Source organism: Streptomyces sp. NPDC048002, from assembly GCF_040653275.1.
Taxonomy (GTDB): domain Bacteria; phylum Actinomycetota; class Actinomycetes; order Streptomycetales; family Streptomycetaceae; genus Streptomyces.
This window is the reverse complement of the sequence record NZ_JBEZNL010000006.1, coordinates 1-54,372: the sequence shown is the minus strand read 5'-3', so window position 1 is coordinate 54,372 and position 54,372 is coordinate 1. Positions and strand designations below refer to the sequence as shown.

The following is a 54,372-nucleotide window of genomic DNA, read 5'->3' as shown; positions in this document are numbered from 1 at the left end:
GTCGGGAACGCCTCGCTGCCGACGTGCGGGAACGCCTCGACGTCGGCGGGCTGCTCACGCGCCGGGGCGGGCTCGCCCGCCGCGCGCGGTTCACGGGGTGTGAACGCCTCGGCGCCGGGGCGCGGCCTGCGGCCGCCCGGGGCCGGGGCCGGGGCCGGCTGCGCGCCGTCGAAGCGGTCGAACGCCGAGAGGAGTTCGGTCAGGTCCGCGCGCCCCTGGTCGGCGGTGCCGTGGGGCCGGGTGTGGGTGGGGAGCACCGTCGTCTCGTCGGCGTCGCCCTGGTTCGCTCTGTTCATGTTGTTCAAGGCGGTCTCCGCAAACGCCTGGGTGTCACCCTCGCGGGTCGGGGTCGGCTGGGTTCCGGATGCCGCCTCCGGCCAGTCCGGTTGGGCGTCTTCCCGCCAGTTGTTCACGCGCACTCATCCCCCCACGGGAACCTACGGGTGCGCGCACGACTCTGAGCACCCGTCGACCGAAACCGGGCCCCCACCCGGTCCGAGCGCCCCCAATATCACACCGTGCTCAGGCCAAGAATGTAGCGCACGAGTGAGATCCATGTTTGCCGCGTGTCAGTTGTGGAGCCGCATCGTGACTTTGTCACTGGCCGGAATCCATCCCCCCGCAGGTGGCCGGAGCCAGTCCTCGGCCTCCGCGATCTCGGCCGCGGCCCGCCGCAACGCGTCGATGCCGGGGTGCACGAGTCCCCTGCGCCACACCAGCGACACGGGTGACAGCGGGACCGGGTCGGTGAGGGGCCGCAGCACCGAGCCGGGCATGGCCGGAAAGCCCACCACGGCGAGGACCGGGGTGCGGGTCTTGGCCATGATCCGCCGGAACTCCTCGTGCCCGACGGCGAGCGGCGCGGGCGCGGCGACCGTGATGTCCCGGTCCTCGAAGAGCCGGTGGGCGAGGTCGGTCCACTCCGGGGTCCGGGGGTTCCCGGCGCCCGCGTACACGACCGTTCCGGCGAGCGCGCCGAGCGGCACCCGGTCCAGCGCGGCCAGCGGATGGTCCTCGGGCAGGATCACCGCCATCGGCTCGTACCGCACGGGCTGGTGGTCCAGGCCCGCCCGCAGCACCGGGTCGAGGCCCGCGTACCGCCCGAAGGAGGCGTCCAGGCGTCCGGCGAGGAGTTCCGCGGCGGCTCCGGTCAGCCCGCTCTCGTAGCGGGCCATCAGCTCGTGGTCCCGGGCGAGTTCGCGGGCCCGCTCCAGCACCCGGGTCCCGGTGCCGAGTCCCGGCGAGTTCACGTCCACCAGCAGGGGCCGGACCTGTCCGAACGCGGCGAGCAGGTCGTCCTGGGCGGCGAGCGCCCGGCGCGCGTGCGGGACGAGCCGCTCGCCGTCCGCGGTCAGCGTCACCTGCCGGGTGGTCCGTACGAACAGCTCGGCGCCCAGCTCCCGCTCCAGCCTGCGGACGTCCCGGCTGAGGGCCTGCTGGGCGACGAAGAGGCGGGCCGCGGCGCGGGTGAAGTGGAGTTCGTCGGCCACGGCGAGGAAGGCGCGCAGCAGCCGGGGGTCGAGGTGGGCGGGCATGCCGTGAATTTACAACGCGGGTGCGTCAATCGGCTCCGGGAAGGTGTTGGACCCCGGGGCGGGCCTGCGGCGACGGTGGGTCCATGCCCCGACCGACCTCCGGCTACGGCCGTCTGTTCGCCCTGCCCGGCACCCGTGCCTTCACCGCCGGCAACCTCATGGCCCGCCTGCCGATGGGCATGTTCAGCGTGAGCGCGGTCATGATGATCGCCGGGACGCGGGACTCGTACGCGCTGGCCGGCGCCGTGGTCGCGGCCGGGCTGGCGGCGACCGCGCTGGTCGCGCCCTGGACGGCGCGGCTGATCGACCGGCACGGGCAGTCCCGGATCGCCCTGCCCGCCACCCTGGTCGCGGTCCTCGGCCAGCTGGCGCTGGCGCTGTGCGCCCGTCACGGTGCCCCCGACTGGACCCTCTTCGCCGCGTACGCCGCCACCGCGACGACCCCCAACATCGGCGGGATGGCGCGGGCCCGCTGGGCGCATCTGCTCCAGGGCGACCCGGGCGCGCTGCACACCGCGAACTCCTTCGAGCAGGCCGCCGACGAACTCTGCTTCATGCTGGGCCCGGTCCTCGCCGCGTTCCTGTGCGCGAGCCTCTTCCCGGAGGCGGGCACGCTCACCGGCGTGCTGCTGCTGGTCTCGGGCATGGCCCTGTTCACCGCCCAGCGCGCCACCGAACCGCCGGTCCTGCGGTCGGCCGCCGCCGGCCGCGCCCCGTACCGGGCGCCCGGGATGCCGGCGCTGCTCGCGGTGTGTCTGGCCGTGGGCGGGGTGTTCGGCGCGCTGGAGGTCGTCACGCTCGCCTTCGCCGACGCCCGCGGCCACGGCACGGCGGCCGGGGTGGTGCTCGCCCTCCAGGCGGGCGGCTCCTTCGCGGCGGGACTGCTGTACGGCGCCCTGAAGCCGGGCGGTTCCGCGGAGCGCCGCTACCCGTGGTGTCTGGCCGCCCTGGCGGCGGCGCTGACGCTGCCGCTGCTCGTGGCGTCCGTCAGCGGCTCGCTGGTCCTGCTGGCGGGCGCGCTGCTGGTCTCCGGGATGGCGACCGCGCCCACGATGATCACCAATATGACCCTGGTCCAGCGGCTCACGCCCGAGGGCCGGCTCAACGAGGGCATGACGCTGGCGGTGACCGGGCTGCTCGGCGGTATCTCCCTGGGCAGCGCGGCCGGCGGCTGGACGGCCGAGCACGTGTCGCCGACGGCGGGCTACGCGGTGCCGGTCGCCGCGGCCGGGGTGGCCCTGCTGATCGCGGTGACGCGCGGGGCGGGCACCCGGACCGCGCCCGCCCCCGGGCGCGGGACCGGATCCACCGGTCGGGTGCCGGGCCCTCGGGACGCCCCCGGCCGGCCGGCGGGGCAGGGGGCCGCGTCGAGGAAGTAGGCACCGGCCCCCGACGCGGCGGGGGCGGCGGGCCGGCCGTGACCCCTGCCGGTGGCGCTGTGCCCGCGGGATGTCACGGGGTGCGGGTCGTGTCCTTCGTCCAGGGGCCGACGCCGAGCTTGCCGGTGGTGCCGAGGTCGAGTTCCGGGATCACCGTCACGGGGTCCGCTCCGGGCTTGGCGACGATCCGGGCGTACGGAGCGTTCACCGGGTCGCCGAACTCGGTGGTGTTCCGCCAGGCGAGCCTGGCCAGCGCGGCCTCGCCCGGGGCGAGGGTCAGCGGGCGGGCGGTGTCGTCGCCGAGACCGGTGCTGATCGTGGAGGCGCCCTGGAGGACCTTCACCTCCCCGACGGCTTCATGGTCCTCGTCGAGCGGCTCGACCTCCGGGAAGCCGTTCAACTCGTACGTCCCGGTGCCGCAGTTGACGAGGTGCAGCCCGACCACGCGCAGGCCCATGGCCGCGTCGCCCTCGTCCGCGTAGACGTGGACCCCGGACTTGGGGCACGTGCCCGAGGCGGTCGGCGCCTCGTCGTCGGGGACGCTGCGCACCTTGAGGACCTTCACTCCGGACACCCCGGCCGACGAGCCGGTCGAACTCCCCATGACGACGGTGCCCTTGACGGTCTCGCCCGGTCCGACGGAATCCACGGTCCGCCGGGCGCTGTCGACGGCGCTGCCCGAACTCGACGTGAGGCTGAAGGTGATGGTGTAACTCACCGCCCCCGCACGGTCGTTGGTGATCTCGTAGTCGGCGGACCAGTCGGCCCCGCAGCCGCTGTCGGGGCCCCAGGCGTACAGGCCGGTGATCCGCACCTCGCCGTCCTCGGAGGGCGTGACGGGCAGCGGGGACGGGGTGCCGGAGGGGCGGCCCGCGTCGGCGGTGGCCCTGCCGGCCCCGGACAGGTCGCCGTACTGGGGGTCCGAGGGGCAGATCTTCCCGGCGGAGACCGGGCCACCGGCCCCGGCCCCGGCTCCGGCCCCGGCGCTCTCGGTTCCGCAGGCGGCGAGCAGGAGGACTCCGGCGAGTGCGAGGGGCACGGCACGCAAGGCGGTGGGCATGCGCTCATGCCACCAGGACTCGATCACGGCAGCTGTGATCGGGGCCACATCACCAGTCACAGGACTGTCACAGATACCCGGCGCCCGGCGGGCACGACGAAGGCCCCGGCGCTCGGGAGCGACGGGGCCTTGCCACGGTATTCAGTTGGAACATGGGATGAGTGGAGATGGCGGGAATCGAACCCGCGTCCAACGGTGCGGAAACAGGACTTCTCCGTGTGCAGTCCGGTACGAGTTTCTCAGCCCTCCGAATCACCCGGACAAGTCCGGAACGGGCTCAGTCACTGTTTGATTTCCCTTTTCACCCCGTGACCGGGATCAAGGTTTAGTCCCCTAGCTGATGCCAGGATCCGGGTCGGGAACAGCCCCGGGCTGACACTTCGCAAGTCGCTACTTAGGCAGCGAGGGCGAAGGAATCGCGCTTGGTGTTGGCGATTATTTGTTTCGGCCTGTGGTTTACGAGATCATGGCCGCTTCCTCGACACGCTTCCCCTGCTTCGACAACCGCTGTCGAAACCGATCATCCCCATGTTGTTTTTTCAAACCCTCTGACGAGGGGGTCGCACCCGCTGTGAGGTGCAGTGCCATCGTACGTGACCAAGGCACGCGCATGCCAGCGTATTCCCGGCGTCAGCCCTCCCGCTGCCTGCGCTTGGCCGCCGCGATGGCCCGGTCCGACTCCCGCCGGTCCTGCTTCTCCCGCAGGGTCTGGCGCTTGTCGTACTCCTTCTTGCCGCGCGCGAGCGCGATCTCGGCCTTCGCCCGGCCGTCCTTGAAGTACAGGGCCAGGGGCACGATCGTGTGACCCGTCTCCTGCGCCTTGGACTCCAGCTTGTCGATCTCCTCGCGGTGCAGCAGCAGCTTGCGCTTGCGGCGCGCGGAATGGTTGGTCCAGCTGCCCTGGTGATACTCGGGGATGTGGGCGTTGTGCAGCCACGCCTCACCCCGGTCGATCTGGACGAAGCCGTCGGCCAGCGACGTCCGTCCCTCGCGCAGCGACTTGACCTCGGTCCCCATGAGGACCAGACCGGCCTCGAAGGTGTCGATGATCGCGTAGTCGTGGCGGGCCTTCTTGTTCTGCGCGACGATCTTGCGCTTGCCGCCCTTCTCGCCGTCCTTGGCCTTGGCGGCGCTCCCGCCCTGCTTGGACTGGGACTCCTTGGGTACGTACATTCCCTTGCTCATAGTGCCGTCCATTTTCGCACTACGGAGGGGGTCCGCGGGAAGCGGATTTCCCGGGTCGGCTACTCCGCGCCCAGGCCGCTGAGGACCGTCCCGGCCCGCGCCAGCGCGCCGGCGTCGGCGTCGAGGTCGGGGGTGATGCCGCGGCCGTCGACCCCGCGGCCCGAGGGGGTGCGGTAGTGCCCGACCGTGAGTTCGGCGACGGAGCCGTCGGGCAGCCGGCTCGGCATCTGCACCGAGCCCTTGCCGAAGGTGCGGGAGCCCACGACCACCGCGCGGCCGCGGTCCTGGAGGGCGCCGGTGACCAGTTCGGCCGCGCTCATCGTGCCGCCGTCCACGAGCGTGACCAGCGGTCTGGCCGTGTCGCCGCCGGGCTCGGCGTGCAGGGCGCGCTGGTCGCCGTCGACGTCGTAGGTGGCGACCAGGCCGCCGTCGAGGAAGGCGGAGGCGGCGGCGACCGCCTCGGTGACCAGTCCGCCGGAGTTGCCGCGCAGGTCGAGGATGATCCCGCCGTCGGCCGGGGCCCGCCGTACCGCGGCCCGTACCGCGTCGCCGGAGCCCTTGGTGAAGGAGTCGATCCGGATGACCGTGACGCCGTCGCCGGTCCGGTGGGCGGTGACGGAGTCGGTGGACAGCCGCGCGCGGCGCACGGTGAGGCTCCACGCGCGCGTGCCGCGCTCCATGCCGAGCCGGACCTCCGTGCCGGCGGGCGCGTCGGTGGCGTCCCCGCGCAGTAAGGAGACCACCTCGGTGACCGGCCGCCCGTCGACCCTGTCGCCGTCGACGCTGCGCAGCCGGTCCCCGGCCCTGATCCCGGCCTCGGCCGCGGGCGACCCGGCCCGCACCCCGGTGACCTCGATACGGCCGTCGCGCTCGCGCCGGGCCCGCAGGCCCACGCCGGTGTACCGGCCGTCGAGGGCCTCCTCGAACTCCTCGTACTCGCCCTCGGAGTACACCGCGCCCCAGCGGTCCCCGCTGCGGCTGACGGCGCGCTCGGCGGCCTCCACGGGGGACTTGCCGTCGGCCATCGCCTCGGCGGCGGCCTCGGCGACCTGCTGATGGCGGGCCGCTGTGGTCGAACGGGGGGTGTCGGGCGACGACTTCCGGTCGGGTCCGGGCAGGGCGCCGGTGGCCGCGCCGGCCACGAGGACGCTGGTGAACACCAATGTCAGGGCGGCCCCGCGGCGCATGCGGCGGGGCTGACAGAACAGGTCACGACCTGACATGCCGGTGAGTCTAGGACAACGCGAGGGGCCGTACGGTCGGTTGACCGTACGGCCCCTCTTGGCAAGTGTCACACCTTCAGGTACTTGCGCAGCGCGAAGAAGGCGGCCAACGCGGGCATCAGCAGACTCGTCGCGAGGATGAGCGGGAGCTTGGTCAACACCGCGTCCCAGCCGATGAAGTTGATCAGATTCAGCTTCTCGGAGAGCGCCAGACCGTGGTCGATGATGAAGTACCGGGCGACCACCAGGAATCCGCAGGCGACCGCCCCGCCGATGAGTCCGGCGACCGCGGCCTCCATGATGAACGGCGCCTGGATGTAGAAGCCCGAGGCGCCGACCAGGCGCATGATGCCCGTCTCGCGCCGCCGGCTGAAGGCCGAGACCCGGACCGTGTTGACGATCAGCATCAGCGCGACGACCAGCATCAGCGCCATGATCGCGCGGGCCGCCCAGTTCATGCCGTTGAGCAGCTCGAAGAGGTTGTCCAGGATGCCCTTCTGGTCCTGCACCGACTGCACACCGTCGCGCCCGTCGAAGGCGGTGGCGATGACCTGGTACTTCTCCGGGTCGGAGAGCTTGATCCGGTACGACTCCTGCATCTGGTCCGGCGTGAGGGAGCTGGCCAGCGGGGAGTCGCCGAACTGCTCCTTGTAGTGCTTGTACGCCTGGTCCTGCGTCTCGTGCGTCACCGTGTCGACGACCGACATCTTGTCCAGGTCGGCGGTGATCTCCTTCTTCTGGTCCGCGGTCACCGCGCCCTTGGCGCAGTTGGGGTCGGACTCGGCGTCGCTCTTGTTGCAGAGGAAGATCGAGACGTTGACCTTGTCGTACCAGTAGCCCTTCATCGTGTTCACCTGGTCGCTCATCAGGAGCGACCCGCCGAACAGGGCGAGCGACAGGGCGACGGAGACGACGACGGCGAACGTCATCGTCAGATTGCGGCGGAGACCGACACCGATCTCGGAGAGTACGAACTGGGCGCGCATGGCGTCTGCTTCAAGCCTTTCCGTGGAACTCGCTGCGGTCTCAGTGCTGGTAGCCGTAGACGCCGCGGGCCTGGTCGCGGACGAGGCGGCCCTTCTCCAGCTCGATGACGCGCTTGCGCATCTGGTCCACGATGTTCTGGTCGTGCGTCGCCATCACCACGGTCGTGCCGGTCCGGTTGATCCGGTCCAGCAGCTTCATGATGCCGACGGAGGTCTGCGGGTCGAGGTTGCCGGTGGGCTCGTCGGCGATCAGCAGCTTGGGCCGGTTGACGAAGGCCCGCGCGATGGCCACGCGCTGCTGCTCACCGCCGGACAGCTCGCCCGGCATCCGGTCCTCCTTGCCGCCGAGCCCGACGAGGTCGAGCACCTGCGGCACGGACTTGCGGATCTCGCCGCGCGACTTGCCGATGACCTCCTGGGCGAAGGCGACGTTCTCGGCGACCGTCTTGTTCGGCAGCAGCCGGAAGTCCTGGAACACCGTGCCCAGCTGGCGCCGCATCTGCGGCACCTTCCAGTTGGACAGGCGGGCGAGGTCCTTGCCCAGCACGTGCACCTGGCCGTGGCTGCACCGCTCCTCGCGCAGGATCAGTCGCAGGAAAGTGGACTTTCCCGAACCGGAGGACCCCACGAGGAAGACGAACTCGCCCTTCTCCACTTCCAGGGACACATCCCTGAGTGCGGGGTGGGTCTGCTTGGGGTAGACCTTGGATACGTTGTCGAATCGGATCACGGATGCACCACGGGTCGCCGGGGGTAGATGAGCGTGACCATACGCGAGTCCGGCGCGGGGGCGCAGGCACCGGCGGCGTTGCATCACAGATATGCGGTTTTGTTCCCACGCGGGGGCGTCGGCGGCGCGTTCCCTCGGCCTCCTTCGGCAGCGCCCGGGCGGCCTCCGGAGGAACCTGGCACAGTAGAGAGGGGAACGTTCCGCGACCCCGAGACGTTCTCCCCCCGGAACCACTCACAAGAAGGGCGAGGCGCATGACGTACGACCGGCTGGTGTGCGCGAACTGCGCGGCGCCCGTGAACGAGGGCCGCTGCCCGGTCTGCCGCGCGAACCGCGAACGGCTCCAGCAGGCGAACCCGCTCGCGAACCTGACCCCCATGACGCTGATCGCGCTGCTCGCGGTGCTGATCGCGGCGGTGGCCCTGCTGGCCCACCAGACCGCGTAGGGCGCCGCGCCAGACGTACGAGAAGGGCCCGGAGCGATGATCGCTCCGGGCCCTTCGTCACGCACGGTGTGCGTACGGCCACCGTCAGGCGGCCGCACCGCCACGGCCGCCGGCCAGACGCGGCAGCACGCGGAAGCCCACGCCGCCGGCGATCATCGTCGCGGCACCGATGATCAGGAACATGGTCTGCCCCGAACCGGTCTCGGCGAGCTCCTCGCCGCTGCCCTGGGCGGAGGTGTCGTCACCGGTGTCGGTCAGCGAGGAGGACCCCTCCTGCTGGGGCGAGGCGCCGGAGCCGCCGTCGGGGTCGGTGTTGTTGCCGCCGCCGTTGCCGTTCCCGGTGTCCGAGTCGTCGGTCGGGTCGGTGCCGGGCTCCGAGGGCTCCTCGGTGGGCTCGGTCGGCTCCTCGGTGGGCTCCGTGGGCTCCTCGGTGGGCTCGGTCGGCTCCTCGGTGGGCTCGGTCGGCTCCGGGATGACGGTGGGCTCCCCGGTGGGCTCGGTCGGCTCCGGCTCCGGCTCGGTCTCGGTCGGCTCGGGCGTGACACAGACGCCCAGTTCCTCGCAGACGTCGGCGGAAGCGACGCCGGCGGCGGAGAGCGTGGCACCGGCGGCGATCACCGCGCCGGCCGCGATCCGGGCTATGCGGATCCGCGTCTTCTTGGTCATGTGGTTGCTACCCCCAGTAGCTCATCGTCAATGAGGCGGCGCCCGGAGCGGTGATCGACGGAGGGTGGTAGCTGAACTCACGCCCCCCGGTTCACATGCGCCCCGGAGATACGCATGCCACGCTCAACCCTTCCCATTTTTCAAATCAACGTCAAGGCCGTTGCGCGCGCGATGTCCAGGAACGGGTTCTTTGCCGGGCGTTGAAGTTGTGAGTGTGATGTAAAACCCAGACATCGGCACATACAAAAGGCAACTGCCGCCCGGTGGGCGGCAGTTGCCTTGTCGACAAAGAGCTTCGCTTACTTCTCCTGCTGCTTGCGCCAGCGAATACCGGCCTCCAGGAAGCCGTCGATCTCGCCGTCGAGCACGGACTGCGGGTTGCCGACCTCGAACTCCGTCCGCAGGTCCTTGACCATCTGGTACGGGTGCAGGACGTACGAACGCATCTGGTTGCCCCAGGAGTTGCCGCCGTCGCCCTTGAGGGCGTCCATCTTGGCCTGCTCCTCCTGGCGGCGCCGCTCCAGCAGCTTGGCCTGGAGGACGTTCATCGCGGTCGCCTTGTTCTGGATCTGCGACCGCTCGTTCTGGCAGGAGACGACGATGCCGGTGGGGATGTGCGTCAGCCGGACCGCGGAGTCCGTGGTGTTGACGCCCTGGCCGCCGGGCCCGGAGGAGCGGTAGACGTCCACCCGCAGCTCGGACTCGTCGATCTCGACGTGGTCGGTCTGCTCGACCACGGGCAGCACCTCGACACCGGCGAAGGAGGTCTGGCGCCGCCCCTGGTTGTCGAAGGGCGAGATACGGACCAGCCGGTGCGTGCCCTGCTCCACCGAGAGCGTGCCGTAGGCGTACGGCACCTGCACGGAGAAGGTGGTCGACTTGATGCCGGCCTCTTCCGCGTACGAGGTCTCGATCAGCTCCGTCTTGTAGCCGTGCCGCTCCGCCCAGCGCAGGTACATCCGCTGGAGCTGCTCGGCGAAGTCGGCGGCGTCGACGCCTCCGGCCTCGGCGCGGATGTTCACCAGCGCCTCGCGGGAGTCGTACTCGCCGCTGAGCAGGGTCCGGACCTCCATCTCGTCCAGCGCCTTCTTGACGGACGTGAGCTCGGACTCGGCCTCGGCACGGGTGTCCGGGTCGTCCTCCTCCTCGGCCATCTCGAACAGCACGGCGAGATCGTCGATGCGACCGCGCAGGGCCTCGGCCTTCCGCACCTCGGCCTGGAGGTGGGAGAGCTTGCTGGTGATCTTCTGCGCCTCGTCCGGGTTGTCCCACAGGGACGGCGCGGCCGCCTGCTCCTCGAGCACGGCGATGTCTGCCCTCAGCTTGTCGAGGTCCAGAACGGCCTCGATCGACTCCATGGTCGAGGAGAGGGACTTGAGCTCTTCGGATACATCGACGACTGCCACGCCTCCAGCGTAACGGCTACGGCAAGCGGCCTGCGCCGCCGCTCACCACCGGGGTCCCGGCACCGGCCGCGGGGCGGCCCCGCGGGCTCAGGGCGAGGCCGGGGCGGAGTTCTTCGTGTCCTGGGGAGTGGCATCCGCGTCGTCGCCCGAGGTCGCCAGCCAGGTACCGACGCCCGCGGCCGCCACGAGCGCCACCGCCGCCGCGCCCAGGGCCACCCGGCGCCGCCGCGTGGCCGCGCGATGGCGGGCCGAGCCCGGCCGGGGCGCCCCCGAGGCCCTCGGCACACGGGCCGTACCCCGGGCGCCGCCCGCCAGCTCGTCCGGCCCCGGCACCCGCATCGAGGTGTGCGTGTCCCGGTTGGAGTCGGCGGGCTTGGCTCCCGGCACCAGCGGCACCGCGCCACGCCGTACCGGTCCGGACGCGGCCGGCTCCTGGGGTGCGGCCTCCTCCTCGGCGGGCTCGGTGTCCGGCTCGTCCACGTCCAGCGGGGGCATGCCCGCCAGCAGGGGCAGCAGCTCGCGCAGCCGGGCCCCCAGTTCCGAGGCGCGCAGCCGGGACGCCGGCGCCTTGGCCAGGCACTGCACGATCAGCTGCCACAGCTCGTCCGGGATGCCGGGCAGCGGGGCGACGGACTCCGTCACATGGCGGCGCAGGACCGCTCCGGGGTGGCCGCCGCCGAAGGGCGTGAAGCCGGCCAGCAGTTCGTAGAGCACGGTGGCCAGGGCGTAGATGTCCACGGAGGCGCGCGGGGGGAGGCCCTCGACGATCTCCGGGGCGAGGTAGTCCGGGGTGCCGATGATCTTCGTGGCCCGGGTCCGCTTCGGCGAGTCGATGAGCTTGGCGACCCCGAAGTCGGTCAGCAGCGCCGGATGCGCGCCGCCCGGACCGAGCGGCCCCTGCATGTCGAGCAGGACGTTCTCCGGCTTCACGTCCCGGTGCACGACCCCGGCCGCGTGGGCGGCGGCGAGCCCGTCCGCGACGTCCGCGACGACGGCCACGGCCGCCTCGGGCGCGAGCCGCTTGTCCCGGTCGAGGCGGGTACGCAGGTCCGTGCCCCGGACCAGGTCCATGACGAGCGCGAGGTCGTTGCCGTCGACGACCAGGTCGCGGACCGACACCACATGGGGGTGCTCCAGGCCCAGCAGCGCCGTCCGCTCCTGCACGAAGCGTCCGACGAGCTCCTGGTCGGACGCGAGATCCTCGCGCAGCAGCTTGATGGCGACGGGCCCCTCGGGGCCCTCACCCAGCCACACCGTGCCGGCGCTGCCCCGTCCCAGGATCTGGTGGGCGGTGTACCGGCTGCCGATCTTCCGTGCCAAGACTGCTCCTACAGACGCGTGTTGCCGCCAAAGCTACGCGTCCGAGGAGCCAACCTTCACCACGGAGACAGAAATCACCCGCCAGGAGTCGACAAATCCACAGACTCGCCGACCCCGGACCCCTCGCCCGGGGCTACTGCCCCGTCGACGAGCCGAGGTCGCCGATCCAGTCGGTCGCCGTGGTGAACCAGTCGGTGAGCTGCTCCCAGTACCCCTTGCCGGTACCGATCCAGTCCTGGAGCGGGCTCAGCTCCCAGACCAGCCAGCCGGCCACGAACAGGATGACGATCGTGAAGAGACAGCCCTTCAGGCAGCCCAGGCCGGGGATGCGCATCGGGTTGGCGCCGCGCTGCCGGGGCTGCCGCGGCTCGCGCTGCGGGCGCTGGGGCTCGGGCGTGGGCGGCGGGGCGTACCGCTGCTGCTGCGGCCGGGGCTGCTGGGCCTGGCGCTGCGGGGCGTACTGCTGCTGGCCCTGCGGCTGCCCTTGCTGCGGATAGCCGTAGCCCTGCTGGGGCTGCGGCTGCGGCTGGCGCTGCTGGGGCTGGCGCGGCGGCGGCTGCTGGGGCCGGGCCACCTGCCGCTGCGGCCGGCGGCGCAGCGGGTCCTGGCCGGGGTCGAGGTACTGGACCTGCGTCTGCTCGTTGCGGTCGCGCGCGGCCCGCATCTGGTTCTGCCAGGGGTGCGGCTCCTCCGGACCGGGCCCGCCCTGCGGCACCGGCGGCATGACCGCGGTGGAGTCGGCGTTGCCGCCCGGGCCCCCGGTGTGCGGCAGGACGCTGGTCGCGGCGTTCGGGTCGAAGGACCCGGCGCCGTGCGGCAGCACCTGTGTGGGGTCGGCCGAGCCCGGCACGGCGGCGGGCGCCGGGTCGGGCGCGAGCAGGGAGGCGACGCCCTCGGCGGCGGCGATCTGCGCGGAGTTCGCGTGCACGCCGATGCCGTCGGCGACGACCCGCAGGCCGCGCGCCAGGTTCTCGGCGCTGGGCCGCCGGTCGGGGTCCTTGGACAGGCAGCGCTCTATGACCGTCCACAGCGGGTCGGGGACGGTGGACGGGCGGCGCGGTTCGGCGCTCAGGTGCTGGTGGAGCACCTCCAGCGCGGATCCGCCGGAGAACGGGGGGCGGCCGGTGACCAGCTCGTAGAGCAGGATTCCGGCGCCGTAGATGTCGACGGCGGAGGTCTGCGGGCGGCCCTCGGCGGACTCGGGGGCGACGTACGCGGGCGTGCCGACGAACTCGTGGGTGCGGGTCAGGCCCGGGGAGTCGGCGAGGCGCGCGATGCCGAAGTCGGTGAGCATCGGATGCATCCGGCCGCCGTGCTGCTGGAGCAGGACGTTGGCGGGCTTCAGGTCGCGGTGGACGACGCCGTCGGCGTGGCTCGCGGCGAGCGCGTCGGCGATCTGCGCGGTGAGCAGGGACGCGGCGACCGGGGTGAAGGGGCCGTTCTCGCGCAGGTGGCGGTGGAGGTCGGGGCCGTCCACCAGGTCCATGACCAGGGCCAGCAGCTCGCCCTCGACGACCAGGTCGCGGACCCGGACGATGTTGGGGTGGGTCAGGCGCAGCAGCACGGAGCGTTCCCGCAGGAACCGCATCACGATGTCGGGGTCGCCGGCCAGCTCTTCCTTGAGGACCTTGATCGCGACGGTCTCGCCGGGCTGGCCGGCCACGGCCGCCTCGGCGCCCGCGGTCTCACGCTGGCGGGCTCGCCAGACGGTGCCCGTGGCGCCGCGACCGAGCGGCTCCTCGAGCAGGTACTTGCTGCCGACTGGCCGCACGTCACGCGCTCCCTGCTGATTGCCTGAAAGTCTTCCGATGTTCCGACCCACTGTAGTGCCGGGTGCTTCGAAGCAAAGCTTCGCCGGGAAGACGCTCGGGCCGCTCTGTTTGGTTGCCGAACACGGGCGTGACCGATCTCAACTGATCGCTCCGACGCCATGTATCGGACAGAGTTACGTCAGGGATCAGGCATTTTTGCGGGCAGAGCCGACCAATCAAGATCACTTGGTACCGGGGGGCGGGCGTGTTGTCAGTGGCAGGTGCGAGGATGCCTTCCGTACTGGCCGATGTGCTCGTGTGGCGGTGGGGGTAGTCCGCGGTGGGGGACCGCGCGGCGTCGTCCCCGTACGCGGGTGCCCGCGCAGAAGGGACCGCTGACGGCGATGCAGATCCGGCTGACCGTCGTAGACCCGCTGGGCCCGCCCCCCGCCACCGCCCGCGGCCACGCCACGAGCTGCGACGTCCTGGTCACGGCGCCCGCCGGCACGGCCCTGGCCGCGGTGGCGTCGGCGCTCGCCTCCACGGTCTCGGCCGGCGAGGGGCCCGTCGTGGTGTACGCGGGCGCGGAGCGGCTCGACGGGGCGCGCTGCACGCTCGGTGACCCGCCCCTGGTCGACGGCGCGGTGCTCTCGCTGGGCGCCCCGGCCGAGCCCGAGGCCCACCCCGAGGTCGACGACGCCCCCACCCAGCTGCACGTGGTGGCGGGCCCCGACGCGGGCGGCGTCCATCTGCTGCACGGCGGCCGGATCCACATCGGCCGCTCCGCCGAGGCCGACGTCCCGCTCGACGACCCCGACGTCTCCCGGCTGCACTGCGCGGTCACGGTCGCCGAGGACGGCCGGGTCTCGGTCGCCGATCTCGGCTCCACCAACGGCACCACCCTGGACGGCGTCCGGGTGGGCACCAGCCCGGTCCGGCTCGTCCCGGGTGCGCTCCTGCGCATCGGCGAGTCGGCCCTGCGGCTCGCCCCGGCGGGCGGCCCCGGCGCGCGCGTGCCGACGGTGCCGGACGGGGAGGGCCACATCCGGCTCTCGGGCGCCGCGCACCCGCGCGCCGACGCCCCGCCCGGCCCCTCGGGGGAGACCCGGCACGCCTACGGCCCGGCCGGCTGGGGCGCCGCCTCGACCACTCCGGGGGCGCAGGAGCACGGCCCGGTCGAGCCCCCGGTGGTCCCCGGACAGGGCGGGGCGCCGCGCATCGAGACCCGTACCGCGCCGCCCGGTGCCGGCGTGCCGGGACCGCGTGGCGGCGACACCCATGGCGCGGGCTTCCCGGCGGACCGACGCGGGGGCGACGCGCGCGGGAGTGATCCCGGTGCGGGCGACGCGCGCGGGAGTGATCCCGGTGCGGGCGACCGCCCGGTGGACGCCGGTGACGTCGCGTCCGCCGCGTACGGGCCCGACGGCACCGGCCGCGCAGGCGCTCCGCCGCGCGGCACCGACGTCCCGCCGGCGGCACGGCGCCGCGGCCTCTCCGCGTGGGCGCGGCGGCTGACCGGCGGCCGTGCCGAGCAGGACCCGGCCGTGCCCGAGGACCACGACGGACCGGGCGCGGAGTCTCACCCGTACTCCTTCTCCGACGCCGCCCACCGGCTCCCGGACACCTGGCCGGACCCGGCCGCCCTGCTGCTGGCCTCCCTCGGCCCCGGCCCCCGCCTGTGGGAGCGCGGGCCGGACCACCCGGAGGCGCTCACCGTGCGGCTCGGCACCACCGACCGCGCGGCACCCGACGGCTCGGGCCTGCTGCCCGCCGTCCCCGTGACCGCCGGTCTGCGCGAGGCGGGCGCCCTGGGCCTCGCCGGACCGCGCGCCCGGCTCGCCGGCCTCGCCCGCTCGGTGATCGCCCAGCTCGCCGCGCTGCACTCGCCGGACACCCTGGAGATCGTGCTGATCAGCGCGGACCGCTCCCGTTCGCTGGAGGAGCGCACCGCCGAATGGTCCTGGCTGGGCTGGCTCCCGCAACTGCGCCCGGCGCACGGCCAGGACTGCCGGCTGCTGCTGGCGCACGACCGCGACCAGGCCACGGCCCGCACGGACGAACTGCTCCGGCGCCTGGACGACCGGACCGAGCACCTCCCCCCTCCCCCGGCCCACCGCCCCTCCTGGGCACAGGACGACCCGGCGGACCCCTACCCGGGGCCGTACACCGTGGTCGTCGTGGACGGGGACCCCGGCGGTGCCGATGTCAGGGAGGCCGTCGCACGGCTGGCCTCGGACGGACCGCGCGCCGGGATCCATGTGGTGTGCCTGGCCGAGACTCCGCCCGCCTCCCCCGCCTCACCGGTCGCCGACACCTACCGGGCGGCCTGCGCGGCGGCCCCGTCGTTCCGGGAGTGCGGAGCGGTCGCCCTGCTCAGCGGTGACGTGGCCACCGCGCTGCGGCTGATGCGGGTCGCCCGCCAGGAAGGCGCGCCCGACCCGGCACCGGTCGCCCCCGGCACGGTCGCCACCGTGGACGCCGTCTCGCTCCCCTGGGCCGAGCGGTTCGCGCGGGCGCTGGCGCCGCTGCGGCCGGACGGCACCGGCGCGGAGCGGCAGGCCCGGGTGTCGGCGCCGCTGCCTCAGGCGGCCCGGCTCCTCGACGAGTTGGGGCTGGCGCGGGCCACCCCGGCCTCGCTGATGGCCCGTTGGGCGGACGCCGCCGATGACACCGAGGCGCTCGGCGGACGCGCGTGCGCGGTGCTCGGCGCGGGACCGCGCGGGCCCGTCACCGCGGACCTCGGGGCCGACGGCCCGCACCTGCTGATCGAGGGGCCCGCCGGCAGCGGACGCACCGAACTGCTGCGGGCGCTCGTCGCCTCCCTCGCCGCCGCCGAGCGGCCGGACCGGCTGAGCATGGTCCTGGTGGACGGCCGGGACGGCGCGGGCGGCGAGGGACTGCGCGTGTGCACGGACGTCCCCCACGTCACCACCCATCTCGCCGCCAACGATCCGGTCCGCATGCGGGAGTTCGCCCAGTCCCTGAGCGCGGAGCTGAAGCGGCGCGCCGAGCTGCTGGGCCGCTCCCACTTCGCCGAGTGGCACGCGGGCCGGCTGGTCTCGGGCCGCATGGTCAGCCAGCGCACGTCCGTGCCGCCCCCGGCGGGCGTGGGCGGCGCGGCGGATCTGGACGCCCCGCCCAGTTCCACGCTCCGGCTGCGCCCGGCCGCGTCCCGCCGGCAGCCGGAGGCGGCACCGCCGCTGCCCCGGCTGGTGGTGGTCGTGGACGACCTGGACGCCCTGGTCTCCCCCGCGCTGGGCTCCCCCGGCAGACCCGCGGCGGGTTCCGTCGTCCGCGCGCTGGAGGCGGTGGCCCGGGAGGGCGAGCGGCTCGGCGTGCACCTGGTGGCGGCGGCCGGCGGGGACGGGCGTACGGCCGTGTCGGAGCCGGCCCGCCGGGCCACCCTGCGCGTCACGCTCGACGCCCCGGCCACCGGGCCGGACGAACCGGCCGCCGGGCGGGCCAGGCTGGCCTGGGCGGACGGCCGGACCGTCGCCTTCCAGGCGGGCCGGGTCACCGGCCGTATCCCGCGCACCGCGACGCTGCGGCCCACGGTCGTCGCCCTGGAGTGGCACCGCATGGGCGACCCCCCGGCGCGCCGCCCGGTCCGCGAACTCGGCAACGGCCCGACCGACCTCGCCCTGCTGGCCAGCGCGTTGGAGCGAGCCGCACGAGAGGTCTCGGCCGCCGAGGTCCCGTCCCTGCTCTGACCGACGCCCCGGCGGGTCCGGCCCCTCTCCACCCGGACCGGCCCCACGGGGACTCGACCGCAGGCCCGCGCCTCCCGCACGCCGACCGGCCGCACGAGGACTCGACCGCAGGCCCGCGCCTCCCCCACCCCGACCGGCTCCACGAGGAACAGGCCGTGCGGCCCCGCGCCTCCCGACCCTGGGCTCAATCGCGGCCCGCGCCTCCTCCACCCCAACCGGCCGCACGAGGACTCGACCGCGGGCCCGCGCCTCCCTCCACCCGGACCGGCCCCACGGGACAGGGGCCATGCGCGCCCGAACCCCCCACCGGCCCGACGGGGAAGGGGCCGTGCGCGCCCTCGCCACCCCACCGACCGCACGGAACAGGCTCGGTCGGGGCCGGCCCCCCTGCACCCTCGCCAGCCGCCCTCCGCCGGAGCGGTGCTGGAGGTCCGGTGGAGGGTCAGTCACGACGCGGTCACGATCGCCCACTTGACACGGCAGGCGCTCTTGCCGACCCCAGGGACCCGGCGTAAACCAATCCGGACAGACAGCGCTCCAACGTTCGACGAGGCGACGAAGCACGAAGAACGGGGCAGTGATGCGCACGAATCGCACGATCCGGATCGCCCTGGCGGCCGTCGGCGCCCTCGCGCTGACCCTCACCGGCTGTGGCGGAGACGACGACAACGACGGCGGAGGGGGCGGCGGCGGTACCGAGACCGGTGCAGGGTCCTCCGTCCAACTCCCGAAACTGGACGGGCAGACGCTGGAGGTCGCGGCCGTCTGGACCGGACCCGAGCAGGACAACTTCACCAAGGTGCTGGAGGAGTTCGAGAAGCGCACCGGCGCCGAGGTGAACTTCGTACCCACCGGCAACAACACCTCCACCTTCCTCGGCACCAAGATCCAGGGCGGCCAGCCCCCGGACGTGGCGTTCCTGCCGCAGGTCGGCGTGCTCCACCAGTTCGCCGAGAAGGGCTGGATCGAGCCCGTGGGCGCGGACGCGCAGGCCCAGCTGGACAAGAACTTCTCCGTCGGCTGGAAGGAACTGGGCTCGTACGAGGGCAAGCAGTACGGCGTCTACGCGAAGGCCGCCAACAAGTCCCTCGTCTGGTACAACACCGCCGCCTTCGAGGCCGCCGGCATCACCGAGGAGCCGGAGACCTGGGACGACTTCCTGGCCACCGCCCAGACGCTCTCCGACGCCGGTTCCCCGGCGGTCTCCATCGGCGGCGCGGACGGCTGGACGCTCACCGACTGGTTCGAGAACGTCTACCTCTCCCAGGCCGGCCCGGAGAAGTACGACCAGCTGGCCGCGCACGAGATCAAGTGGACCGACCCCTCGGTGAAGGACGCCCTGACCACGCTCGCCGGGCTGTGGGGCAAGGACGAACTGATCGCGGGCGGCCGCTCGGGCGCGCTGCGCACGGAGTTCCCGAAGTCCGTCACGCAGACGTTCTCCGGTGACACCCCGGCCGCGATGGTCTTCGAGGGCGACTTCGTCACCGCGAACATCAACGCCGACACGGACGCGGAGGTCGGCACGGACGCCAAGGTGTTCCCGTTCCCGGCGGTCGGCGAGGACTCGCCCGTGGTCAGCGGGGGCGACGTGGCCGTGGCGCTGAAGGACGGCGAGGGCGCGCAGGCGCTGCTGACGTTCCTGGCCTCGACCGACGCGGCCGAGATCTGGGCGGCGCAGGGCGGCTTCCTGTCGCCCAACAAGGAGATGGACCAGGCGACGTACAGGGACGACGTCACCCGGGACATCGCCGAGGCGCTGATCGCGGCGGGCGACGACTTCCGCTTCGACATGTCCGACCAGGCGCCGGCGGCGTTCGGCGGCACGCAGGGCGTCGGCGAGTGGAAGCAGCTCCAGGACTTCCTGAAGGACCCGGACGACGTGGCGGGCGCCCAGCGCAAGCTGGAGGCGGACGCGGCCAAGGCGTACAAGACCGGCTGACGGATGGCGTCGGTCGCGAACGGAGGTGCTCCGGCACCGCGCAAGAGCGTGACGGGCACCAGGCTGTGGGTGGCGGTGCTGTTCCTGCTGCCCGCCCTGGTGCTGCTCGGCGCGCTCGTGGTCTACCCGATCGGGTACTCGGTCTGGCGCAGCCTGTACGACGCGGGCGGCGACGGCTTCGTCGGCCTGGACAACTACGTCGACGTCTTCACCGACGACGCCACCCTGACGGCCGTGCGCAACACGGCGATCTGGGTCGCGGTGGCGCCCGCGGTGGTCACCGTGCTGGGCCTGATCTTCGCCGTGCTCACCGAACGGGTGCGCTGGGCAACGGCGTTCAAGCTGATCGTCTTCATGCCGATGGCGATCTCGATGCTGGCCGCGGGGATCATCTTCCGGCTGGTGTACCAGGCGGACCCGGACCAGGGCGTGGCGAACGCGGTGGTGACGTCGGTGCACGACACCTTCGCCGACTCCTCGGTCTATCCGAAGGCCCGTCCCAACGCGCAGGTCAGCGATCTCAAGGCGTCCGGGGGCGGCTCGTTCACCAGCACCGGCACGGTGACCGCGGGCACCCCGGCGATGCTCCCCCTGGTCGGGATCGCGCCGAACCGGCTGCCGGGCGACCCGGAGGACGCGCGGCCGGCGAGCGGTGACGGTGTCACCGGCACCGTGTGGCTGGACTTCAGGCTCGGCGGCGGCGGGGAGAAGGGCCGGGTCGACGCGGGCGAGAAGGCGCTGGAGGGCGTGAAGGTCGAGGCGGTGAAGGACGGGGAGGTGGTGGCCTCGGCGACGACCCGCGCCGACGGCACCTTCGTCCTGCCCGCCGAGGCCGACGGGGCCCGACTGCGGCTGCCGGGCTCGAACTTCGCCGCGCCGTACAACGGGATCGACTGGCTGGGACCGGCGTTGGTGACGCCGTCCATCATCGGGGCGTACGTCTGGATGTGGGCGGGCTTCGCGATGGTGCTGATCGCCGCGGGGCTCGCCGGGGTCGACCGCAACCTGCTGGAGGCGGCGCGGGTCGACGGGGCCAACGAGTGGCAGGTGTTCCGCAGGATCACCGTGCCGATGCTGGCACCGGTCCTGGTGGTCGTCCTGATCACGCTGATGATCAACGTGATGAAGGTCTTCGACCTCGTCTACATCATCGCCCCGCAGCCCACCCAGGACGAGGCCAACGTGCTGGCGCTGCAACTGTTCCTGTCGTCCTTCGGCGGCGGCGGCAACTACGGCCTGGGCAGCGCGATCGGCATCATCCTGCTGCTGCTCGTGGTCCCGGTGATGATCGTCAACATCCGCCGGCTCAGGAAGGAGCGCGAGCGATGACGGCGACCGACACCCCCGTGCGCGGCAGGCGGTCGTGGGCCTCCCGGGTGGCGAGCGGAGCCGCGGGCGGGGCGCTGCGCGCGTTCCTGCTGGTGGTGGCGGTGTTCTGGCTGGTGCCCACCTTCGGGCTGCTGGTGTCCTCGTTCCGGGAGCCGACGGACATCGCCTCCTCCGGCTGGTGGAAGGTGTTCACGGCGCCGGCCCAGCTCACCACCGACAGCTACCGCACCCTGCTGGAGAACGACGACATCACCGGCGCGCTGGTCAACACCGTGTGGATCACCGTTCCGGCGACCCTGCTGGTGGTGGTCATCGGCGCGATGGCCGGGTACGCCTTCGCCTGGCTGGACTTCAAGGGCCGCGACTGGTGGTTCATGGCGGTGATCGCGCTGCTGGTGGTGCCGGTGCAGGTCGCGCTGATCCCGCTCTCCGAACTCTTCGGGAAACTGGGGATCTTCGGCTCGGTCCTCGGGGTCGTGCTGTTCCACGTGGCCTTCGGACTCCCTTTCGCGATCTTCCTGTTGCGGAACTTCTTCGCGGAGATCCCCCGGGAGCTGCTGGAGGCGGCGCGGCTCGACGGCGCCGGTGAGGCACGGCTGTTCGCGACGGTCGTACTGCCGCTGGGCGCGCCCGCCATCGCCTCGCTGGGGATCTTCCAGTTCCTGTGGGTGTGGAACGACATGCTGGTGGCGCTGGTGTTCTCCGACTCCGGCTCCCAGCCGCTGACGGTCGCACTCCAGCAGCAGGTACGGCAGTTCGGCAGCAACATCGAGGTGCTGGCGCCGGGCGCCTTCATCTCGATGGTGATACCGCTGGCCGTGTTCTTCGCGTTCCAGCGGCAGTTCGTCTCCGGGGTCATGGCGGGCGCCGTCAAGTAGCCCGCACGGCAGGCGTGTCGAGGGGCGGGCCGGGAACGCACCGGCCCGCCCCTCGGCGTTCGTCCACCGTCCCCCGGATGTCCCAACGCAACGTAACCAAGTCACTCCGTCGGCCGTTCCCGGGCCGGGCCCGTCCCGTCCCACCGCCCGCGCCGACCCATGGATGTCCCCTTGCCCAGGTTCAGTGTCATCGTCCCCGCGTACAAGGTTCAGGCGTATCTCCACGCGTGCCTGGAGTCGGTGCTCTCCCAGTCGTTCGACGATCTCGAACTGATCGTCGTCGACGACGCCTCACCGGACGCCTGCGGCACGATCGCCGAGGAGTTCGCCGCCCGGGACGGACGCGTACGGCCGGTGCGCCTGGCCCGCAACCAGGGCCCGGGACCGGCCCGCAACGCGGGCACGGCCGAGGCGACCGGTGACTACCTGCTGTTCCTCGACGGCGCCGACACCCTCGCCCCCGGCGCCCTGGCCGCCGTCGCCCACCGGCTGAAGGAGAGCGGCGAGCCGGACGTCCTGCTCCACGGCCACGCCCGGGTCCATCCGACCGGTGAGACGGTCCGCGAGGAGACGCGGGCCGGGCTCACCGAGGAGGGCCCGGCGCCGTTCCGGCTCGCGGACCGCCCGGAACTGCTGCGGCTGCCGGCGGTCGCCCGGAACAAGACCTGCCGGCGGGAGTTCGTCGAGCGGGAGGGCCTCGCCTTCCCGTCCGGCCACCACGAGGACACCGCGTGGACGTACCCGGTCCTGCTGGCGGCGGGGTCGATCGCGACCCTGGACCGGGTCTGCGTGCACCACCGGGGGCACCGGGGCGGCACCCCCGCCCGTACCTCCGGCCGCCGTCACCTCGACCTCCTCGAACAGTACGACCGGGTCTTCGCGTTCCTCGCCGACCGCCCCGAACTCGCCCGCTGGCGGCCGGTGTTGTTCCGGCGGATGCTGGACCACCTGGCGACGGTGTTCGCCCGCCACGACCGGCTGCCGCACGCCGGCCGCGCCGAGTTCCTGCGGCTGGCCCGCGCCCTGTGCCGCCGCCACCGGGCCCCGGGCGCCCCGGCCCCGTTGGGCGACCGCGCACGGCACACCCTGGTCCGGCTGGGCCTGCACCGCACCTACCGCGCCCTGCGCGGAGCCGGAACCCTGCGCCGCAGGACCGCCAAGGGCGCGGCGAAGTCCCTGGGCGCCCTGCGCTCGGCGCTCCTGCGCCTGCACTACCGCGTCCAGCTCCGTCTGCCCCTGCGCCCGGACCGGGCCGTCTTCACCGCGTACGACGGCGAGGGCCACGGCTGCAATCCGGGCGCGCTGGAGCAGGCGTTCCGCGCCCACGCCCCGCACATCCGCACCGCGTGGGTCGCGCACCCCCGACACCAGCACACGGTCCCGGCCGCCACTCGCCGCATCACCCCGGGGACGGCGGCCCACTGGACGGCGCTGGCCCGCTCCCGGTACCTCGTCGACAACTCCGGGCTCGACCGCCGCCCGGTCAAGCGGCCCGGCCAGATCGTCGTACAGACCCGGTCCGGCACCCCCCTGAAACGGATGGGCCTGGACCTGCTCGAACGCCCGGCGGCCGGCGCGGGACTGGACGCCGGAGCGCTCCTCGACGCCGTCGGCACCTGGGACTACGTCGTCTCGGCGAACCGCCACTCGACCCTGGTCTGGGAGCGCGTGCTCCCCGGGAGCTACCGGACGCTGGAGTACGGTCAGCCCCGCAACGACGTGTTCCAGCAGGCGACTTCGGCGGAGGTGACCCGGCTGCGCGAGTCGCTCGGCATCCCCGGGGACGCGGTGGCGGTCCTGTACGCGCCGACGCACCGCGACTACCGCCGCACCCAGCGCTGCGCGCTGGACCTGGAGCGGGTGGCGAGCCGGCTCGGCCCCGGTTTCGTGATCCTGGCCCGCGCCCACCGCCGGCACGGCGGCCCGCTCGCCCCCGGGACCGCCTCGCCCCAGGTCGTCGACGTCTCCGCGCACCCGAGCGTGGAGGCCCTCTGCCTCGCCTCGGACGCCCTGGTCACGGACTACTCGTCGATCATGTTCGACTACGCGGGCCTGGACCGCCCGATCGTCATCCACGCCGAGGACGCGGAGGCCTACGAGGCGGCCCGGGGCACCTACTTCGACCTGCGCGGCTTCCCGCCCGGCGCGGTGGCGCGCAGCGAGGACGAACTGGTCGACATCTTCGCCACCGGCCACTGGCGCGGCTCCCGCTCGGCTCAGTTGCGCGCGGCGTTCCGGTCCCGCTTCTGCCCCTACGACGACGGCCGCGCCGCCGAGCGGGTGGTGCGGCACGTGGTGCTCGGGGAGCGGGGCCTGCCGCCGGTCGTGCCGCTCGACGAGCGTCACCCGGTGCCCTCGGCGGCGGCCCGGTCGCGTACGCCGCTCACCGCCCCGCCGCGTACCGCGGGCCCGCTGTCGCTCACCGACCGTCCCTGAGCGCCTTCCGCCCTCAGCACCCGAGTCAGAACGCCGTTCCCGTACAGGGGAGTTGACATGCCCTCCAGCCCTTCGCGACCCACGCCGAGCCGGCCCCCCACCTGGCGTCCGGCGCCGCGGCCCGGTGGCCGACTGGTGTCGGCATGAGGCCGCGCACCTGGGTGCTGCTGCTGGCCGCCGTCTTCGCCGTCCTGCAACTGGCGAACGTCACCGGCCGGGACACCCCCGACACCCGCAACTACATCTCGTACGCGCTGAGTCTGAGCGGCGAGAGCAAGCGGGCGGCGGCGGAGGGTGCCATCGAGCACTACTGCGCCAGCAAGGCGTCGATGGCGCACCGCGCGCAGAACGTGCACGTGGTCCGCTTCCACCAGCCGGACCCCGCGCCCGCCGTCGAGGCCGCGTGCCGGGCCGAACTGTGGTCCGGGGTGGACCGGCGGCTGGCGGCCGGGCAGACGGGCGGGCACACCGCGCCGTTCGCCTCGGAGCGGTTCATGCGGATCTTCGAGGCGCGGCCGGGCTACCCGGTCCTGCTGGTGCCGTTCCTGACCCTCTTCGGGGTGACCTGGGGGGTGTGGGCGGCGAGCGTCGCGGTGGCGGTGGCGGGCGGGGTGCTGGCCTTCCTGATCCTGCGGACGCTGTCCCTGCCGCTGCCGCTCGCCCTGGCGGGGCAGGCGCTGTACTACGCCCTGCCCTGCGGGACGGTCGCCATGCGGCCCATGACGGAGGGCCTGCTGATGGCGCTCACGTTGGCCGCCGTGTGGGGCTGCGCGCTGGCCCTGAACGGGCGGCGGGCGGGGCCGGGGCTGGTCGCGGGCGCGCTGCTCGCGCTGTTCGCCGTCAAGCACTCGCAGGCGCTGTTCCTCGGGGTGTGCCTGGCCGGTGCGGGCGCGCTGGTCGCCCTGGTCCGGTGGCGCGGGGGCCGGGCGCCCGGCCGGGACGTCGTGGTGATCGCGGGCATCGGGCTGGGCGCGGCCGTGGTGACGCAGGCGCTGGCGAAACTGCTCGGTTATCCGGACGCCTCCGAGAGCGTCCAGGATCTGCTCGCCGACCACTTCACCCGCCCCGACCTGACCGACCCCTGGCCGGAGTTCCTCCAACTGTCCGGGAACTACTGGATGGAGTGGGCGCGCCGTCAGTTCTGGGAGCCGCTGTTCCTGGCCGCGCTCGGCGCGGGGCTGTGGGGGGCGCTGCGTCGGCCGATGTTCGGCGCGTTCCTGATCGCGGCCGCCGTCACCGGGTTCCTCACCCAGGCCGGGCACCCGGACGTCGCCATCGGGGGCGGGCGGCTGATCGTCCTGGCCTGGCTGCTCCCCGTGATCGGGATTCCGCTGCTGCTGGAGCGACTGCTGCGCGCCCAGGTCTCCCTGCCGGCCCAGGGGGCCTCCGATCGGGCTCACTCCTTGAGGTGACGCGAGGTCGGGCCGTGGGCCCGGCGGGAACGTTCCGCACATGCCCGTGACCCTCCCGGCCAGGCGAGCGGCGCTCGGCGCGACCGCGCTGCGCGGCGGCCGCGCCTGGCGCCCCACCCCGTACCAGTTCTTCGGCTTCCTGTTCTGGCTGCTGCTGTCGCTGGCCTTCTGGCGGCTGCCCCTGTGCTGCGACGCGGGCCAGCACGCGGCGGTGGTGGAGCGCCTGCGGGCGAGCCTGCTGGACCCCCGTCATCCCACGGCGGACCTGCCGGGCGACGGCAGTGCGGCCTACTCGCCGTACGCGGTGGCGCAGGGCCTGTTCGCGCGGCTGACGGGGCTGGGCGGCTGGGAGGTGCTGCGGCTCGCAGGCCCGCTGAACCTGCTGGTCCTGCTGACGGGCCTCGGCCGCCTGGTGCGGCTGCTGACCCCGCGTCCGTGGGCTCCGGTCCTGGCGCTGGCGGCGACGACCCTGCTGTGGGGGACGGAACAGGCGCCGGGGAGCGGCCGGACCGGGCTGATGGCGCTGACGGGGACCCTCGGCCACCCGTCGACGTTCGCCCTCGGCCTGACCCTCTGGGCCTGGGCGCTCACCGGGGAGCGCCGGGCGGGCCCGAGCGGCCGGCCGGGCGTGGCGGGGTACGCGGGGCTGGGCGCGCTGTACGGCCTGATCGTGCTCGTCGACCCGGTCACGGCGGTGGGGGCGGCGCTGGGAGCGGTGGCGTTCGCCGTGGGGCGACCCGCTCCGACCGAGGAGGGCCGCACGCCGGAGCACAGCACCACGCCCGCCGACGCGGGTCGCACACCGCACGACCGCGCCACTCCCTCCGCCGGGCCCCCCGCGCAGCTCGACGGGGCCACTCCCCCCGCCGGAACCCCCGCGCCACACGACCGCGCCACTCCCCCCGCCGGGACCTCCGCGCCACACGACCGCGCCGCCTCCGTCCACGCCCTGCTGCTCATCGCGGCGGCCGCGCTGCCGACGGCCGCGCTCTGGCCCTACTTCGACCTCTTCGCGCTCACCGGCGGCGCGGGCGCCGACGCCTCGCACCGCCGCTTCCCCCTGGACGCGGTCGGCCAGGTCTGGCTCGCCGCGCTCGGCCTGCCGGCCCTGTGGCTGCGAGCGCGCCGTACGGCCTGGCGCGACCCGCTGGTGCTGCTCCTCGCCCTGGACTGCGCGGTGCTCGCACTCGGCCGGCCCACCGGGCTCCTCACCGGCGGAGGGATCCTCGGACTGGCCCTGGTGCCCGCGCAGTTCGCGCTCGCCGTGGAGCTGTCGGCACCCCGCCCCTGGCGGGCGTGGCGCCGCGCCCTGGGCGCCGCCGCGGCGGCCGGCGCCTGCCTGGGCTTCCTCTCGGTGCAGGCCGGCGCGGTGGTCCCGCGCTCCCTGGACCCCGTCGGCTTCCCGCAGCCGCCGCGCCCGCCGACGTACGAGTGGGCCGCCCAGCACATCCGACCCGGCGAGGTGGTGATCGCCGACGGCCGCGCGGCGGGTCTCGCCCTCGCGGGATACGGCGCGAACCTGGCCGCGCCCGCCCGGCCGGACGCCTCGCTGGACGAACGCGAGCGGCGCGAACGCCTCAAGGACGTCCGCGCCTATCTCTCCCCCGATGTCACCCGCGCCCGGCGTGCCGCCGTGGTCCGCCGCCACCACGTGCGCTGGCTGCTGCTGACGCGCTCGCGCACGCTGCCCGGGGAGGCCGTGGTGGTGGCGTGGAGCCCGCGGACCGGCGAGGTGCTGGCGCGAGTCGGGAGGTGACTACTCGACGACGAGGTCGACGTCGATGTTGCCGCGGGTGGCGTTGGAGTACGGGCAGACCTGGTGGGCCTGCTCGACCAGCTTGCGGCCGGTGGCCTCGTCGACGGTGTCGGGCAGCTCGACGCGGAGCGTGACCTTGAGCCCGAAGCCCTGCCCCTGCTTGCCGATGCCGACCTCGCCGGTGACGGCGGCCTCGGTGACGTCCACCTTGGCCTGCCGGCCGACCAGGCCGAGGGCGCTGGCGAAACAGGCGGCGTAACCGGCGGCGAAGAGCTGCTCGGGGTTGGTGCCCTCGCCGTTGCCGCCGAGTTCCACCGGCGGCGCGAGCTGGAGGTCGAGCTTGCCGTCGGAGCTGACGGCACGGCCCTCGCGACCGTGGGTGGCGGTGGCGACGGCGGTGTAGATCGCGTCCATGGATGAACCGTCCCTGTTCGAGAAGTCGGGGCTCGCTGACGGACTCAAGTAGAGCACACAATTAAATTGTGCACAACTGAATGGCGAGCGAGAGCTACTCTTGAGCCATGAACCGGACCGGGACACCCGACGCGCCCCAGGAGGAATGGCTCCGCCTGGACCGCCAGATCTGCTTCTCCCTGCACGCGGCCTCGCGCGCCTTCAACGGCGTCTACCGCGTGATCCTCAAGGACCTCGGTCTGACCTACCCGCAGTACCTGGTGATGCTCGTGCTGTGGGAGCACGGCGACCTGCCCGTCAAGCGGCTGGGCGAGCATCTGCGCCTGGACTCCGGCACCCTCTCGCCGCTGCTCAAGCGGCTGGAGGCGGCCGGACTCGTGCGCCGCGAACGCAGCGCGCGCGACGAGCGGTCGGTCGAGGTGGGGCTGACCGCGGAGGGCGCGGCCCTGCGCGAGCGGGCCCTGGAGGTGCCGCGCCGGATCGCGGCGGCCACCGGCTTCGACGTGGCCGAGATCGGCGCCCTGCGGGCCCGGCTGGACGAGTTGACGACCGCCCTGGACGCGGCGGCGGCGTCGGCCGCTCCGTAACCGGTCGCACCGTTCCGCACTTTCCCCCCATTGACGGCCAAACCGAGTGGCTATGCTCCACGCACGGGCCATTCCACGGACCAGCCATTTCAACGAGGGGACGGCCGCACATGACCTGGCTGATCACCGGCGGCGCCGGATACATCGGCGCGCATGTCGTACGGGCGATGACCGAGGCGGGCGAGCGCACGGTGGTCTACGACGACCTGTCCACCGGGATCGCCGGGCGCGTGCCCGAGGGCGTCCCCCTGGTGGAGGGCTCCACCCTGGACTCCGCCCGGGTGGCCCGCGTCCTCGTGGACCACGGGATCACCGGGGTCGTGCACCTCGCGGCGAAGAAGCAGGTCGGCGAGTCGGTGGAGCAGCCGCTGCGCTACTACCGGGAGAACGTGGAGGGCCTGCGGGTCCTGCTGGAGGCGGTGACGGCGGCCGGCGTTCCCTCGTTCGTGTTCTCCTCCTCGGCCGCGGTGTACGGCATGCCGGACGTGGACCTGGTCACCGAGGAGACGCCGTGCGCGCCGATGTCGCCGTACGGCGAGACGAAGCTGGTCGGCGAGTGGCTGGTCGCCGCCACGGCGCGGGCCACGGGCCTGGCCACGGCCTCGCTGCGCTACTTCAACGTGGCGGGCTCGGCGGCCCCCGAACTCGCGGACGTGGGCGTCCACAACCTGATCCCGATGGTCTTCGAGCGGCTCACCGCCGACGAACCGCCCCGCGTCTTCGGCGCCGACTACCCGACCCCGGACGGCACCTGCGTCCGCGACTACATCCATGTGGTCGACCTGGCCCAGGCCCATGTGACGGCGGCCCGCGCGCTCGTGCCCTCCCCCGGCCGGGAGCTGACCCTCAACATCGGCCGGGGCGAAGGCGTATCCGTCCGGGAGATGATCGACCTGATCAACGCCATCACGGGCTACGACCGCGCCCCGACCGTCACACCGCGGCGCCCCGGGGACCCGGCCCGGGTGGTCGCCTCCGCCGACCGGGCGGCCGACGAGCTGGGCTGGCGGGCCAAGCACGACGTCCAGGACATGATCACCTCGGCCTGGGAGGGCTGGGTACGGCGGCACCCGGGGGCGCTCAGGACACTCTGAACACCTGGCTCGGCGGACTCACAGCGCCTGAGCCCCGCGCGCGGCGGACCCACAGCGCCTGAGCCCCGTACGCGGCGGGCTCACAGCGCGGCAGGCCCACGGCGCCTGAGCGCCGCACGCGGCAGGCTCACAGCGCCTTGAGCGCTCCCGCCGTGGCCCGGGCCAGTGAGGCCAGGTACCCCTTCGGCAGCTTCGGACTGCGGATCACCACCGAACGCCAGTAGAGCGGCCCGGAGATCAGGTCCAGCGCCAGGTCGTGGCTGACGCCCGCCCGGATCTCGCCCCGCTTCTCCGCCGCCGCGACGATCCCGCTCGCGACCCCGTCCTGCCCTTCCCGCAGCGCCTTCTGGAGGGCCTCGGCGATCTCCGGGTTGCGGGCCGCCTCGGCCTGGAGGTCGGGGATGATCTGCGAGGCGACGGGGTGCCGCAGCGCCCTCGACGTCACCTCGTACAGCAGCCGCAGATCACCTTCCAGCGACCCCGTGTCCGGAGCCGGGAGCCCCTGCACGGCCAGCGCCGACACCACGTCCAGCACCAGGTGCAGCTTGGACCGCCAGCGCCGGTACACCGCCGTCTTGCCGACGCCGGCCCGGCGGGCGATGCCCTCGATCGACATCCGCGCGTAGCCGACGGCCGCCAGTTCCTCGAAGACCGCCGCCCGGATCGCCTCGGTCACGTCCGCCCGCAGCACGGCCGCCCCCGCGGGGGCCCGGCGGCGCGGACGCGGCTGGGTTCCGTCGGCGTTCGTCGTCATGCGGTCCAGCATAGGGCGTGACGACGAAACGGTTGCGTTCCGACGTACGATCGGCCTACGCTCACGTTGCGACGATACGGTCCCGTCCCGACGTAAGAGAACGCCAGGAGTCGCGTGGGGAAACACGGGGCGACGGACCGGACCGCCGTACGCACCCCCGCCCCCCGAGCGAAAGCAGCGGATGTGAGCCAGGTCCTCGACACACCGCCCCCGGCGCCGACGGCCCCACCCGCCGACGTCGACCTCGCGGCCCTCGCCGCCCGCCACGGCCTCGCGGTCAGCGGCGCCCGCCCGACCCTGCCCGAGTACGTGCGCCAGCTGTGGGCCCGGCGCCACTTCATCGCCGCCTTCTCCACCGCCAAGCTCACCGCCCAGTACAGCCAGGCCAAGCTCGGCCAGCTCTGGCAGGTGATGAACCCGCTGCTCAACGCGGCCGTCTACTTCCTGATCTTCGGCGTGCTGCTGGGCACCAAGCAGGGCGTGCCGGACTACGTGCCGTTCCTGGTCACGGGCGTGTTCATCTGGACCTTCACCCAGAGCTCGATCCTCGCCGGCACCCGGGCCATCTCCGGCAACCTCGGCCTGGTGCGCGCCCTGCACTTCCCGCGGGCCGCGCTGCCGATCTCGTTCTGCCTCCAGCAGCTCCAGCAGCTGCTGTTCTCGATGGGCGCCCTGGTCGTCATCCTGCTCGCCTTCGGCGTGCCGGTCGCCGCGTCCTGGCTGCTCGCCCTCCCCGTCCTGGTGCTCCAGTTCACCTTCAACGCGGGCGTCTCGATGATCATGGCCCGGGTGGGCGCGAAGACCCCGGACGTCGCCCAGCTGATGCCGTTCGTGCTGCGCACCTGGATGTACACCTCGGGCGTGATGTGGAGCATCGACCACCTGCTGGCCAAGCACCAGGACTGGCCGGGCTGGGTGGGCCCGGTGCTCCAGGCCAACCCGCCCGCCGTCTACATCGACCTCATGCGCTTCGCGCTGATCGACAGCTTCCACGCGAGCCAGCTCCCGGCGCACGTGTGGGCGCTCGCCGCCGGCTGGGCCCTGCTCGCCGGGGTCGGCGGATTCATCTACTTCTGGAAGGCTGAGGAGACGTACGGCCGTGGCTGAGAACACCCAGGGGCAGAGCCCCACCGTCATCGCCGACCGCGTCGACATCGTCTACCGCGTCAACGGCACCGGCTCCGGCCGCGGTTCCGCCACCGCCGCACTCAACCGGATCATGCGCCGCAAGCAGACCGAGAAGGCGTCGGGCGTCCGTACCGTGCACGCCGTGCGGGACGTGTCCTTCGTCGCCTACAAGGGCGAGGCCATCGGGCTGATCGGGACCAACGGCTCCGGGAAGTCGACCCTGCTCAAGGCCGTCGCGGGGCTGCTGCCGGTGGAGAGCGGCGCCATCTACACCGACGGCCAGCCCTCCCTGCTCGGTGTGAACGCGGCCCTGATGGGCGACCTGACCGGGGAGCGCAACGTCTTCCTCGGCGGCCTCGCCATGGGCATGTCCCGCGAGCAGATCAAGGAGCGCTACCAGGAGATCGTCGACTTCTCCGGCATCAACGAGAAGGGCGACTTCATCACCCTGCCGATGCGCACCTACTCCTCCGGCATGGGCGCCCGGCTCCGCTTCTCCATCGCCGCCGCCAAGGACCACGACGTCCTGCTCATCGACGAGGCCCTCGCCACCGGCGACCGCTCCTTCCAGAAGCGCTCCGAGGCCCGCATCCGCGAGCTGCGCAAGCACGCGGGCACGGTGTTCCTGGTCAGCCACAACAACAAGTCGATCCGGGACACCTGCGACCGGGTGCTGTGGCTGGAGCGCGGCGAACTGCGCATGGACGGCCCCACGGAGGACGTCCTCAAGGAGTACGAGGCCTTCACCGGCGACAAGAAGCCCAGGGCCAAGCCGAAGCCCAAGCCGAAGCCGGCCGCGACGACCGAGCCCCAGCCCGCCTGACGGCCCGGCCGCGAACGAGGAGGGCGCCCCGGACCGTCATGGTCCGGGGCGCCCTCCTCGCCGTGTCCGCCACGAGTCTTGCCGTGTCCGCCAAGACTCTTGCCGTGTCGGCTACGAGTGCGTCCGCAGCAGGGTGCGCATCGTCCGCATCGCCACCGACAGATTGGCGAGGTCGAAGGCGTCCGAGCCCTGGATCTCCTCCAGGGTGGCGCGCGCCCGGCCCAGGATCGCCGCGTTCTTCTCCTCCCACGCCTTGAAGCGCTGCTCCGGGGTGGAGGTGCCGTTGCCGACGGCCAGCACGTCCGAGGTCAGCGCCGCGTGGGCGGCGTAGAGGTCCTCACGGATGGAGGCGCGGGCCATCGACTGCCAGCGGTCGTTGCGGGGCAGCTCGATGATGCGGTCCATCAGCTGGGTGATGTGCAGGCGGTCGGCGAGGTCGTAGTAGACCTCGGCGACCTCCAGCGGCTCCTTGCCCATCCGGTCGGCCACCGAGACGATGTCGAGCGCCGGGAAGGCCGAGGAGAACCCGGCCACCCGGGTGGCCAGTTCCTCCGGGACCCCGACGCCGGTCAGCTCGTCGAAGATCTGCTGGTACCACTCCAGGTCCGCGCCGCGCAGCAGGTTCGGCAGCTGCTGCCACACCTGCCCGACCCGCTCACTGAAGAAGTCCACGGTGTCGGCGAGCTGGAGCGGCTGCGGCCGGTTGTTCAGCAGCCAGCGCGTGCCGCGCTCGACCAGACGGCGCGAGTGCAGCCGGATCCGGGTCTGGACCGCGGCCTCGACCTGGTTGTCGAGGGCCTCGACCGCGTCCCACACCGCGCCCGAGCGGAAGATCGCACGGGCCACGGTCTGCGCCCGGACGATCTCCTCCAGCGAGGCACCCGTCTCCTCGCGCAGCCGGTGCAGATAGGTCGTACCGCCGGTGTTGACCGTGTCGTTGACCAGCACGGTCGTGGTGATCTCCCGGCGCAGCGGGTGGCTGACCAGGTACTCGGGGAACCGCTCGCGCAGCGCGGTCGGGAAGTACGCGTGCAGCAGCGTGCTCAGGTACGGGTCCTCCGGCAGCGAGGTGTGCAGCAGCTCCTCGGCGACCGTGATCTTCGTGTACGCGAGCAGTACGGCCGTCTCCGGGCCGGTCAGGCCGTCCCCGGCGCCGAGCCGCTCACGGATCTGGCGGTCCGTGGGCAGGAACTCCAGGGCCCGGTCGAGGTGGCCCTCGCGGACCAGGTGGCGCAGGTAGCGCTGCTGGGCGTGGAGCATGTCCTTGGACTGGGCGAGCGCGTTGGCGATGGCCGTGTTCTGCGCGTAGTTGTTGCGCAGGACCAGCCGGCCGACCTCGTCGGTCATCTCCGCGAGCAGCTTGTTGCGCTGCTTCACGGTCATGTCGCCCTCGGTGACCAGCGCGTTCAGCAGGATCTTGATGTTCACCTCGTGGTCGGAGGTGTCCACGCCCGCGCTGTTGTCGATGGCATCGGTGTTGATCTTGCCGCCCTGGCGGGCGAACTCGATCCGGCCGAGCTGGGTCAGACCCAGGTTGCCGCCCTCGCCGACGACCCGGACGCGCAGGTCGGCGCCGTCCACCCGGATCGCGTCGTTGGCCTTGTCGCCGACGTCCGCGTTCGACTCGGTGGACGCCTTGACGTACGTGCCGATGCCGCCGTTCCACAGCAGGTCCACCGGGGACTGGAGGATCGCCTTCATCAGCTCGGCCGGCGTCATCTTGGACACCTTGCCCTCGATGCCGAGGGCCGCGCGGATCTGGGCGTTGACCTGGATCGCCTTGGCGCTGCGCGGGAAGACCCCGCCGCCGGCCGAGATCAGGTCGGTGTTGTAGTCGGCCCAGCTGGAGCGCGGCAGCTCGAACAGGCGGCGGCGCTCGGCGTAGCCGGTGGCCGCGTCCGGGTTCGGGTCGATGAAGATGTGCCGGTGGTCGAAGGCGGCGACCAGCCGGATGTGCTCGCTGAGCAGCATGCCGTTGCCGAACACGTCACCGGACATGTCGCCGATGCCGACGACCGTGAAGTCCTCGCTCTGCGTGTCCACGCCCAGCTCGCGGAAGTGCCGCTTGACGGACTCCCAGGCACCGCGGGCGGTGATGCCCATGCCCTTGTGGTCGTAGCCGGCCGAGCCGCCGGAGGCGAAGGCGTCCCCGAGCCAGAAGTTGTACTGCTCGGCGACCCCGTTGGCGATGTCGGAGAAGGTCGCGGTGCCCTTGTCGGCGGCGACCACCAGGTAGGTGTCGTCCTCGTCGTGCCGGACGACGTCGGCCGGGGGCACCACCTCGCCCGCGACCATGTTGTCGGTGATGTCGAGCAGCGCCGAGATGAACGTCTTGTAGCTGGCGATGCCCTCGGCCAGCCAGGCGTCCCGGTCCACCGACGGGTCGGGGAGGTGCTTGGCGACGAAGCCGCCCTTGGCGCCGACCGGCACGATGACGGTGTTCTTCACCATCTGCGCCTTGACCAGGCCGAGGATCTCGGTCCGGAAGTCCTCGCGCCGGTCGGACCAGCGCAGACCGCCGCGCGCGACCTTGCCGAACCTCAGGTGCACGCCCTCGACCCGCGGCGAGTACACCCAGATCTCGTACGCCGGGCGCGGCGCCGGGAGGTCCGGGATGGCCTGCGGGTCGAACTTCATGGAGACGTAGTCGTGCGGGCGGCCGCCCGTCGCCTCCTGGAAGAAGTTGGTCCGCAGGGTCGCCTTGATCACGGTGAGGAAGGACCTGAGGATCCGGTCCTCGTCGAGGCTGGCCACCTGGTCCAGGGCCGCGTCGAGCTCCTCCAGCAGCGCGTCCACGATCTCGCGGCCCGCCCGCTGGCGGTCCGGGGACATCCGCGCCTCGAACAGCGAGACGAGCAACCGGGTGGTGTGGACGTTGTTGCGGAGGGTGTCCTCCATGTAGTCCTGGCTGAAGGTGGAACCGGCCTGGCGCAGGTACTTGGCGTAGGCGCGCAGCACCATCGCCTGCCGCCAGGTCAGCCCGGCGGCCAGCACCAGCGCGTTGAAGCCGTCGTTCTCGGCCTGTCCGGTCCAGGTGGCGGAGAAGGCCTCCTGGACGCGCTCGCGGGCGTCGTCGCCGCCGTAGTCGCCGCCGTTCTCGGACTTCGGCATCCGCAGGCCGAAGTCGTAGATCCAGGCCGACGTGCGGTCCGAGCAGCGCAGCTCGTAGGGGCGCTCGTCGATGACCTCGACGCCGAGCTTGTTGAGCACGGGCAGCACGGCGGAGAGGTAGATCGCCGGGCCCTTGCGGTAGATCTTGAAGCGGCGCTCCTCGGGGGCCGCGCCTACCGGCTCGTACAGGCTGAGCGCGAAGTTCTTCTCCTCGCCGAGCCGCTCCAGGTGGACCAGGTCGGCGACGGCGGCCCGCGGGGTGTGGTCGGCCTTGTAGCCCTCGGGGAAGGCGTTGCCGTAGCGGCGCAGCAGTTCCGCGGCGCGCTCCTCGCCGAGTTCGGCGTTGAGCGCCTCGGCGAAGCCGTCGGCCCAGGAGCGCGCGGCCTCGACCAGGCGGGCCTCGATGCGCTCCTTGTCGGTGTCGCTGAGCTGGGGCAGCTCGGTGCCCTGCGGGACGCGGACCACGAAGTGCAGCCGGGACAGGATCGACTCGGTGTTCCAGGCGGTGAAGTCGACGTTGGTGCCGCCGAGCTCCTCCTTCAGGATGTCGATGATCCGCAGCCGGACGCCGGTGGTGTAGCGGTCGCGCGGCAGGTAGACGAGGGCGGAGTAGTAGCGCCCGTATTCGTCCTGGCGCAGGTAGAGCCTCAGGCGCCGGCGTTCCTGGAGGTAGAGGACGCTGGTGACGATCGACTGGAGCTCGTCGACGGGCGTCTGGAAGAGCTCGTCACGCGGGTAGGTCTCCAGGATCTGGAGCAGGTCGCGGCCGTCGTGGCTGTTGGGCGAGAAGCCGGCCCGCCTGAGGACGTCGTCGACCTTGCGCCGGATGACCGGGACGCGGCGGACGGACTCGGTGTAGGCGGCGGAGGAGAACAGGCCGAGGAAGCGGCGCTCGCCGATGACGTTGCCCTCGGCGTCGAACTTCTTCACGCCGATGTAGTCCAGGTAGGACGGCCGGTGGACGGTGGCGCGGCTGTTGGCCTTGGTGAGCACCAGCAGCTTGTGCTCGCGCGCCTTGGCGCGGGCGTCGGCGGGCAGCCGCTCGAAGGAGGGGCTGACGGGGTGGGCGTCGTCGCCGGCGTGGTGGGGGTCGGAGCGCAGGATGCCGAGGCCGGTGCCGGGGACGGCGGCCAGCGAGTCGTCCTCGCGCAGCTCGTACTCGCGGTAGCCGAGGAAGGTGAAGTGGTCGGCGCCGAGCCAGGTGAGCAGCTCGCGTGCCTCCTCGACCTCGGCGGCGGGCAGGTCGCCGGGAACGTGCTCCCGGCCCAGGTCCTCGGAGAGGCGGATCGCGGCGTCCCGCATCTTCTCCCAGTCCTCGACGGCCTCGCGGACGTCGGACAGGACGCGCAGCAGATCGGCGGTGATCTGCTTGAGGTCGGCCCGGTCGGTCTCCCGGTCGATCTCGACGTGGATCCAGGACTCGGTGTGCGTGTCGTGCGGGCGGTCCTCGGCGGCCGGCGGGGCGGAGAGCACCTCGACGAGCTGGCCGGTGACATCGCGGCGGACGACGACCTGGGGGTGGATGACGACGTGGATGCCACGCCCCTGGCGGGTCAGCTCGTTGGTGACCGAGTCGACCAGGAAGGGCATGTCGTCGGTGACGACCTCGACGACGGAGTGGCTGCACGTCCAGCCGTTCTCCTCGACGGTCGGGGTGTGCACCCGCACGTTGGCCGTGCCCTGCGGTCGGGTCTCGGCCAGCCGGTAGTGCGAGAAAGCGGCTCCGAAGACATCGACCGGGTCTCGGTCGGCGAGGTCCTCCGGGGCGGTGTGCAGGTAGTAACGCTGGAGGAACGAGAGCACGGTGTCCCGGTCCGGGGTGCCCTCGCCCGTGGTCCCGGTCGGAAGGTGTCCCCCGACAGGGCTGTTCTCAGCTACCCGAGCGGCCCTCTCCAGCAGCTCGGCCTTTGCTTCGTCCAGCTTGGTCTGCATGGTCCTCTGGCTCCTGTCGCGCGCCGTTGCGTGACGTTGAAGGAAGTACGGTGTCGTCCCCTCCGGTACAACGTCGCGACGCGGGGTGTCCGGTCTGCTTCGACGCTATGCCGCGAGGTGAGACGAGCGGGGGGATACCGGCCAATTCCGCCGCGCCCGACGGATGTGACACTGCTCTCCGCACTGCCGTCACCGAGGGGTTGCGCGGCACCGGGGGAACGCTCTTGTCCCCACCCCGCTCGCGAAGACCAGCGACCGCCGCCCGGCCACGGATGTCCTCCGTGCTCGCCGGGCGCAGGGCAGGGGCAACAACGCCCCCGCGAGCTATCGCGCTGATCACGCCACAAGGCTATCGCTGATTACCGGGGGCCCGTCATGAGCCGTATGTGTACAAAACCAGGGGTCGAAGTTTGACGTTATGCACAGTCCCGGAACGGGTGCGGATCCGCTCGCGGGTCCCCGACCGCCCCGGCACGGTGCCCACCGCTACGCCGCCAGCCGCTCCGCCTCCGCCACGGCCTCGCCCAGCGTGTCCACCACGGGCACCCCCACGCCCTCCAGGCTGGCGCGGCTGTGCGAGCCCCCGGTGTAGAGCACGGCCCGCGCGCCCACGTGCAGCGCCGCCACCGCGTCGTCGGCCGCGTCCCCGATGACCACGGTCCGCTCCGGGTCCACCCCGGTCAGCGCCCCGAGATGCCGCACCATGTGCTCGGCCTTGCTGCCCCCGGAGGGTCCGGTCCGGCCGTCCACCCGTATGAAGTGCGGCTCGATCCCGAAGCCGCGCACCAGCGGCACCAGCTCGTCGTGGCCGTACATGCTGAGGATCGACTGGCTGTGCCCGCCCGCTCCCCAGCCCGTGAGCAGCTCGGTCACGCCCTCGGTCAGGCCGCACCGGATGCGGTGCTCTGTGTAGTGGCGGTGGAAGGTCCCGTCCATGACCTCCCACTCGGCGTCCGTGGGCAGCCGGCCCATCAGCCGCTCGTAGAACTTCGGCACGGGCACGCAGTACAGCGCCCGGTACTGCTCCATCGTGATCGGTTCGAGCCCCAGCTCGCCGAAGGCCGCGTTGGTGGCCCCGATGATCGCGTCGTTGTCGTGGAACAGCGTGCCGTTCCAGTCCCAGACGATGTGCGCCCCTACTCGCTTCCCCATGCACAAAACGTACCCGGCCCCACTGACAAGCAGGAGGAGCGCGGGTCGAGGGCGGGAAGCGAGGGGAAGCCGGGGGCGGCGGCGGGGGCCGCCCCGGTCAGGCCGCGGGGGCGACCAGGTTCGGGATCTCCTGGGTCGCGTACCAGAGCAGGTCGTGGTCCTCGGCGCCGTCCACGACGAACTGGGCGTCGTCGTCCCCCTCGTCCGCGGCCTTCAGCGCCTGCGCGGCGGCGACGACGTCCGCCTCCGCGTCCCCGCCGTCGACGTGCACGGCGGCCGCCTTGGCCAGCGGCACCGACACCGCCACCCGGACCTCGCCGAGCGCGGCCGGGTCCAGCCCGCGGTCGGGGTCGACGGTCGCCGCCCCGTCGGGCACGTCGGCCGCGACCACGACCCGCCGCCGCACCGCGTCGGGGTCCGCCGCAAGCAGCCGCAGGGAGGCCAGCGCGGCCCGGTTCAGCGCCGCGTACTCCAGCTCCTCGATGTCCTCGGAGAGGTACCACTCGCGCAGCGCGGGCGTCACCGCGTACGCCGTCAGCGGCCCGCTTCCCAGCTCGCCCGTCCGGTACGCCTCGGCGAGACCAGGGAGGGTCAGGGGGACGTAGACGCGCATGGCTGGCCGCTTTCGTGGTCGGGGACTCCTTCAACAGCCCCGGCGGAGGGCGTTGCCGCACCCGCCGGAGGGCCTTCAGGATACGTGCGGCCGTCCCCTTTCGAGTCCCCCGCACCGCCCCCTCGGCCGTCCACCCGGGTCCCGGAACTCACCCCCGGCGCCCCCGTATCCACGGGCCGGGCGGCCCCGATGTCATTCGGATAGGTGAAGATTTCTGGCCCCCGGCGCGGGCCCGCCCCGGCTTGATGCGTCCGCCGCCGCCCCGTACAAGATCCCCAACCGCAAAGTTACCGCCCGGTATGTCCCGGGCCCGTCCACGGGGGCTCCCCATGAACAAGGTCATGACGAGGGCCAAGAACCACCCCGGCGCCCGCCCGCCCGGCCGCCGCGACTCCCGCCGCCCCGGCGGCGCCCCACCCCGCGCCCCGGGCGGGGCACCCGGCCCGGCGGCCAGGGCGGCCGCTGCGGAAGGGGCGAGGCTCGGCGCCGCCGACACGGCGAGCGCCCCGGGCGAAGCCGGGAGTGCCACAGCGCACACCGCGAGCGCCTACGGCCGGTCCGGAAGCGCCACCACGGGCGCCTACAGCCGGTCCGGAAGCGGCGCCGCCGGCGCCCTGGGCGCCCGGGGCGGGCCCAGGAGCGGTGCCACGGGCGCCCGGGGCGGGCCCGGGAGCGGTGCTCCCGGCGTCGGGGGCGCCGTGGGCCGGGAGGCCGCCGCGGGGCCCGGTGGAGCCGCCCCGCAGGCCGCGTACCGCGTCCCGCACCAGACGCCACGCCGACCGGTCGCGCCGCAGCCCCGCCCCACCGATGTCTTCGCCGACCGGCTCCTCGCCGTGCTGAGCGGCCGACGGCCCGTCCACTACATGCTCCGGCACACCGCTGGCCGCGCCTACGACGACCTCGCCTGGCTCGCCGAACGCGGCCCCCTGCGCGCCGCCCGCGGCACCGGCGGCACCGGCCCGGTGATCCGCGACATCGGCTACTACGTGCCCTCCCCGGGTGCCATCGAGGCCTTCGCCCGCATCGGCGCCGGTGACCGGCTGCGCGCCATGGCGTTCCGCCTCGAACAGGGCCGCGACCTGCGCTGGCGCTGCACGGCGGTGGAGCTGGGCGGCCCCGCCCGCCCCCGCGCGGGGGACGACTGAGCCCCGGGAACCCGCCACCCGCACGCCCGCACGCAGGAGGGCCGGGCACCCTCGGGTGCCCGACCCTCCGAAGCCGTCAGTGCGGCCCTGCCGCCCGTACGGGCGCGGTGTGACTACTTCTTGCGGCGACGCCCGCCACGGGACTGCTTGCGACGCTCCGCGCGCGTGAGACCGTCGGCCTCGGAGCGCACCGGCTCCTCGTCGTCGGACCACTCGCTCTCCACGGTGCCGCCCGCGCCGTCCACGGTCGGCGCCGAGAGGTGCAGGTTCCGCCGCTGCGGGGCGTCGAGCCCCTTGGCGCGGATCTCCGGACGCGCGGCCGCCTGCGCGGGAACCGCGTCCTGGGCCTTCTCCATGCTCGGCCTGGAGTCCTCGACCGGGACCTCCTCGACCTGCTGCTCGACCTGAACCTCCAGGTTGAACAGGTAGCCGACGGACTCCTCCTTGATGCCGTCCATCATGGCCGTGAACATGTCGAAGCCCTCGCGCTGGTACTCGACCAGCGGGTCCTTCTGCGCCATCGCGCGCAGGCCGATGCCCTCCTGGAGGTAGTCCATCTCGTAGAGGTGCTCGCGCCACTTGCGGTCCAGGACCGACAGCACGACCCGGCGCTCCAGCTCACGCATGATCTCGGAGCCGAGCTGCGCCTCGCGCTCCTCGTACTGGGCGTGGATGTCGTCCTTGATGGAGTCGGCGAGGTACTCGGCGGTCAGACCGGCCCGGTCGCCGGCCTCGTCCTCCAGCTCGTCGACGGTGACCTTCACCGGGTAGAGCTGCTTGAAGGCACCCCACAGCCGGTCCAGGTCCCACTCCTCGGCGAAGCCCTCGGCGGTCTCCGCGGAGACGTACGCGTCGATGGTGTCGTCCATGAAGTGCTGGATCTGCTCGTGCAGGTCCTCGCCCTCCAGGACGCGGCGGCGCTCGCCGTAGATGACCTCGCGCTGGCGGTTGAGGACCTCGTCGTACTTCAGGACGTTCTTGCGCGTCTCGAAGTTCTGCTGCTCGACCTGCGACTGGGCGGAGGCGATCGCGCGGGTGACCATCTTGTTCTCGATCGGCACGTCGTCCGGCACGTTCGCCATGGACATCACGCGCTCGACCATCTGGGCCTTGAACAGGCGCATCAGGTCGTCGCCGAGGGAGAGGTAGAACCGGGACTCGCCGGGGTCGCCCTGGCGGCCGGAACGACCGCGCAGCTGGTTGTCGATACGGCGCGACTCGTGCCGCTCGGTGCCGAGGACGTAGAGACCGCCGAGGTCCTCGACCTCGTCCTTCTCGGCCTTGACGGCCTGCTCGGCCTTCTCCAGGGCGGCGGGCAGCGCGTGCGCCCACTCCTCGATGTGCTCCTCGGGGTCGAGGCCGCGCTGGCGCAGCTCCGCCTCGGCGAGGTCCTCGGGGTTGCCGCCGAGCTTGATGTCCGTACCACGGCCGGCCATGTTGGTGGCCACGGTGACGGCGCCCTTGCGGCCGGCCTGGGCGACGATGATCGCCTCACGGTCGTGCTGCTTGGCGTTGAGCACCTCGTGCTGCACACCGCGCTTGCTGAGCTGCTGCGAGAGGTACTCGGACTTCTCGACCGACGTCGTACCGACGAGGATCGGCTGGCCCTTCTCGTGCTTCTCGACGATGTCGTCGACGACCGCCTCGAACTTCGCGACCTCGGTGCGGTAGATCAGGTCCGACTGGTCCTTGCGGATCATCGGCTTGTTGGTCGGGATCGGGACGACGCCGAGCTTGTAGATCTGGTGGAACTCGGCCGCCTCGGTCATCGCCGTACCGGTCATGCCGCACAGACCGGGCTGTTCCTTGCCGTTGTGGTCGGCGCGCTTGTAGAGGCGGAAGAAGTTCTGGAGGGTGATCGTGGCGAGCGTCTGGTTCTCGTCCTTGATCGCCACCCCTTCCTTCGCCTCGATCGCCTGGTGCATGCCCTCGTTGTAGCGGCGGCCGGCGAGGATACGGCCGGTGTGCTCGTCGACGATCATGACTTCGCCGTCGATGACGACGTAGTCCTTGTCCTTCTTGAAGAGCTCCTTGGCCTTGATGGCGTTGTTCAGGTAGCCCACCAGTGGCGTGTTCACCGACTCGTAGAGGTTGTCGATGCCCAGCCAGTCCTCGACCTTGGCGACACCGGACTCGTGGATGGCGACCGTGCGCTTCTTCTCGTCGACGTCGTAGTCGCCGGTCTCCTCCAGGCCCTTGAGGGGGTTGCCCGCCTCGCCCTTCTTCAGCCGCGTGACCAGCTTGGCGAAGTCGCCGTACCACTTGGTGGCCTGGTCGGCCGGGCCGGAGATGATCAGCGGCGTACGGGCCTCGTCGACGAGGATGGAGTCGACCTCGTCGACGATGGCGAAGTTGTGGCCGCGCTGGACGAGTTCGTCCTGGGACCAGGCCATGTTGTCGCGGAGGTAGTCGAAGCCGAACTCGTTGTTCGTGCCGTACGTGATGTCGCAGCCGTACTGCTCGCGGCGCTGCGCCGGCGTCATGTTCGCCAGGATGCAGCCGACCTCGAGGCCGAGGAACTTGTGGACGCGGCCCATCATCTCGGAGTCGCGCTCGGCCAGGTAGTCGTTGACCGTGATGAGGTGGACGCCCTTGCCGGACAGCGCGTTGAGGTACGCGGGCAGGGTGCCGACGAGGGTCTTGCCCTCACCGGTCTTCATCTCGGCCACGTAGCCGAGGTGCAGGGCGGCTCCACCCATGATCTGCACGTCGTAGTGACGCTGGCCGAGGACGCGCTTGGCGGCCTCGCGGACGGTGGCGAACGCCTCGGGGAGCAGATCGTCCAGGGTCTCACCGTCGGCGTAGCGCTGCTTGTACTCATCGGTGAGGGCACGCAGCTCGGCGTCGGAGAGGTCGACGAAGTCCTCTTCGATGGAGTTGACCTGGTCCGCGATGCGGTGCAGCTTGCGCAGGATCTTGCCTTCGCCTGCACGCATGATCTTCGAGAGGACGGACACGGGGGTTGGTCTCCTTGCCGGTCGGGCCTGGGACGGTCGGTTTCCATTTGACTTGACTGAGCAACGGCCATCGTATGCGAGGACCCCGCCACGCCGGGAGGCCTGCCGTTGCCGCGACCTTCCGCTGCTGCACATCTCTACGACGGGACAACGGACGGGCGCCGCGGATGGTGCCGCGCGAGCCTCACGAATTGCGCGAATTGTGATCACCCGCTCACGCACGGCACATCTCTGGCACCTTCGACCGCATCGCGAGCAGAATCGGCCGATGGACCCCGTGACCCTGACCACCGACCGCCTTCTGCTGCGCACGGTCGGCCCCGCCGACGCCGACGCAGTCCACCGCGCCGCCCAGGATCCCGACATCCGGCGCTGGACCACGATCCCCTCGCCGTACCTGCCCGAGCACGCCCGGAGTTTCACCGGTCAACTGGTGCCCGACGGCTGGCTGAACAACACGATGTTCACCTTCGGCGTCTTCCTCCCCGCGGGCGAGGAACTGGTGGGCATGCTCGGCCTGACCGTGCGCGCACCGGGCGTGGCCGAGGTCGGTTTCTGGACCGCGAAGGAGCACCGCGGCCGGGGCTTCACCGTCGAGGCGGTACTGGCCGCCGCGCACTGGTCGTTCACCCGGGCCGCGGTCGACCGTCTGGAATGGCGGGCCGAGGTCGGCAACGTCGGGTCCCGGGCCGTGGCGGAACGCGCGGGATTCACCCTCGAAGGCACCCTGCGCTCGGCGATCGACAACAAGGGCGTCCGCCGGGACTGCTGGGTCGCCTCCCTGCTCCCCTCGGACCTGGACCTCCCCACCACGGCCCCCTACCTGCCGTCGTCATGAGCCCCCACGAGGGACCACCCACCCCGAACCCCGGGCCCGCGCCCCGATGTCAGTGCCACCCCCTATCGTGCGAGGCATGACCACCCCGCGCCCCACCACCGAGCTCTCGGCAGACGAGGCCCGCCGTATCGCCCTCCGCGCCCAGGGCCTCCTCGGCGCCCCCGACCGCAGGTCCGGCGTCCGCGGCGTCCTGCGGCACCTAGGCGCGGTCCAGCTCGACACCATCTCGGTGCTGGCCCGCTCCCACGAGCTGATCCCCTACGCCCGGCTCGGCGCGGTGGGCCGCGGCACGGTGGAGAACGCGTACTGGAAGGACACCCACGCCTTCGAGTACTGGTCCCACGCGGCCTGCATCCTGCCGATCGAGGAGTGGCCCCACTTCGCCTTCCGGCGCCGCGCCTACCGCGGCCGCCCGCACTGGGGCCACGACCTCCCCGACGGCGTCTACGACCAGGTGATCAAGCAGCTCACCACCGAAGGCCCCCTGACCGCGACGGAGTTGGGCGGCGCGAAGAAGACCGCCGACTGGTGGGACTGGTCCGGCTCCAAGGTCGCGGTGGAACGCGCCCTGATGTACGGCGAGGTCGTCTGCGTGGAACGGCGGGGCTGGAAGCGGGTCTACGACCTCGCCGAGCGCGCCGTCCCGGCCGCCCTGCTGCACGACGGGCTGGACGACACGGAGTGCCTGCGCCGCCTGGTCGGCCTGGCGGGCCAGTCCCTCGGTGTGGGCACCCGCGCGGACATCGCCGACTACCACCGTCTCAAGGCCGAGCAGGTGGACGCGGTGATCGCCGACTCCGGACTCGTCCCGGTGACGGTGCAGGGCTGGTCCAAGCCGGCCTGGGCGGACCCGGTGGCGCTGGCCACACCGCCGCGCGGCCGGCACCGTACGACCCTGCTGTCGCCGTTCGACTCCCTGATCTGGGAACGGGCCCGCACCGAGCGGATCTTCGGCTTCACCCACCGGCTGGAGGCGTACGTGCCGCGGCAGAAACGCGTGCACGGCTACTTCGCGATGCCGGTGCTGGCCGGCGGCCGGCTCGTCGGCCGGGTGGACCCGGCGCGCGAGGGCCGCACCCTGGTCGCCAAGCAGGTCACCCTGGACGGGCCCAAGGCGGTCCCCGCGGTGGCCCAGGCCCTGGTGGAGGCGGCGAGCTGGGTGGACTGCACGGACGTGCGCGTGGAGCGGGTCGACACACCCGGCCTGCGCGAGCCGCTCACCCGCGCGCTCAACGAGCCGGCGGGCTGAACGACCTGGCGGGCTAGCGGATCTCCAGGATCTTCTCCCGCATCGCGTACACCACGGCCTCCATCCTGGAGTGCAGCTGAAGCTTCTCCAGGATGTTGCGGACATGGTTCTTCACGGTGTTCTCGGAGATGAACAACTCCTTCGCGATGTCGCGGTTGTTCATTCCCGTGGCGACCAGCTTCAGCACCTCCAGCTCACGGTCGGTGAGCCTCGGCGCGGGCACGAGCCGGCGCTCGTCCGTGCGCTGGATCATCGACTTGAACTCGGTGAGCAGCTTCGACGCCATGGACGGGCTGATCTGCGACTGCCCGTCGGCGACCGCGCGGATGGCGGTGGCCACCTCGTCGGTGGAGATCTCCTTGAGCAGGTAGCCGGTGGCACCCGCCTTGATCGCCTCGTAGAGGTCGGCCTCCTCGTCGCTGATCGTCAGCATGATGATCTTGGCGCTGGGTGCCACCTCCTTGATGGAGGTGCAGGCCTCGATCCCGCCCCGCTTGGGCATCCGCACGTCCATCAGCACGATGTCGGGCAGCAGATCGGCCGCCTTGTCCACGGCCTCTGCGCCGTCCCCGGCCTCGCCGACGACCTGGATGTCCTCCTCGGCCGCGAGCACGATCTCCAGTCCGCGGCGGAAGAGGGCGTGGTCGTCGACGACGAGGACTCTGATCGGCTCCTTGCGTGGAGATCCCGTGTCCGGGCGCACGCCGACGACATCGCCGTCGGCGCTCTCGTCCCGCATCGGTCCGAAGGTGTCCGCCATCGTTCCTCCCCCTGAAGGCTGTGGCTGGTCAGGTGCCATCGCCAACGCAAGGCAGCGGCCCACCGGTTGGGCCGGTGCGGCCATGATTTCATGCCCGGACGACACCGCGGTGACAGAGCGGGGCGTGAAGCGGTCGCACACCGGTGCCCCTGGGGGCGCATCAGCGCACTCCAGGGGCACCGCTCTGCCTCCGGCCGGGTGGCTCAGCCGCCCAGCACACCACCGGCCGCTTGGGCGTCCGCCTCCGCGACCATGGGGTCGGTGTTGAGGTGGATCACGCCGTAGTCGTAGGCGTGCCGCCGGTAGACGACACTCGGCTCCTTCGTCTCGGAGTCGACGAACAGATAGAAGTCGTGCCCGACCAGCTCCATCTCGTAGAGGGCCTGGTCAAGGGTCATGGGGGAAGCTACGTGCGTCTTCTCGCGCACGACGAGGGGTCCCTCGCCCTTCACTTCCAGCGAGCCGATCTTCTTGGTGGGAACGCCGTCCGGCTCCTGCTCCTCGAAGTCGTGGCCGTTCCCGTTGAGCGTCGCCGCGCCCGGCACGTGGTCGGGAACCTCGGCCGCCGTCAGCCGTCGCGAGCCCCGGCGCGAGTAACGCTTGTCGTGCTGCTTGCGCAGCCGTGCGTCCAGCTTCTCCGCCGCCAGGTCAAGCGCCGCGTACGGATCGTTTGCCGCCGCCTCCGCCCGGATCACCGGACCGCGGGAGCGGAGCGTGATCTCCACTCGGTCACAGCGGTCGGCCTGTCGGGGGTTGGGCTCCTTGGACACCTCGACGTCGAGGCTGATCACCTTGCCGTCGAGCTTCTGGATCTTCTCCAGCTTCAGCTTCTCGGCCACGTGCTTGCGGAACCGCTCGGGCACCTCGGTCTTGCGGCCCTTGACGACGATGTCCACGCAGAACTCCGTTCCCGGATCACTCCGCTCCAGCGGCGGAGCATCTCCCTTTTGCACCAGGCCCCGGTGATCCCCGGAGCCTCGGACTCGGTGACTTCCACCTCCTCCTCCCCCGTGGGCGAGATCTCCACCCCGGCGGCTCGGGTGAATACGGAAAACCCGCAGCCTGCATTCAGTTGTGAGAGCGATGGCCTGCGCCTTTCTCTCTCAACTGAACATATCTCGCCCGGACGGATGTCGTCACCCTCTACAGCGGCGTACCTCCGTTCAGGTGAATTAGCGCTCTCATAACCTGCAACGATGCAAGTTCACAGTCAGTTCCGGTTTATTTCGAAAGCATCCGGCGGCGCCGCGACGACCGCCGCGCACATCAGGCCACCAGGACGGATACTGCCCGCCATTACCGGCACTCCGTGCCTCCGTACCGTCTCGGCCGTCACTTCCGTACTCCGTTCCCCTCTGTCTTCCCGAGTTGCCGGGAAACACACCGCCCTTCCGCCGCCTACGCGGAGATCCGGCCGCCCGGACCGGAGTTCCACCCCGGCCGCGTCCGCACGCCCCCGCGCCACTCCCTCCGTCACCCCCTCCGCCAGTCCCTCCCGGACCGCACGCGCGGCCTCCGCCAAGGAGGCACCGGTCGTCATCAGGTCGTCCACGAGCACGACCGGCCCCTCCCCCAGCAGCCGGCCCCCGCCGGGCGCCACCGCGAGCGCGCCCGCCAGATTGTCCAGCCGCTGCCGGGAGTTGAGCCCCGACTGATCTGCCACGGCGCGCCGCTGCCGCAGCACGGCCAGCACCCGCGCCGGAGTCCCGGCCCGGCGCAGCTCGGCCGCCGCGGCGAGCGCGATCCGCCGCGCGGGATCGTGGCCCCGCGCCCGCACGGCCCCGCGCGCCGAGGGCACCGGCACCAGCAGCACCGGCGAGGACCACCTGCCCGGCGCCCGGAGCAGGTCGCCCGCACCCGCCCGTACCGCCCGCGCCAACGCGGCCCCCAACGGCGCCGAGAGGGCCAGCGCACCCCGCTCCTTGTGGGCCAGCAGCACGGCGCGCACCGCGTCGCCGTACCGTGCGGCGGCGTGCACGGCGGGCAGCCCGGACGGTTCCGGCTCCGGTCGCACCCGGCCCGCTCCCGCACCGTTCAGCGCCGTACGGCACGCCGGGCAGAGCACCGTACGAGGCCGCCCGCAGCCGGCGCACTCGGCCGGCAGCACCAGATCCGCGAACTCCTGCCACCAACCCCGCATGTCCCCACTCTGCCGCCCCCGGCCGCCCCCTGCCACCCCTGTGGACAACGTCTTGTGGATAACTCCCGTCACCCGCATAACCCCACGTCACAGGCTTGGCCCGCCCGCCAGGGGACGGACGAGGGCCTGGCGCGCGCCGCCGCGGAACGACCACAGGCGCCCGGCGCGCCCGGCGCAGAGCGAAAGAGCGGCCGCCCCGATCCGGAACAGCCGCTCACCCGTACCGCCACGCGGGACGCTCACCCCGGATAGACCGGCGCCGTCCCGTCCGTGACGACCTTCTGCCACTGCGCCCCGGCCTGGAGGCGCACGATGCCGTCCTCCGAGTACGCCACCAGCGGCAGCCGGTCGTTCTCGGCCGCGGCGATCTCCTTGGCCCCGGTCAGCGCGGCCGGCGTCGGCCCCTCGGGCACAGCCCCGTCGACCTGGACGTAGCGCACGGTCTGGACGCCGTCCTGCTCGCGCCCGACCGCCACCAGGCGGCTGTCGCCCGCCCACGAGACGGTGGTGACCTCCTCCAACGCCGGTGTCGCGGAGCGCAGTTCCATCACCGACACGGTCGGCCGGTCGTCCCCCGCCTTCGTCTCCCGCTCAATGCGCCCGACGAGCAGCGACGAGGTGTCGCCCCGCGAGACGACGAGCGCGATCCGCACCCCGTCCGCGGCCACGCGCACCGACTCGACGCGCCCGTCCAGGCCCGGTGTCCGCACCTCCAGCGGTTCGCCCGCGCCGTTCTCCAGCAGGAGCAGCCTGGGGTCGTCGGGGTCGCGGTCGGCCACCCACAGATCGTGCTGGGAGTCCCAGCTGGGCGCCGTCAGCCGGTCCTCGGCCGTACCGCCCGCACTGCGCAGCAAGGGCTCACCGAGCGAGCCGCCCGACACCAGCGAACCGACGTAGAGCTGCTTGCCGTCGAGGGTGACCCCAGCGGCCATCTCCTCGTCCCGGGAGACCGCCGCGGCCCTCAGCTGGGTCTGCCCCTCGCCGAGCGCTCCGGGCACCGCCTCGGCGGTCCGGGCGCCGTCCTCGGCGGCCATCCGCACCAGCCGGTGCTCGTGGTCGACGAAGTACAGGTGGCCGACCTGCTCCGTGGATCCGCGCGCCGCCGTCGCCTCGGCCCGTTCGGCGGTGAGCGAGCACAGGGTCCGGTCACCCGACTCCAGCTCGACCTCCTCCACCGACGGACTCAGGCTGCGCAGGGTGAACAACAGCTGCGCGGCCATCTCGGTGCACTTGCTCAGGCCGACCCGGGCGGCCCTGTCGTTCAGCGGCACGGTCAGCTTGTTCTGCTCGTCCGGGGTGAGTGTGGTGACGCCCTTCTTCAGCGCCGTACCGGTGGGAAAGCTGGTGCGGACCACCGGGCTGAGCCAGCTGGTCGGCCCCTTCAGCAGGGAGCGCACCATCTGCGTCATGGGGTCGACGCGCTCGCGCACGAACACGGGGTCGGCGACCGCCGCGGTCCGGCGGGTCCCCCCGCCCAGGGTGTTCGAGGCGAAGTAGTACTTGTTGACGGACGTGAAGTTGCGCTCGAAGTCGCCCTGCCCCATGACGACGCCCTCGGGCAGCTTGTCGATGCGCCACTGCTTGGTCTTCGGGTCCTGGACGAGGTGCAGCAGCTCCTCGTACAGCCCGTCCGCAGCCGCGTACGACTGCTGCTCGTCCACCGTGGCGACCTTGGTGCCGCTCAGCGTGAACGACGTCTCCGAGGTGTTCTCCCGCCCGCGCGCGCGGGGCATCTCGAAGGCGTCGGCGCCGTCGGCGAGCACCGTGGTGCCCGTCTTCGGCCGCCATTCCTTCGCCGCCGCCTTCGTCAGGTACTGGCTGGCGATCTCGTAGTTCGGGTCGTCGCTGGTCAGCGCCTCCAGGAAGCCCTGCACCAGCTGGGTGGGCGTGGCGTCCTCGGCCGGCGGGACCGCGAAGACCCGCACCTGGGTGTCCTGGCGAGCGGTGGAGTCCACCCCGCTCAGGTCCCCGCTGTCGGGCATCGACGCACACCCCGCCAGCAGTACGGCGCCACAGGCGGCGTACGCCACCGCGCGCCCCGGCCGGTGCCGGGTGCCCCCCTCGCGGTCAGCGGCCACGAAATGCCTCCCCTTGCCTGCTCGGGCCCTCCGTCGGCCCGGCGTCCTCGCCGCGTGCCCCCTCCCCGGTGGCCGCGTCGTCCTGTCGTCGCGGCGCCGCGCCCGGCCGGGGCACCACGCGTGCGCCGTTTCCGGGCAGCGCCGTCGGGTCGGCCGTGGGCGCCGCCACCGAGGCCAGCTGCTGCGCTATCGGATCGCGCGACGGCATCGAGGCCGCCTCGCCCGTCTGCTGCGCCGGCACGGTCGCGCTCTTCTCGCCCCTCGGGAGGCCGGCGTCGTCGAGACCGCGGTTGCGGCGCGAGTCCTTCGGCTCCAGCGGTATCGGGGAGCCCCTGAGGGGCTCGTCCGCCGTCCGGGGCAGCGTCAGCCGGAACTGCGAACCGCCACCGGGCTCGCCCCAGGCCTGGAGCCAGCCGCCGTGCAGCCGGGCGTCCTCCAGGGCGATGGACAGCCCGAGCCCCGTACCGCCGGTGGTACGCGCGCGTGCCGGGTCGGCCCGCCAGAAGCGGCTGAAGACGCGCGTGGCCTCGCCGGGCTTGAGCCCGATGCCGTAGTCGCGGACCGCGACCGCGACCGCGCCGCCCGCCGAGGCGAGCCTGACCACCACGTCCCGGCCCTCGCCGTGCTCCACGGCGTTGACCACGAGATTGCGCAGCACCCGCTCCAGGCGCCGGGCGTCGGCCTCGGCGATCACGGGCTGCTGATCGCCCGCCACCCGTATCGTCGTGCCCTTGCGCTCGGCGAGCGGCTCGGCGCCGCTGACCACCCGACGGACGACCTCGCGCAGGTCGATCGGCTCGGCCTCCAGCGCCGCCGCGCCCGCGTCGAACCGGCTGATCTCCAGCAGGTCGGCGAGGAGCGACTCGAAGCGGTCGACCTGGTCGGCGAGGAGTTCCGCCGACCGCGCCGTCACGGGGTCGAAGTCCTCCCGCGCCTCGTGGATGACGTCGGCGGCCATCCGTACGGTCGTCAACGGCGTCCGCAACTCGTGCGAGACATCCGAGACGAACCGCCGCTGCATCCGCGACAGGTCCTCCAGCTGCTGGATCTTGAGCTGGAGGTTCTGCGCCATCTTGTTGAAGGCCTCACCGAGCCGGGCGATGTCGTCCTCGCCGGTGACCTTCATCCGTTCCTGGAGGCGCCCGGCGGACAGCCGCTCGGCGATCCCGGCCGCCATCCGCACCGGTGTGACCACCTGGCGCACCACGAGCCAGGCGATGGCGCCGAGCAGGACGACCACGAACAGCCCGGCGGTCGCCAGAGTGCCCTTGACCAGGCTCAGCGACTTCTCCTCCTGGGTGAGCGGGAAGAGGTAGTAGAGCTGGTACGGGTTGTTGTTCGGGTCGTTGAGCTGCTTGCCGATGACGAGGGCCGGCTGGGAGTCCTTGTCGGCGTTGTAGATGATGCGCGAGTAGCTCTGCGCCGCGCCGGTGTCGCTGTCGATCCGCTCCCGCAGGTCCTCGGGCACGCTGGCGTTGGGGTCGACGTAGTTGGAGGCGCGCGGGCCGCGCCCGCCGCCGCTGTCGCCGCCCGTGGGCAGGGTGACCACCTCGAAGGCGCCCTGGCCGCCGCTGGACAGCGACTCCACGAGTTCGCTCATCCACTGGATGACGTTCTGCTCGGACGGGCCGTCCGGGGTGGTGCCGTCGTCGCCCACTCCGGCCGCCGTCGCGTCGGCCCTCTGCTTGGCCGCTGCGAAACCGCCGGTGGCCTGGCTCTGCGAGGCCTTCACCTTGGCGTCCAGCAGGCCGTTGCGGACCTGCCCGATGACGACGAAGCCCAGCAGCAGCACGACGCCCAGCGACATCAGCAGGGTCGTGACCACGACCTTGAGCTGGATGTTGCGCCGCCACAGCCGCATGACGGGCAGCAGCGGCCGGCGCACCCAGCGCATGAACAGCCGGAGGACCGGGCTGCCCTGGACCCCGCCCTGGAGCAGCCCGCCCTCCAGAACACGTCCCCAGCGAGAGCCTGTCGTCCCCCGGCCGACAGGCCGCCCCGCGCGGGTCCCGGACCGTCCGGGCGCCGAAGCGGCACTGTCACCCGACATGTCAGCTCGGTCCCGCCTTGTAACCGACACCTCGGACGGTCACCACGATCTCCGGGCGCTCCGGGTCCTTCTCGACCTTGGAGCGCAGTCGCTGCACATGCACATTGACCAGGCGGGTGTCCGCGGCGTGCCGGTATCCCCACACCTGCTCCAGCAGGACCTCACGGGTGAACACCTGCCACGGCTTGCGGGCGAGCGCGACCAGCAGGTCGAACTCCAGCGGCGTCAGCGCGATCGACTGCCCGTCCCGCTTCACCGAGTGACCGGCGACGTCGATGACGAGGTCACCGATGGCGAGCTGCTCCGGCGCGGGCTCCTCGGACCTCCGCAGCCGCGCCCGGATACGGGCGACCAGCTCCTTGGGCTTGAACGGCTTCACGATGTAGTCGTCGGCGCCGGACTCCAGGCCCACCACGACATCGACGGTGTCGCTCTTGGCGGTGAGCATGACGATCGGTACGCCCGACTCGGCCCGGATCAGGCGGCACACCTCGATGCCGTCCCGTCCGGGCAGCATCAGGTCGAGCAGCACAAGATCGGGCTTGGCCTCGCGGAATGCGGCCAGCGCCTTGTCACCGTCGGCTACGAAAGACGGCTCAAAACCTTCACCACGCAGCACGATGCCGAGCATCTCGGCCAGTGCGGTGTCGTCGTCGACGACAAGGACTCGTCCCTTCATAAACGACATCATCCCATTCTCGTAACAGTGACCGGGGCGCTGGTGAGAAGGGTCACTGGCCTGTGACGATAGTCGTACGGGGTCACTACTGTCTGCCCTCGTTCGCCGATCACGGGTCCGGCGGCACGCGCCGACGGCCCGCCCGCCGGGGCCGTCGACACAGAGCGCGCATCCCTCCTCAGCCGAGCGTCACCTCGGGCCGCCCGGCGCACAACTCGGCCAGCGCCTCCGCCGTCACCGGCGACACCACACCGGCCTCCGTCACGATCGCCGTGATCAGCTCCGGCGGCGTCACATCGAAGGCGGGGTTGTACGCCTGCGTCCCGAGCGGCGCCACCGGTATCCCGCCGCCCGGCCCCGTCACCGGCACCTGCGGCGCGGCCACCTCGGTCACCTCGTACCCGGGCCGCTGCTCCACCTCGATCGACGCCCCGTCCGGCGTCCCCATGTCCACCGTCGTCGACGGCGCCACCACGATGAACGGCACATGGTGGTAGCGCGCGAGCACCGCCAGCGGATAGCTGCCGACCTTGTTCGCCACCGACCCGTCCGCGGCGATCCGGTCCGCCCCGATCAGTACGGCGTCCACCTCGCCCGCGGCGAACAGCGATCCCGCCGCGTTGTCCGTCAGCAGCGAGTACGCCATCCCGCTGCGGGCCGCCTCGTACGCCGTCAGCCGGGACCCCTGCAACAGCGGGCGCGTCTCGTCCACCCACAGCCGCCGCAGCTGTCCCTTCCGGTGCGCCGCCAGCGCCACCGCGAACGCCGTGCCCTCGCCGCCGGACACCAGCGAGCCGGTGTTGCAGTGGGTGAGGATCCGGTGCCCGCCGCCGGGCAGCAGCTCGTCCAGCAGCGCCAGTCCCCTGCGGGCCATCCCCGCGCTCGCCTCGGCGTCGTCTCGGTGCAGTGTGCGCGCGGCGGCCAGCGCGGCCTGCGCCGCCTTCCCGGCGTCACCGCCCGCGGCCAGCTCCGCCCGGTACGCGGCCTGCGCCCCGCGGACCCCGACGGCGAGGTTGACCGCGGTGGGCCGGGCCGCCGCGAGGGCGTCGGCGGCGTCGTCCACGTCGAACCCGCGCACCGCGGCGAGCGCGACACCGTACGCGCCCGCGATCCCCAGCACCGGCGCCCCGCGCACGGCGAGCGAACGGATCGCCTCCACCAGCATCGGCGCGTCCGTACAGACCAGTTCGACCTCCTCCGCGGGCAGTCTCCTCTGGTCGAGCAGAACCAGTACGGGGCCTTCGGGTGGCTCTTCCCAACGGATCACCGGTATCCCGGTCGGCCGCCTGTCCTCACCGGATTGCGCGTGCTGATCAGCCATGCGGTCAGTCTGCCCGTTATCCGGCGGACAATTGAAGGTGTACAGCCCCGACCTTGGCCGGTCCCCCGACGACCACCCCATGGCACGATGGCTCCCAACCTGCCGCCGCGACCCGCGGACGGGCACCGTGAAGGAGCGACGATGAACGACACTCCGGGCTGGGCCTCGCCCGGATCCGCCCCGTCCGACGGTCAGGAGCGCCGCGAGCCCGGCACCGACCGGCCCGCAGACCGCCCCGACGCCGGTCACCCCGCCGACCAGCAGGGCCCGCAGCCGCAGGACTCCGGCCCGAAGTGGTCCAAGGAGCAGCCGCCCCCGGCCCAGTGGTCCGCGCCGGCCGGCCCCGCGAACCCCGCACAGACCCCGCCGCCCCCGCCGCCCGGACCGGGCTGGGGCG

39 protein-coding genes, 1 other RNA gene and 2 pseudogenes are annotated in these 54,372 nt (G+C 72.5%); 17 read left to right on the top strand and 25 right to left on the bottom strand.

Annotated features, from left to right (window positions below):
* Positions 1 to 296, bottom strand: a pseudogene (locus tag AB0E07_RS10810) (hypothetical protein); the annotation flags it as partial.
* 273 nt (positions 297 to 569) lie between these two features.
* Positions 570 to 1,535 carry a LysR family transcriptional regulator gene (locus tag AB0E07_RS10805; RefSeq protein WP_362248395.1) on the bottom strand — a complete coding sequence of 322 codons (966 nt, stop codon included), beginning with the start codon at positions 1,533 to 1,535 and terminating at the stop codon, positions 570 to 572.
* Between the two features lie 83 nt (positions 1,536 to 1,618).
* On the opposite strand from AB0E07_RS10805, the gene AB0E07_RS10800 reads away from it, so the two are divergent.
* On the top strand, positions 1,619 to 2,914 hold the full coding sequence (locus AB0E07_RS10800; protein WP_362248392.1) for an MFS transporter: 1,296 nt from the start codon (positions 1,619 to 1,621) through the stop codon (positions 2,912 to 2,914).
* Between the two features lie 73 nt (positions 2,915 to 2,987).
* On the opposite strand, the gene AB0E07_RS10795 is transcribed toward AB0E07_RS10800, so the two are convergent.
* The 6 genes from AB0E07_RS10795 to ftsE all read right to left on the bottom strand — a co-directional run bounded on the left by AB0E07_RS10795 (position 2,988) and on the right by ftsE (position 8,098).
* Positions 2,988 to 3,974: a DUF4232 domain-containing protein gene (locus AB0E07_RS10795; protein WP_362248390.1), complete on the bottom strand. Its 987-nt coding sequence runs from the start codon at positions 3,972 to 3,974 to the stop codon at positions 2,988 to 2,990.
* A 159-nt stretch (positions 3,975 to 4,133) separates the two neighbouring features.
* Positions 4,134 to 4,502: a transfer-messenger RNA gene (ssrA, locus tag AB0E07_RS10790) on the bottom strand.
* 102 nt (positions 4,503 to 4,604) lie between these two features.
* The gene (gene smpB / locus AB0E07_RS10785; protein ID WP_362249048.1) at positions 4,605 to 5,147 is read right to left on the bottom strand and encodes an SsrA-binding protein SmpB; all 543 of its coding nucleotides are present in this window, start codon (positions 5,145 to 5,147) and stop codon (positions 4,605 to 4,607) included.
* 71 nt (positions 5,148 to 5,218) lie between these two features.
* A complete protein-coding gene (locus tag AB0E07_RS10780) occupies positions 5,219 to 6,382 on the bottom strand; it encodes a S41 family peptidase (RefSeq protein WP_362248388.1) in 1,164 nt (387 codons plus the stop codon).
* Positions 6,383 to 6,450: 68 nt separating this feature from the next.
* Positions 6,451 to 7,368, bottom strand: coding sequence for a permease-like cell division protein FtsX (ftsX, locus tag AB0E07_RS10775; protein WP_362248386.1), 918 nt, complete (start codon positions 7,366 to 7,368; stop codon positions 6,451 to 6,453).
* 40 nt (positions 7,369 to 7,408) lie between these two features.
* Complete coding sequence (gene ftsE, locus AB0E07_RS10770; protein WP_362248384.1) at positions 7,409 to 8,098, bottom strand: cell division ATP-binding protein FtsE; 690 nt, start codon at positions 8,096 to 8,098, stop codon at positions 7,409 to 7,411.
* A 254-nt stretch (positions 8,099 to 8,352) separates the two neighbouring features.
* On the opposite strand from ftsE, the gene AB0E07_RS10765 reads away from it, so the two are divergent.
* Positions 8,353 to 8,544, top strand: a complete 192-nt coding sequence (locus tag AB0E07_RS10765; RefSeq protein WP_351931243.1) for a hypothetical protein — start codon at positions 8,353 to 8,355, stop codon at positions 8,542 to 8,544.
* An 84-nt stretch (positions 8,545 to 8,628) separates the two neighbouring features.
* Here AB0E07_RS10765 and AB0E07_RS10760 read toward each other — a convergent pair whose 3' ends face one another.
* The 4 genes from AB0E07_RS10760 to AB0E07_RS10745 all read right to left on the bottom strand — a co-directional run bounded on the left by AB0E07_RS10760 (position 8,629) and on the right by AB0E07_RS10745 (position 13,707).
* The gene (locus tag AB0E07_RS10760; RefSeq protein ID WP_362248382.1) at positions 8,629 to 9,210 is read right to left on the bottom strand and encodes an LPXTG cell wall anchor domain-containing protein; all 582 of its coding nucleotides are present in this window, start codon (positions 9,208 to 9,210) and stop codon (positions 8,629 to 8,631) included.
* 299 nt (positions 9,211 to 9,509) lie between these two features.
* Positions 9,510 to 10,616, bottom strand: coding sequence for a peptide chain release factor 2 (gene prfB / locus AB0E07_RS10755; protein ID WP_362248381.1), 1,107 nt, complete (start codon positions 10,614 to 10,616; stop codon positions 9,510 to 9,512).
* An 87-nt stretch (positions 10,617 to 10,703) separates the two neighbouring features.
* Positions 10,704 to 11,936, bottom strand: a complete 1,233-nt coding sequence (locus tag AB0E07_RS10750; protein ID WP_362248379.1) for a serine/threonine-protein kinase — start codon at positions 11,934 to 11,936, stop codon at positions 10,704 to 10,706.
* 133 nt (positions 11,937 to 12,069) lie between these two features.
* On the bottom strand, positions 12,070 to 13,707 hold the full coding sequence (locus tag AB0E07_RS10745; protein ID WP_362248377.1) for a serine/threonine-protein kinase: 1,638 nt from the start codon (positions 13,705 to 13,707) through the stop codon (positions 12,070 to 12,072).
* Between the two features lie 384 nt (positions 13,708 to 14,091).
* Between AB0E07_RS10745 and AB0E07_RS10740 the strand changes: the two genes are divergently transcribed.
* The 7 genes from AB0E07_RS10740 to AB0E07_RS10710 all read left to right on the top strand — a co-directional run bounded on the left by AB0E07_RS10740 (position 14,092) and on the right by AB0E07_RS10710 (position 27,150).
* On the top strand, positions 14,092 to 17,397 hold the full coding sequence (locus AB0E07_RS10740) for an FtsK/SpoIIIE domain-containing protein (RefSeq protein WP_362249045.1): 3,306 nt from the start codon (positions 14,092 to 14,094) through the stop codon (positions 17,395 to 17,397).
* A gap of 580 nt (positions 17,398 to 17,977) precedes the next feature.
* Entirely contained in the window at positions 17,978 to 19,339 is a 1,362-nt protein-coding gene (locus AB0E07_RS10735) for an ABC transporter substrate-binding protein (protein WP_362248375.1), read from the top strand.
* A 3-nt stretch (positions 19,340 to 19,342) separates the two neighbouring features.
* A complete protein-coding gene (locus AB0E07_RS10730; protein WP_362248373.1) occupies positions 19,343 to 20,668 on the top strand; it encodes a sugar ABC transporter permease in 1,326 nt (441 codons plus the stop codon).
* Positions 20,665 to 21,546 (top strand): carbohydrate ABC transporter permease, encoded by an 882-nt coding sequence (locus AB0E07_RS10725; protein WP_362248371.1) that lies wholly within the window; start codon positions 20,665 to 20,667, stop codon positions 21,544 to 21,546. The genes AB0E07_RS10730 and AB0E07_RS10725 overlap by 4 nt, the downstream gene beginning before the upstream one ends.
* Before the next feature lie 171 nt (positions 21,547 to 21,717).
* Positions 21,718 to 23,982: a bifunctional glycosyltransferase family 2 protein/CDP-glycerol:glycerophosphate glycerophosphotransferase gene (locus AB0E07_RS10720; RefSeq protein WP_362248369.1), complete on the top strand. Its 2,265-nt coding sequence runs from the start codon at positions 21,718 to 21,720 to the stop codon at positions 23,980 to 23,982.
* Positions 23,983 to 24,125: 143 nt separating this feature from the next.
* The gene (locus AB0E07_RS10715; RefSeq protein ID WP_362248367.1) at positions 24,126 to 25,394 is read left to right on the top strand and encodes a hypothetical protein; all 1,269 of its coding nucleotides are present in this window, start codon (positions 24,126 to 24,128) and stop codon (positions 25,392 to 25,394) included.
* A gap of 40 nt (positions 25,395 to 25,434) precedes the next feature.
* A complete protein-coding gene (locus tag AB0E07_RS10710; RefSeq protein WP_362248365.1) occupies positions 25,435 to 27,150 on the top strand; it encodes a hypothetical protein in 1,716 nt (571 codons plus the stop codon).
* Here AB0E07_RS10710 and AB0E07_RS10705 read toward each other — a convergent pair whose 3' ends face one another.
* A complete protein-coding gene (locus AB0E07_RS10705) occupies positions 27,151 to 27,564 on the bottom strand; it encodes an organic hydroperoxide resistance protein (RefSeq protein ID WP_362248364.1) in 414 nt (137 codons plus the stop codon).
* A 107-nt stretch (positions 27,565 to 27,671) separates the two neighbouring features.
* Between AB0E07_RS10705 and AB0E07_RS10700 the strand changes: the two genes are divergently transcribed.
* Together AB0E07_RS10700 and galE are read left to right on the top strand one after the other, a co-directional pair.
* On the top strand, positions 27,672 to 28,151 hold the full coding sequence (locus tag AB0E07_RS10700) for a MarR family transcriptional regulator (RefSeq protein WP_362248362.1): 480 nt from the start codon (positions 27,672 to 27,674) through the stop codon (positions 28,149 to 28,151).
* 110 nt (positions 28,152 to 28,261) lie between these two features.
* A complete protein-coding gene (gene galE, locus AB0E07_RS10695) occupies positions 28,262 to 29,245 on the top strand; it encodes a UDP-glucose 4-epimerase GalE (RefSeq protein WP_362248360.1) in 984 nt (327 codons plus the stop codon).
* A 127-nt stretch (positions 29,246 to 29,372) separates the two neighbouring features.
* On the opposite strand, the gene AB0E07_RS10690 is transcribed toward galE, so the two are convergent.
* Complete coding sequence (locus tag AB0E07_RS10690; protein ID WP_362248358.1) at positions 29,373 to 29,999, bottom strand: TetR/AcrR family transcriptional regulator; 627 nt, start codon at positions 29,997 to 29,999, stop codon at positions 29,373 to 29,375.
* A 183-nt stretch (positions 30,000 to 30,182) separates the two neighbouring features.
* Here AB0E07_RS10690 and AB0E07_RS10685 point away from each other — a divergent pair, with 183 nt between their 5' ends.
* Together AB0E07_RS10685 and AB0E07_RS10680 are read left to right on the top strand one after the other, a co-directional pair.
* Entirely contained in the window at positions 30,183 to 31,106 is a 924-nt protein-coding gene (locus AB0E07_RS10685) for an ABC transporter permease (RefSeq protein ID WP_362248356.1), read from the top strand.
* Entirely contained in the window at positions 31,099 to 31,950 is an 852-nt protein-coding gene (locus AB0E07_RS10680) for an ABC transporter ATP-binding protein (protein WP_362248354.1), read from the top strand. Before AB0E07_RS10685 ends, AB0E07_RS10680 begins: the two co-directional genes overlap by 8 nt.
* A gap of 111 nt (positions 31,951 to 32,061) precedes the next feature.
* Here AB0E07_RS10680 and AB0E07_RS10675 read toward each other — a convergent pair whose 3' ends face one another.
* From AB0E07_RS10675 to AB0E07_RS10665, 3 genes are all read right to left on the bottom strand, one after another.
* Entirely contained in the window at positions 32,062 to 36,993 is a 4,932-nt protein-coding gene (locus tag AB0E07_RS10675; protein ID WP_362248352.1) for an NAD-glutamate dehydrogenase, read from the bottom strand.
* A gap of 486 nt (positions 36,994 to 37,479) precedes the next feature.
* Positions 37,480 to 38,145: an HAD hydrolase-like protein gene (locus AB0E07_RS10670; protein WP_362248351.1), complete on the bottom strand. Its 666-nt coding sequence runs from the start codon at positions 38,143 to 38,145 to the stop codon at positions 37,480 to 37,482.
* 97 nt (positions 38,146 to 38,242) lie between these two features.
* Positions 38,243 to 38,758 (bottom strand): hypothetical protein, encoded by a 516-nt coding sequence (locus AB0E07_RS10665; protein ID WP_362248349.1) that lies wholly within the window; start codon positions 38,756 to 38,758, stop codon positions 38,243 to 38,245.
* A gap of 341 nt (positions 38,759 to 39,099) precedes the next feature.
* Here AB0E07_RS10665 and AB0E07_RS10660 point away from each other — a divergent pair, with 341 nt between their 5' ends.
* The gene (locus AB0E07_RS10660) at positions 39,100 to 39,903 is read left to right on the top strand and encodes an Rv3235 family protein (protein ID WP_362248347.1); all 804 of its coding nucleotides are present in this window, start codon (positions 39,100 to 39,102) and stop codon (positions 39,901 to 39,903) included.
* A 113-nt stretch (positions 39,904 to 40,016) separates the two neighbouring features.
* Here the strand turns inward: AB0E07_RS10660 and secA are convergent, their stop codons facing one another.
* Entirely contained in the window at positions 40,017 to 42,860 is a 2,844-nt protein-coding gene (secA, locus tag AB0E07_RS10655; protein ID WP_362248346.1) for a preprotein translocase subunit SecA, read from the bottom strand.
* 268 nt (positions 42,861 to 43,128) lie between these two features.
* Between secA and AB0E07_RS10650 the strand changes: the two genes are divergently transcribed.
* Positions 43,129 to 43,698: a GNAT family N-acetyltransferase gene (locus tag AB0E07_RS10650; RefSeq protein WP_362248345.1), complete on the top strand. Its 570-nt coding sequence runs from the start codon at positions 43,129 to 43,131 to the stop codon at positions 43,696 to 43,698.
* A 76-nt stretch (positions 43,699 to 43,774) separates the two neighbouring features.
* Positions 43,775 to 44,947 (top strand): crosslink repair DNA glycosylase YcaQ family protein, encoded by a 1,173-nt coding sequence (locus AB0E07_RS10645; RefSeq protein ID WP_362248343.1) that lies wholly within the window; start codon positions 43,775 to 43,777, stop codon positions 44,945 to 44,947.
* Between the two features lie 13 nt (positions 44,948 to 44,960).
* On the opposite strand, the gene AB0E07_RS10640 is transcribed toward AB0E07_RS10645, so the two are convergent.
* From AB0E07_RS10640 to mtnA, 7 genes are all read right to left on the bottom strand, one after another.
* A complete protein-coding gene (locus AB0E07_RS10640; protein WP_362248342.1) occupies positions 44,961 to 45,707 on the bottom strand; it encodes a response regulator transcription factor in 747 nt (248 codons plus the stop codon).
* 203 nt (positions 45,708 to 45,910) lie between these two features.
* Positions 45,911 to 46,636, bottom strand: coding sequence for a ribosome-associated translation inhibitor RaiA (gene raiA / locus AB0E07_RS10635; RefSeq protein WP_362249039.1), 726 nt, complete (start codon positions 46,634 to 46,636; stop codon positions 45,911 to 45,913).
* A 281-nt stretch (positions 46,637 to 46,917) separates the two neighbouring features.
* Entirely contained in the window at positions 46,918 to 47,847 is a 930-nt protein-coding gene (locus AB0E07_RS10630) for a ComF family protein (protein ID WP_362248340.1), read from the bottom strand.
* Positions 47,848 to 48,086: 239 nt separating this feature from the next.
* Positions 48,087 to 49,925: an LpqB family beta-propeller domain-containing protein gene (locus AB0E07_RS10625; protein ID WP_362248338.1), complete on the bottom strand. Its 1,839-nt coding sequence runs from the start codon at positions 49,923 to 49,925 to the stop codon at positions 48,087 to 48,089.
* A complete protein-coding gene (gene mtrB / locus AB0E07_RS10620; protein WP_362248336.1) occupies positions 49,915 to 51,975 on the bottom strand; it encodes an MtrAB system histidine kinase MtrB in 2,061 nt (686 codons plus the stop codon). The genes AB0E07_RS10625 and mtrB overlap by 11 nt, the downstream gene beginning before the upstream one ends.
* Position 51,976: 1 nt before the next feature.
* Positions 51,977 to 52,666, bottom strand: a complete 690-nt coding sequence (gene mtrA, locus AB0E07_RS10615; RefSeq protein ID WP_187283109.1) for a two-component system response regulator MtrA — start codon at positions 52,664 to 52,666, stop codon at positions 51,977 to 51,979.
* 166 nt (positions 52,667 to 52,832) lie between these two features.
* The gene (mtnA, locus tag AB0E07_RS10610; protein WP_362248334.1) at positions 52,833 to 53,975 is read right to left on the bottom strand and encodes an S-methyl-5-thioribose-1-phosphate isomerase; all 1,143 of its coding nucleotides are present in this window, start codon (positions 53,973 to 53,975) and stop codon (positions 52,833 to 52,835) included.
* 141 nt (positions 53,976 to 54,116) lie between these two features.
* Between mtnA and AB0E07_RS10605 the strand changes: the two are divergent.
* Positions 54,117 to 54,372 (top strand): annotated as a pseudogene (locus AB0E07_RS10605) (hypothetical protein); the annotation flags it as partial.

What these genes read in the sequence shown, in the direction of transcription:
- AB0E07_RS10805 (WP_362248395.1), bottom strand. Translation starts at nt 1,535, where the DNA reads ATGCCCGCCCACCTCGACCCCCGGCTGCTGCGCGCCTTCCTCGCCGTG.
- AB0E07_RS10800 (WP_362248392.1), top strand. Translation starts at nt 1,619, where the DNA reads ATGCCCCGACCGACCTCCGGCTACGGCCGTCTGTTCGCCCTGCCCGGC.
- AB0E07_RS10795 (WP_362248390.1), bottom strand. Translation starts at nt 3,974, where the DNA reads ATGCCCACCGCCTTGCGTGCCGTGCCCCTCGCACTCGCCGGAGTCCTC.
- smpB (WP_362249048.1), bottom strand. Translation starts at nt 5,147, where the DNA reads ATGTACGTACCCAAGGAGTCCCAGTCCAAGCAGGGCGGGAGCGCCGCC.
- AB0E07_RS10780 (WP_362248388.1), bottom strand. Translation starts at nt 6,382, where the DNA reads ATGTCAGGTCGTGACCTGTTCTGTCAGCCCCGCCGCATGCGCCGCGGG.
- ftsX (WP_362248386.1), bottom strand. Translation starts at nt 7,368, where the DNA reads ATGCGCGCCCAGTTCGTACTCTCCGAGATCGGTGTCGGTCTCCGCCGC.
- AB0E07_RS10765 (WP_351931243.1), top strand. Translation starts at nt 8,353, where the DNA reads ATGACGTACGACCGGCTGGTGTGCGCGAACTGCGCGGCGCCCGTGAAC.
- AB0E07_RS10760 (WP_362248382.1), bottom strand. Translation starts at nt 9,210, where the DNA reads ATGACCAAGAAGACGCGGATCCGCATAGCCCGGATCGCGGCCGGCGCG.
- AB0E07_RS10740 (WP_362249045.1), top strand. Translation starts at nt 14,092, where the DNA reads ATGCAGATCCGGCTGACCGTCGTAGACCCGCTGGGCCCGCCCCCCGCC.
- AB0E07_RS10735 (WP_362248375.1), top strand. Translation starts at nt 17,978, where the DNA reads ATGCGCACGAATCGCACGATCCGGATCGCCCTGGCGGCCGTCGGCGCC.
- AB0E07_RS10730 (WP_362248373.1), top strand. Translation starts at nt 19,343, where the DNA reads ATGGCGTCGGTCGCGAACGGAGGTGCTCCGGCACCGCGCAAGAGCGTG.
- AB0E07_RS10725 (WP_362248371.1), top strand. Translation starts at nt 20,665, where the DNA reads ATGACGGCGACCGACACCCCCGTGCGCGGCAGGCGGTCGTGGGCCTCC.
- AB0E07_RS10715 (WP_362248367.1), top strand. Translation starts at nt 24,126, where the DNA reads ATGAGGCCGCGCACCTGGGTGCTGCTGCTGGCCGCCGTCTTCGCCGTC.
- AB0E07_RS10710 (WP_362248365.1), top strand. Translation starts at nt 25,435, where the DNA reads ATGCCCGTGACCCTCCCGGCCAGGCGAGCGGCGCTCGGCGCGACCGCG.
- AB0E07_RS10705 (WP_362248364.1), bottom strand. Translation starts at nt 27,564, where the DNA reads ATGGACGCGATCTACACCGCCGTCGCCACCGCCACCCACGGTCGCGAG.
- AB0E07_RS10700 (WP_362248362.1), top strand. Translation starts at nt 27,672, where the DNA reads ATGAACCGGACCGGGACACCCGACGCGCCCCAGGAGGAATGGCTCCGC.
- galE (WP_362248360.1), top strand. Translation starts at nt 28,262, where the DNA reads ATGACCTGGCTGATCACCGGCGGCGCCGGATACATCGGCGCGCATGTC.
- AB0E07_RS10690 (WP_362248358.1), bottom strand. Translation starts at nt 29,999, where the DNA reads ATGACGACGAACGCCGACGGAACCCAGCCGCGTCCGCGCCGCCGGGCC.
- AB0E07_RS10675 (WP_362248352.1), bottom strand. Translation starts at nt 36,993, where the DNA reads ATGCAGACCAAGCTGGACGAAGCAAAGGCCGAGCTGCTGGAGAGGGCC.
- AB0E07_RS10670 (WP_362248351.1), bottom strand. Translation starts at nt 38,145, where the DNA reads ATGGGGAAGCGAGTAGGGGCGCACATCGTCTGGGACTGGAACGGCACG.
- AB0E07_RS10665 (WP_362248349.1), bottom strand. Translation starts at nt 38,758, where the DNA reads ATGCGCGTCTACGTCCCCCTGACCCTCCCTGGTCTCGCCGAGGCGTAC.
- AB0E07_RS10660 (WP_362248347.1), top strand. Translation starts at nt 39,100, where the DNA reads ATGACGAGGGCCAAGAACCACCCCGGCGCCCGCCCGCCCGGCCGCCGC.
- AB0E07_RS10650 (WP_362248345.1), top strand. Translation starts at nt 43,129, where the DNA reads ATGGACCCCGTGACCCTGACCACCGACCGCCTTCTGCTGCGCACGGTC.
- AB0E07_RS10645 (WP_362248343.1), top strand. Translation starts at nt 43,775, where the DNA reads ATGACCACCCCGCGCCCCACCACCGAGCTCTCGGCAGACGAGGCCCGC.
- AB0E07_RS10640 (WP_362248342.1), bottom strand. Translation starts at nt 45,707, where the DNA reads ATGGCGGACACCTTCGGACCGATGCGGGACGAGAGCGCCGACGGCGAT.
- AB0E07_RS10630 (WP_362248340.1), bottom strand. Translation starts at nt 47,847, where the DNA reads ATGCGGGGTTGGTGGCAGGAGTTCGCGGATCTGGTGCTGCCGGCCGAG.
- mtrB (WP_362248336.1), bottom strand. Translation starts at nt 51,975, where the DNA reads ATGTCGGGTGACAGTGCCGCTTCGGCGCCCGGACGGTCCGGGACCCGC.
- mtrA (WP_187283109.1), bottom strand. Translation starts at nt 52,666, where the DNA reads ATGATGTCGTTTATGAAGGGACGAGTCCTTGTCGTCGACGACGACACC.
- mtnA (WP_362248334.1), bottom strand. Translation starts at nt 53,975, where the DNA reads ATGGCTGATCAGCACGCGCAATCCGGTGAGGACAGGCGGCCGACCGGG.